The organism is Stenotrophomonas sp. LMG 10879, from assembly GCF_002750935.1.
Lineage (GTDB): Bacteria > Pseudomonadota > Gammaproteobacteria > Xanthomonadales > Xanthomonadaceae > Stenotrophomonas > Stenotrophomonas lactitubi_B.
This window is the reverse complement of record NZ_PEJT01000011.1, coordinates 57,672-113,732: the sequence shown is the minus strand read 5'-3', so window position 1 is coordinate 113,732 and position 56,061 is coordinate 57,672. Positions and strand designations below refer to the sequence as shown.

54 protein-coding genes (2 of these 54 running past the window's edge) are annotated in these 56,061 nt (G+C 67.2%); 30 read left to right on the top strand and 24 right to left on the bottom strand.

Features of this window, described 5'->3' with window-relative positions:
- Together CR919_RS16850 and CR919_RS16845 are read right to left on the bottom strand one after the other, a co-directional pair.
- A protein-coding gene (locus tag CR919_RS16850) for a sensor histidine kinase (RefSeq protein WP_099820990.1) crosses the window boundary here: on the bottom strand, positions 1–403 show its start. It extends 989 nt beyond the left edge of the window; 403 of the gene's 1,392 nt are visible here — the first part of the coding sequence; it begins with the start codon at positions 401–403; the stop codon falls past the left edge of the window.
- Positions 396–1,085 (bottom strand): response regulator transcription factor, encoded by a 690-nt coding sequence (locus CR919_RS16845; protein ID WP_099820989.1) that lies wholly within the window; start codon positions 1,083–1,085, stop codon positions 396–398. Before CR919_RS16845 ends, CR919_RS16850 begins: the two co-directional genes overlap by 8 nt.
- Positions 1,086–1,409: 324 nt before the next feature.
- Between CR919_RS16845 and CR919_RS16840 the strand changes: the two genes are divergently transcribed.
- The 4 genes from CR919_RS16840 (at position 1,410) to CR919_RS16825 (ending at position 7,165) form a co-directional block, all read left to right on the top strand.
- Positions 1,410–2,549, top strand: coding sequence for a porin (locus CR919_RS16840; protein WP_099820988.1), 1,140 nt, complete (start codon positions 1,410–1,412; stop codon positions 2,547–2,549).
- Positions 2,550–2,603: 54 nt separating this feature from the next.
- Complete coding sequence (locus CR919_RS16835; RefSeq protein WP_099821020.1) at positions 2,604–3,932, top strand: CitMHS family transporter; 1,329 nt, start codon at positions 2,604–2,606, stop codon at positions 3,930–3,932.
- A gap of 25 nt (positions 3,933–3,957) precedes the next feature.
- Entirely contained in the window at positions 3,958–4,698 is a 741-nt protein-coding gene (phbB, locus tag CR919_RS16830) for an acetoacetyl-CoA reductase (RefSeq protein ID WP_025874115.1), read from the top strand.
- A 178-nt stretch (positions 4,699–4,876) separates the two neighbouring features.
- Positions 4,877–7,165, top strand: a complete 2,289-nt coding sequence (locus CR919_RS16825) for a TonB-dependent receptor (RefSeq protein ID WP_099820987.1) — start codon at positions 4,877–4,879, stop codon at positions 7,163–7,165.
- Positions 7,166–7,602: 437 nt separating this feature from the next.
- Here CR919_RS16825 and CR919_RS16815 read toward each other — a convergent pair whose 3' ends face one another.
- Positions 7,603–8,856, bottom strand: coding sequence for a flavohemoglobin expression-modulating QEGLA motif protein (locus tag CR919_RS16815; RefSeq protein ID WP_093817976.1), 1,254 nt, complete (start codon positions 8,854–8,856; stop codon positions 7,603–7,605).
- Positions 8,857–9,041: 185 nt separating this feature from the next.
- On the bottom strand, positions 9,042–10,142 hold the full coding sequence (gene rsgA, locus CR919_RS16810) for a ribosome small subunit-dependent GTPase A (protein WP_243380266.1): 1,101 nt from the start codon (positions 10,140–10,142) through the stop codon (positions 9,042–9,044).
- Between the two features lie 121 nt (positions 10,143–10,263).
- On the opposite strand from rsgA, the gene CR919_RS16805 reads away from it, so the two are divergent.
- From CR919_RS16805 to CR919_RS16795, 3 genes are read left to right on the top strand one after another with little or no spacing between them, the layout of a single operon-like run.
- Positions 10,264–11,538: a pyridoxal phosphate-dependent aminotransferase gene (locus tag CR919_RS16805; protein WP_099820984.1), complete on the top strand. Its 1,275-nt coding sequence runs from the start codon at positions 10,264–10,266 to the stop codon at positions 11,536–11,538.
- A 3-nt stretch (positions 11,539–11,541) separates the two neighbouring features.
- Complete coding sequence (locus tag CR919_RS16800) at positions 11,542–12,159, top strand: SGNH/GDSL hydrolase family protein (RefSeq protein WP_099820983.1); 618 nt, start codon at positions 11,542–11,544, stop codon at positions 12,157–12,159.
- Between the two features lie 4 nt (positions 12,160–12,163).
- On the top strand, positions 12,164–12,895 hold the full coding sequence (locus CR919_RS16795; RefSeq protein WP_099820982.1) for a methyltransferase domain-containing protein: 732 nt from the start codon (positions 12,164–12,166) through the stop codon (positions 12,893–12,895).
- Positions 12,896–13,148: 253 nt separating this feature from the next.
- On the opposite strand, the gene CR919_RS16790 is transcribed toward CR919_RS16795, so the two are convergent.
- The gene (locus CR919_RS16790) at positions 13,149–13,928 is read right to left on the bottom strand and encodes a polysaccharide deacetylase family protein (protein ID WP_099820981.1); all 780 of its coding nucleotides are present in this window, start codon (positions 13,926–13,928) and stop codon (positions 13,149–13,151) included.
- A 60-nt stretch (positions 13,929–13,988) separates the two neighbouring features.
- On the opposite strand from CR919_RS16790, the gene grxD reads away from it, so the two are divergent.
- Complete coding sequence (gene grxD, locus CR919_RS16785; RefSeq protein WP_099820980.1) at positions 13,989–14,915, top strand: Grx4 family monothiol glutaredoxin; 927 nt, start codon at positions 13,989–13,991, stop codon at positions 14,913–14,915.
- A 92-nt stretch (positions 14,916–15,007) separates the two neighbouring features.
- Here grxD and CR919_RS16780 read toward each other — a convergent pair whose 3' ends face one another.
- From CR919_RS16780 to CR919_RS16770, 3 genes are all read right to left on the bottom strand, one after another.
- Entirely contained in the window at positions 15,008–15,547 is a 540-nt protein-coding gene (locus CR919_RS16780) for a DUF924 family protein (protein ID WP_099820979.1), read from the bottom strand.
- Positions 15,548–15,590: 43 nt separating this feature from the next.
- Positions 15,591–16,367, bottom strand: a complete 777-nt coding sequence (locus tag CR919_RS16775; RefSeq protein WP_025874105.1) for an AMP nucleosidase — start codon at positions 16,365–16,367, stop codon at positions 15,591–15,593.
- 127 nt (positions 16,368–16,494) lie between these two features.
- Positions 16,495–19,899, bottom strand: coding sequence for an autotransporter serine protease (locus CR919_RS16770; RefSeq protein WP_099820978.1), 3,405 nt, complete (start codon positions 19,897–19,899; stop codon positions 16,495–16,497).
- A 256-nt stretch (positions 19,900–20,155) separates the two neighbouring features.
- Between CR919_RS16770 and CR919_RS16765 the strand changes: the two genes are divergently transcribed.
- From CR919_RS16765 to CR919_RS16745, 5 genes are all read left to right on the top strand, one after another.
- Positions 20,156–21,565 (top strand): amidohydrolase, encoded by a 1,410-nt coding sequence (locus tag CR919_RS16765; protein ID WP_099820977.1) that lies wholly within the window; start codon positions 20,156–20,158, stop codon positions 21,563–21,565.
- Complete coding sequence (locus CR919_RS16760) at positions 21,565–22,833, top strand: amidohydrolase family protein (protein ID WP_099820976.1); 1,269 nt, start codon at positions 21,565–21,567, stop codon at positions 22,831–22,833. The genes CR919_RS16765 and CR919_RS16760 overlap by 1 nt, the downstream gene beginning before the upstream one ends.
- Positions 22,834–22,852: 19 nt before the next feature.
- Positions 22,853–23,485 carry a DsbA family protein gene (locus CR919_RS16755; RefSeq protein ID WP_099820975.1) on the top strand — a complete coding sequence of 211 codons (633 nt, stop codon included), beginning with the start codon at positions 22,853–22,855 and terminating at the stop codon, positions 23,483–23,485.
- Positions 23,486–23,580: 95 nt separating this feature from the next.
- Positions 23,581–24,522 carry a DegV family protein gene (locus tag CR919_RS16750; protein WP_049464775.1) on the top strand — a complete coding sequence of 314 codons (942 nt, stop codon included), beginning with the start codon at positions 23,581–23,583 and terminating at the stop codon, positions 24,520–24,522.
- A gap of 78 nt (positions 24,523–24,600) precedes the next feature.
- A complete protein-coding gene (locus CR919_RS16745) occupies positions 24,601–24,939 on the top strand; it encodes a hypothetical protein (RefSeq protein WP_025874099.1) in 339 nt (112 codons plus the stop codon).
- Positions 24,940–25,051: 112 nt separating this feature from the next.
- On the opposite strand, the gene CR919_RS16740 is transcribed toward CR919_RS16745, so the two are convergent.
- The 4 genes from CR919_RS16740 to CR919_RS16725 all read right to left on the bottom strand — a co-directional run bounded on the left by CR919_RS16740 (position 25,052) and on the right by CR919_RS16725 (position 30,164).
- Positions 25,052–26,461: an efflux transporter outer membrane subunit gene (locus CR919_RS16740; protein WP_099820974.1), complete on the bottom strand. Its 1,410-nt coding sequence runs from the start codon at positions 26,459–26,461 to the stop codon at positions 25,052–25,054.
- Positions 26,458–27,540, bottom strand: a complete 1,083-nt coding sequence (locus tag CR919_RS16735) for an HlyD family secretion protein (RefSeq protein ID WP_099820973.1) — start codon at positions 27,538–27,540, stop codon at positions 26,458–26,460. Before CR919_RS16735 ends, CR919_RS16740 begins: the two co-directional genes overlap by 4 nt.
- Before the next feature lie 22 nt (positions 27,541–27,562).
- Positions 27,563–29,092 (bottom strand): MFS transporter, encoded by a 1,530-nt coding sequence (locus CR919_RS16730; protein ID WP_099820972.1) that lies wholly within the window; start codon positions 29,090–29,092, stop codon positions 27,563–27,565.
- Positions 29,093–29,246: 154 nt separating this feature from the next.
- The gene (locus CR919_RS16725) at positions 29,247–30,164 is read right to left on the bottom strand and encodes a LysR family transcriptional regulator (protein WP_099820971.1); all 918 of its coding nucleotides are present in this window, start codon (positions 30,162–30,164) and stop codon (positions 29,247–29,249) included.
- A gap of 141 nt (positions 30,165–30,305) precedes the next feature.
- Between CR919_RS16725 and CR919_RS16720 the strand changes: the two genes are divergently transcribed.
- On the top strand, positions 30,306–30,746 hold the full coding sequence (locus CR919_RS16720; RefSeq protein ID WP_099821019.1) for a universal stress protein: 441 nt from the start codon (positions 30,306–30,308) through the stop codon (positions 30,744–30,746).
- A gap of 62 nt (positions 30,747–30,808) precedes the next feature.
- Here the strand turns inward: CR919_RS16720 and CR919_RS16715 are convergent, their stop codons facing one another.
- Complete coding sequence (locus CR919_RS16715; RefSeq protein ID WP_099820970.1) at positions 30,809–32,254, bottom strand: GGDEF domain-containing protein; 1,446 nt, start codon at positions 32,252–32,254, stop codon at positions 30,809–30,811.
- A 233-nt stretch (positions 32,255–32,487) separates the two neighbouring features.
- Here CR919_RS16715 and CR919_RS16710 point away from each other — a divergent pair, with 233 nt between their 5' ends.
- Positions 32,488–33,351 carry a PA4780 family RIO1-like protein kinase gene (locus CR919_RS16710; protein WP_099820969.1) on the top strand — a complete coding sequence of 288 codons (864 nt, stop codon included), beginning with the start codon at positions 32,488–32,490 and terminating at the stop codon, positions 33,349–33,351.
- 72 nt (positions 33,352–33,423) lie between these two features.
- Here the strand turns inward: CR919_RS16710 and fghA are convergent, their stop codons facing one another.
- The 5 genes from fghA to CR919_RS16685 all read right to left on the bottom strand — a co-directional run bounded on the left by fghA (position 33,424) and on the right by CR919_RS16685 (position 37,110).
- Positions 33,424–34,254: an S-formylglutathione hydrolase gene (gene fghA / locus CR919_RS16705; protein ID WP_099820968.1), complete on the bottom strand. Its 831-nt coding sequence runs from the start codon at positions 34,252–34,254 to the stop codon at positions 33,424–33,426.
- Positions 34,255–34,317: 63 nt separating this feature from the next.
- Positions 34,318–34,677 (bottom strand): YqcC family protein, encoded by a 360-nt coding sequence (locus CR919_RS16700; RefSeq protein WP_099820967.1) that lies wholly within the window; start codon positions 34,675–34,677, stop codon positions 34,318–34,320.
- A gap of 8 nt (positions 34,678–34,685) precedes the next feature.
- Complete coding sequence (locus CR919_RS16695; RefSeq protein WP_099820966.1) at positions 34,686–35,795, bottom strand: S-(hydroxymethyl)glutathione dehydrogenase/class III alcohol dehydrogenase; 1,110 nt, start codon at positions 35,793–35,795, stop codon at positions 34,686–34,688.
- Positions 35,796–35,858: 63 nt separating this feature from the next.
- Entirely contained in the window at positions 35,859–36,134 is a 276-nt protein-coding gene (locus CR919_RS16690; protein WP_099820965.1) for a metal/formaldehyde-sensitive transcriptional repressor, read from the bottom strand.
- Between the two features lie 67 nt (positions 36,135–36,201).
- Positions 36,202–37,110 carry a LysR family transcriptional regulator gene (locus CR919_RS16685; RefSeq protein WP_099820964.1) on the bottom strand — a complete coding sequence of 303 codons (909 nt, stop codon included), beginning with the start codon at positions 37,108–37,110 and terminating at the stop codon, positions 36,202–36,204.
- Between the two features lie 131 nt (positions 37,111–37,241).
- Between CR919_RS16685 and CR919_RS16680 the strand changes: the two genes are divergently transcribed.
- Complete coding sequence (locus CR919_RS16680) at positions 37,242–38,345, top strand: alkene reductase (RefSeq protein ID WP_099821018.1); 1,104 nt, start codon at positions 37,242–37,244, stop codon at positions 38,343–38,345.
- A 108-nt stretch (positions 38,346–38,453) separates the two neighbouring features.
- Positions 38,454–38,870, top strand: coding sequence for a VOC family protein (locus CR919_RS16675; protein WP_099820963.1), 417 nt, complete (start codon positions 38,454–38,456; stop codon positions 38,868–38,870).
- A gap of 12 nt (positions 38,871–38,882) precedes the next feature.
- On the opposite strand, the gene CR919_RS16670 is transcribed toward CR919_RS16675, so the two are convergent.
- Positions 38,883–39,578: a hydrolase gene (locus CR919_RS16670; protein WP_099820962.1), complete on the bottom strand. Its 696-nt coding sequence runs from the start codon at positions 39,576–39,578 to the stop codon at positions 38,883–38,885.
- Positions 39,579–39,653: 75 nt separating this feature from the next.
- Here CR919_RS16670 and CR919_RS16665 point away from each other — a divergent pair, with 75 nt between their 5' ends.
- Positions 39,654–40,316, top strand: a complete 663-nt coding sequence (locus tag CR919_RS16665; RefSeq protein ID WP_099820961.1) for a TetR/AcrR family transcriptional regulator — start codon at positions 39,654–39,656, stop codon at positions 40,314–40,316.
- A 147-nt stretch (positions 40,317–40,463) separates the two neighbouring features.
- Here CR919_RS16665 and CR919_RS16660 read toward each other — a convergent pair whose 3' ends face one another.
- Both CR919_RS16660 and CR919_RS16655 read right to left on the bottom strand, forming a co-directional pair.
- Positions 40,464–41,135, bottom strand: a complete 672-nt coding sequence (locus CR919_RS16660) for an SMI1/KNR4 family protein (protein WP_099820960.1) — start codon at positions 41,133–41,135, stop codon at positions 40,464–40,466.
- 269 nt (positions 41,136–41,404) lie between these two features.
- Positions 41,405–42,289 carry a LysR family transcriptional regulator gene (locus CR919_RS16655; RefSeq protein WP_099820959.1) on the bottom strand — a complete coding sequence of 295 codons (885 nt, stop codon included), beginning with the start codon at positions 42,287–42,289 and terminating at the stop codon, positions 41,405–41,407.
- 106 nt (positions 42,290–42,395) lie between these two features.
- Here CR919_RS16655 and CR919_RS16650 point away from each other — a divergent pair, with 106 nt between their 5' ends.
- A complete protein-coding gene (locus CR919_RS16650; RefSeq protein ID WP_099820958.1) occupies positions 42,396–43,454 on the top strand; it encodes an NAD(P)-dependent alcohol dehydrogenase in 1,059 nt (352 codons plus the stop codon).
- Between the two features lie 77 nt (positions 43,455–43,531).
- Here the strand turns inward: CR919_RS16650 and CR919_RS16645 are convergent, their stop codons facing one another.
- The gene (locus CR919_RS16645) at positions 43,532–44,896 is read right to left on the bottom strand and encodes a glutamate--cysteine ligase (protein WP_099820957.1); all 1,365 of its coding nucleotides are present in this window, start codon (positions 44,894–44,896) and stop codon (positions 43,532–43,534) included.
- 152 nt (positions 44,897–45,048) lie between these two features.
- Between CR919_RS16645 and CR919_RS16640 the strand changes: the two genes are divergently transcribed.
- From CR919_RS16640 to CR919_RS16620, 3 genes are all read left to right on the top strand, one after another.
- A complete protein-coding gene (locus CR919_RS16640) occupies positions 45,049–45,753 on the top strand; it encodes a VIT family protein (protein ID WP_099820956.1) in 705 nt (234 codons plus the stop codon).
- Positions 45,750–46,574, top strand: coding sequence for a helix-turn-helix domain-containing protein (locus tag CR919_RS16635; RefSeq protein WP_099820955.1), 825 nt, complete (start codon positions 45,750–45,752; stop codon positions 46,572–46,574). The genes CR919_RS16640 and CR919_RS16635 overlap by 4 nt, the downstream gene beginning before the upstream one ends.
- Positions 46,575–47,254: 680 nt before the next feature.
- Positions 47,255–48,229, top strand: a complete 975-nt coding sequence (locus CR919_RS16620) for an MBL fold metallo-hydrolase (protein ID WP_099820953.1) — start codon at positions 47,255–47,257, stop codon at positions 48,227–48,229.
- 118 nt (positions 48,230–48,347) lie between these two features.
- Here CR919_RS16620 and yihA read toward each other — a convergent pair whose 3' ends face one another.
- Entirely contained in the window at positions 48,348–48,950 is a 603-nt protein-coding gene (gene yihA, locus CR919_RS16615) for a ribosome biogenesis GTP-binding protein YihA/YsxC (protein ID WP_099821017.1), read from the bottom strand.
- Between the two features lie 155 nt (positions 48,951–49,105).
- On the opposite strand from yihA, the gene CR919_RS16610 reads away from it, so the two are divergent.
- The 4 genes from CR919_RS16610 (at position 49,106) to CR919_RS16595 (ending at position 52,372) form a co-directional block, all read left to right on the top strand.
- The gene (locus tag CR919_RS16610) at positions 49,106–49,903 is read left to right on the top strand and encodes a c-type cytochrome (RefSeq protein ID WP_099820952.1); all 798 of its coding nucleotides are present in this window, start codon (positions 49,106–49,108) and stop codon (positions 49,901–49,903) included.
- Positions 49,904–50,009: 106 nt separating this feature from the next.
- The gene (locus tag CR919_RS16605) at positions 50,010–50,660 is read left to right on the top strand and encodes a thiol:disulfide interchange protein DsbA/DsbL (protein ID WP_099820951.1); all 651 of its coding nucleotides are present in this window, start codon (positions 50,010–50,012) and stop codon (positions 50,658–50,660) included.
- Between the two features lie 106 nt (positions 50,661–50,766).
- Positions 50,767–51,582, top strand: coding sequence for a thiol:disulfide interchange protein DsbA/DsbL (locus tag CR919_RS16600; RefSeq protein ID WP_099820950.1), 816 nt, complete (start codon positions 50,767–50,769; stop codon positions 51,580–51,582).
- A 52-nt stretch (positions 51,583–51,634) separates the two neighbouring features.
- Complete coding sequence (locus CR919_RS16595; protein WP_218946652.1) at positions 51,635–52,372, top strand: endonuclease/exonuclease/phosphatase family protein; 738 nt, start codon at positions 51,635–51,637, stop codon at positions 52,370–52,372.
- Positions 52,373–52,532: 160 nt separating this feature from the next.
- Here CR919_RS16595 and CR919_RS16590 read toward each other — a convergent pair whose 3' ends face one another.
- The gene (locus CR919_RS16590) at positions 52,533–53,408 is read right to left on the bottom strand and encodes an EamA family transporter (RefSeq protein ID WP_099820949.1); all 876 of its coding nucleotides are present in this window, start codon (positions 53,406–53,408) and stop codon (positions 52,533–52,535) included.
- 72 nt (positions 53,409–53,480) lie between these two features.
- Between CR919_RS16590 and CR919_RS16585 the strand changes: the two genes are divergently transcribed.
- The 4 genes from CR919_RS16585 to fhuE all read left to right on the top strand — a co-directional run.
- Positions 53,481–53,963 carry an Lrp/AsnC family transcriptional regulator gene (locus CR919_RS16585; RefSeq protein WP_099820948.1) on the top strand — a complete coding sequence of 161 codons (483 nt, stop codon included), beginning with the start codon at positions 53,481–53,483 and terminating at the stop codon, positions 53,961–53,963.
- A gap of 86 nt (positions 53,964–54,049) precedes the next feature.
- Positions 54,050–54,601, top strand: a complete 552-nt coding sequence (locus CR919_RS16580) for a M23 family metallopeptidase (protein WP_099820947.1) — start codon at positions 54,050–54,052, stop codon at positions 54,599–54,601.
- Between the two features lie 109 nt (positions 54,602–54,710).
- On the top strand, positions 54,711–55,187 hold the full coding sequence (locus tag CR919_RS16575) for a hypothetical protein (protein ID WP_099820946.1): 477 nt from the start codon (positions 54,711–54,713) through the stop codon (positions 55,185–55,187).
- Between the two features lie 231 nt (positions 55,188–55,418).
- Positions 55,419–56,061, top strand: the 5' end (the start) of a protein-coding gene (fhuE, locus tag CR919_RS16570; protein WP_099820945.1) for a ferric-rhodotorulic acid/ferric-coprogen receptor FhuE. The gene runs 1,517 nt beyond the window's last position; only the first 643 of its 2,160 coding nucleotides appear in the window; the start codon lies at positions 55,419–55,421; the stop codon falls past the right edge of the window.

Below are 56,061 nucleotides of genomic sequence, written 5' to 3'. Positions count from 1 at the left end.
CGAAACGCACGGTCTCGCCGCTGTAGGGCACATCGAACAACTGCGGTTGCGTGCCCGGCCGACGCGGCGACGCGGGAAGATCGCCGTAACCGGTGATCAGGGTGCCTCGGCTGTCGGCGACCCGGTAGAACACGCGGTCCTCCGGCGCCATTGCCAGCAGGTCCAGCGCGGCATAGGGAAGGTCCACCTGCCACTGGCCGTCCACCAAGGCCACCGAATCGGCGATGGACAGGGCCGAGGACACCAGCAGATGGTCATAGGAGCGGTTCGCCGCGCGTTGGCCGTAATCGCGTGCAGCAAACAACAACGCCACCGCGAATACCGCCAGCAACGCGCCCAGGTACAGCAGCAGGGTGCGCCGCAACGAGCCCGGTGCGGCGTTCGCAGCGCGTGCGTCAGCCATCGGCGTCGCCGCTGCCGTCGCTGGCTTCGAGCAGATAGCCGACGCCACGCACGGTGGTGATGCGCAGCGGCGCGCCTGCCAGCTTCCTGCGCAGGCGGCCAACATACAGCTCGATGGCGTTCGGGCCCGCTTCGTCATCGAAGCCGAACAGGCCATTGCCGATCTCATCCTTGCCCACGACCTGGCCGATGCGCCCGACCAGGATCTCCAGCAGGCGGTACTCGCGGTTGGGCAGCTCGATCGGTTCGCCATCCAGGGTCACCCGGTGCGCAGCGTTGTCGAACTGGAAGCCGCCGATCTGCACCACTTCGCTGGCCTGCCCGCGTGCACGTCGCAGCAGCACGCGGCAGCGCGCCTCGAACTCGCGGAAATCGAACGGCTTGCCCAGATAGTCGTCAGCACCGACATCCAGCGCCTGCACGCGATCTTCGATGCCATCGCGTGCGGTCAGCATCAGCACCGGGGTGCTGTCGCCACGCTCGCGCATGCCGGCCAGCACGCGCAGCCCATCCAGTTTGGGCAGGCCGATATCCAGCACCACCAGATCGAAACTCTGGTAACGCAGCACGCTGGCAGCGGCCAGACCGTCGGCCTGCCAGTCCACCGCGTGACCACTGCGGCGCATGCGACGGATGATCGCATCGGCCAGGTCCGGGTTGTCTTCGACCAGCAGCAGGCGCATGGGCGGGGGCGTGAGGGGGGAAACGAATGCTACCGCATGGCGCCGCTGCGCTCGCCGGGCATCGCCCGGCGCTACCGATGCTGACCTGTTCCGCCGGGCGTGGCGGCGCCACCGGGTGCATCGTCGCGGGGTAGCGCCGGGCCATGCCCGGCGAGCGCAGCGGCGGTCTTTACGCTGCACCGCACAAACCGCTGACAGGACGATGACAGCTTGCGCGACACAGACTGCGGCCGCGCACCGTCCGGTGCCCACGATTGCCGCGCGCCTGGCGTGCACCTGGGAGGGTTTGTGGAATTGAGCATTGCCTGGCGGCGTCCTGCCGCCATGATGGCCTTGGCTGCGCTGGCCGCGCCGGCCTTCGCCGCCGAAGACGACCGTCCGGTCACGGCCACCCTTGGCGGCCGTCTGCACCTGGACTTCGCTACCTTCGACAACGACAACCGGGGTACGCCGAACAAGGATGACACCGAGATCCGTCGCGCCTGGGTTGACGTTTCCGGCAAGTTCTTCGTGGTCGACTACAAGCTGGAAGCCGATTTCTCCGGCGACCGTGTCGAGGCCAAAGACGTCTACCTGAGCCGCAGCTTCGGTGATGCCGGCCGGCTCACCGTGGGCCAGTTCAAGCAGTATTTCTCGCTGGACGACCGCACCGGCTCCAACTACGGCAGCTTCCTGGAGCGCGGCAACGCCGGCACCACGCTGGCACCGCTGTACCGGCTGGGCGCCTCGTGGCAGGCCAATCCGGGCGATTTCACCTGGGCAGCCAGCGTGTACAGCCTGGAAAGCATCGATGCCTGGCAGGTCAAGGGCCGCGCCGCCGGTGGCCGCGTCACCTGGGCACCGGCCCCCAGTGAGGGCGACGTGCTGCACCTGGGCCTGTCGCTGGCCCGCGAGGCCTACGACAACCCGGGCGGCAACGGCACGCCGGGCCTGAAGATCCGCCCGCGGCCGGCCGGCCACCTGTCCGACGAAAGCCGCCTGACCCTGGTCGATTTCTCCGCCGGCCGCGATACCGACGTCAACAAGTGGTCGCTGGAATATGCGCAGGTGCGCGGCCCGCTGTCATGGCAGGGCGAGTTCAGCGGCGCCACCTTCGATGATGGCGCCCAGCGCGGTGATGTGATGGCCGCCTACGGCATGCTCAGCTGGTTCGTCACCGGCGAAAGCCGTGCCTACGACCGCAAGACCGGCCGCTTCGCCCGGGTCAAGAACATCCGTCACAAGGCCGGTGCCTTCGAAGTGGCCCTGCGCTATGACCAGATGTGGGGCGCACAGCACCTCGATGGCCAACCCGACCTGCGCCGTGGCAGCACCGAAGGCTGGACGCTGGGCGGCAACTGGTACCTGCGCGACAACCTGCGCTTCATGCTCAACGTGATCGAAAGCCGCAACCGCGATCGCCTGGCCGGCACCACGGTGGACCGCACGCGCGCGGTCACCGGGCGCCTGCAGTTCGACTTCTAAACGTCAGCCCCTTCCACTTCCCCACATCCTGATTCTTCAAGGAGTCCGCAGATGATGCTGAGCATCCTCGGCTTTGGCATGGTCATTACGTTCATGTACTTGATCATGAGCAAACGACTGTCGCCACTCGTTGCCCTGATCACCATTCCCATCATCTTCGCCCTGATCGGTGGCTTCGCCGCCGGCATCGACGAAATGATGCTGGAAGGCATCAAGAAGATCGCGCCGACCGGCGTGATGCTGATGTTCGCCATCCTCTACTTCGGCGTGATGATCGATGCGGGTCTGTTCGATCCGCTGGTGCGGATCATCCTGCGCTTCGTCAAGGGCGACCCGATGAAGATCGTGTTCGGTACCGCCGTGCTGGCGATGCTGATCTCGCTCGATGGCGACGGTTCGACCACCTACATGATCACCGTGTCGGCGATGCTGCCGCTGTACCAGCGGTTGGGCATGAACGCGCTGAACATGACCTGCGTGACCATCCTCGCCGGTGGTGTGATGAACCTGACGCCGTGGGGTGGCCCGACCGCGCGCGCGGCCACCGCACTGCACGTGGACCCGGCCGATGTGTTCGTGCCGCTGATTCCGTCGATGGTGATCGCCTGCGCCGGCGTGCTGCTGCTGGCCTGGTACCTGGGCCTGAAGGAGCGCCGTCGCCTGGGCGTGGTGACCCTGCCCAAAGGCGGCAGCTGGATGGACAACAGCGTGTCCGACGACGGCAATACGCTGCCGACCGTGGAAGACGCAGAAGACACCAAGCGCCCCAGGCTGCTGTGGGTGAACCTGGCGCTGACCGTGGCCCTGATGAGCGCCCTCATCATCGGTGTGCTGCCGATGCCGGTGCTGTTCATGATCGGCTTCGCCATCGCGCTGGTGATCAACTACCCGAACCTGGCCGAGCAGCGCCGTCGCGTGGTCAGCCATGCCGGCAGCGTGCTGTCGGTGGTGGCGCTGATCTTCGCTGCGGGCATCTTCACCGGCATCCTCAACAACACCGGCATGGTCGAAGCGATGTCGCACAGCTTCCTGGCGATCATCCCCGACAGCTGGGGCCCGTACCTGGCGGTGATCACCGCTGTGGCGTCGATGCCCTTCACCTTCTTCATGTCCAACGACGCGTTCTACTTCGGCGTGCTGCCGATCCTGTCCGAGGCGGCCGGCACCTACGGCATCACGCCTGTGGAAATGGCCCGCGCGTCGCTGGCCGGGCAGCCGGTGCACCTGCTCAGCCCGCTGGTGCCGTCCACCTACCTGCTGGTGGGGCTGGCCAAGGTCGAATTCGCCGACCACCAGAAGTTCACCCTGAAGTGGGCGATCGCCATTTCGTTGTTGCTGATGATCGGCGGCCTGTTGTTCGGGCTCTATCCCTTCACGACCTGATTCCCTTATCAAGGAGCGTTCTGCAATGACTCTTCGCATCGCCTACGTCACCAGCGGGATGGGCAGTGTCGGCACTGCCATCTGCCAGAGCCTGGCCCGTTCCGGCCATACCGTGGTCGCCGGTTGCGCGCCCAACTCGCCGCGCAAGGCCAACTGGCTGCGTGAGCAGCGCGAGCAGGGTTTTGATTTCATCGCCTCCGAAGGCAACGCGACCGATTGGGCGTCGACCACGGCGGCCTTCGCCAAGGTGCGTGCCGAAGTTGGCGAGGTGGACGTGCTGGTCAACAACTCCGGCGGCAGCCGCGACCTGCTGTTCCGGCAGATGACGGTGGAGGACTGGAATGCAGTGATCGCCTCCAACCTCAATTCGCTGTTCAACCTGACCAAGCAGGTGGTCGATGGCATGGCCACGCGTGGCTGGGGCCGCATCATCAACATCGGTTCGGTCAGCGCCCACAAGGGCCAGATCGGCCAGGTGAACTACGCCACGGCAAAGGCCGCGATGCACGGTTTCAGCCGTGCGCTGGCCGCTGAAGTCGCCTCGCGCGGGGTCACCGTCAACACACTGTCGCCGGGCTACATCGCCAGCCAGGCGATCAGCAGCTTCCCGCCGGACGTGCTGGATCGACTGGCCGCATCCGTGCCGGTGCGGCGCCTGGGTCGCCCGGAAGAAGTGGCCGGCCTGTGTGCCTGGCTGGCTTCGGATGAAGCCTCCTACGTGACCGGTGCGGACTATCCGGTCAACGGTGGCCTGTACATGGGCTAGCGCTTTCCCACGCAGGGCGTGGATCTACTCCCCTCCCCCGGTAGATTCACGCCCTGCGCGGCTTCCCCCCGCGACGCCGTTCGTTGGTTTTTCGTAAACAAGGTTTCATGTTCCGTTCGCATAGTGGCCACGCACCGCGCCCCCGGGCCGGTGACCACCCCCCATGCAATGGACCATCATGCAGACCCGATACCTGACGATCGCCGTGGCGATCGCGCTTTCCGCCGCCAGCGCCCACGCCGCTGAAGCCACCGACGCCACCGCCGATACCGCGCTGAGCGCGCAGACGCTGGATACCGTCTCGGTCATCGGCCAGGGCGAGACCCGCCAGGTGCAGCGCATCACCACCGTCGACAAGCAGGTGCTGCCGCCAGGTACCAGCGGCCAGAAGATCCTCGACCGCCTGCCCGGCGTGTCGGTGCAGTCCAACGATGCGTTCGGCGCAAATGAAGAATCGCAGACCATCAGCCTGCGCGGCTTCGACAAGAGCCGCCTGGGTTACACCATGGATGGCATTCCGCTGGGCGACAACAGCTACGGCAACTACAACGGCCTGAGCATCGCCCGCGCACTGATCGCCGAGAACCTGGCCGGTGCCGAGCTGTCGCAGGGCATCGGTTCGCTGGGCGTGGCCTCGACCAGCAACCTGGGCGGCACCATCCAGTACTTCTCGATGGATCCGTCCACCGAATTCGGCGGCCGCGCCAGCATCACTGCGGGTGATGACAACCAGCGCCGCGGCTACCTGCGCGTGGACACCGGTGACATCAACGGCTTCTCGGCCTATGTCTCCGGCGTGCACCAGGACCAGGACATGTGGGCCGCGCCGTACCAGAACCAGACCACCCGCCAGTTCAATGCCAAGGCGGTGTGGAATGTGGGCGACAACCGCTTCGGTGCCTTTGTGGCCACCTCGCGCGCCAGCCAGGCCAACTATGCCTACCTGTCCAAGGACATGCTGGCGCGCGGCCTGGGTTATGACTGGAACATCTATGCACCGGACTGGGACCGCGCCGTTGCCGCCGCCTATTGCGCGCCGGGCACGCTGAACCGCAGCAAATGCCAGTTCAGCGGCGGCGTCAACAGCATCGACGATGCGTACTACCAGAGCCGTGCGCTGCGCGACGACAACCTGTACTCGATCGACGCCGACATCCGCCTGGGTGAGCAGGGCCGCCTGAAGCTGCTGGGCTACCACCACGAGAACCGTGGCCAGGGCCACTGGTGGGCACCGGGCCAGCCGTCCTACCCGGGCACCGACAAGATGCTGCCGATCTCGATCCGCAGCACCAACTACACCATCAACCGCGACGGCATTACCGCAGCGCTGTCGTGGACGCTGGGCATCCACGAACTGGAAGCCGGTGTGTGGTACGAGCAGAACGACCATAACGTCTCGCGCAACTTCTACTACATCAGCGGCCCGTTCCTGGATGACCTGTATCTGCAGAACCCGGACCGCCGCCTGTTCAGCCAGGACTTCGACATCCGCACCCGCCAGTTCTACGTGCAGGACCGGATGCGTTTCCTCGACCAGCGCCTGACCGTGGATGTGGGCATCAAGAGCCCCAACACGCGCATGACCGCCAAGGCCCAGCCGGGCGTGGAAACCAGCATCGCCTCGGGCACGCTGACCGCCAAGGAATCGGTGCTGCCGCAGCTGGGCGTGGGCTTCAAGCTCAACGCCAACAACGAGGTGTTCGCCTCGTATGCGGAGAACATCGCTGCCTTCGTCGGCGGCGGCAGCGGTGGCCCGCTGCAGGTGTCGCCGGAATCGTTCGCGGCCAGCGCCGGCCTGGAGCCGGAGAAGTCCAAGAGCCTGGAAGCGGGTTTCCGTACCTTCGGCGAGAAATACCAGGCCTCGATCGCGGCTTACAACGTGAAGTTCGACAACCGCCTGCTGTCGCTGAACCCGTGCTCGAGCATCGAAGTCGGCACGCGTCCGGAGTGCGTGACGCGCTTCATCAACGTCGGTTCGGTGAAGAGCCACGGTGCCGAACTGACCTTCATTCTCAAGCCAGTTGATGGCCTGCAGTGGTACAACGCGCTGTCCTGGAACAAGACCACCTACGAGGATGACTACACCTCGGGCGGTGCGATCGTGCCGGTGGCTGGCAAGATCACCGTGGACACACCGCAGCGCATGGCCTCCAGCGAGATCAGCTGGAACCGCGACGGCTTCTTCGCCAGCCTGCGCGCCAAGTACACCGGCAAGCGCTACTACACGTACACCAACGACCAGTCGGTGCCGGGCGTGACCACCTTCGATGCGGGCGCCGGCTACGACTTCGGACCGGGCATGGGCCTGCGCAACGTGCGGGTGTCGTTGAACGCGACCAACCTGACCAACAAGCGCTATGCGGGCCAGTTGAGTTCGTTCGCACCGACCGATCCGAAGGGCACGCGCTATGCGATCCATGCGAGTGCGCCGCGGCAGGTGTTCATGACGGTGGCGGCGGAGTTCTAAATCAAAAGCGGGCGCTGCGGCGCGGGGATGCCGTAGTGGGGCGAGGTGGGACGGGCCGAGGCAGGACACGCCGCAAGTACGTCCCTGTAGGCTCGGTCGGCGCATCCATGCGCCTCACGGTCCTGCCTCGGCCCGTCCCACCTCGCTCGACAGTTTCCCGCTCCGGCGCGGAGACAATGAGAAGCAAGGGCAAAAGCAAAGAGCCGGGCGTTGCCCGGCTCTTTGCTTTTCAAGCTTTTCAAACGTAACCCCTCTGGTGGATTGCTGGCCGTCTCGCAGGAAATTGTCTGGAGCGGGGGGCTTGCGCTGGCCAGGACCGTCCACGGCATGGATGCCGTGGCCGAGCCTACAGGGACGTACTTGCGGCGTGTCCTGGCCAGCGCAAGCCCCCCGCTCTCCCCGATATCAATCAAGACGCCATAAGCCGCCAACGCATTTCATTCCGGCGCCAGCTGGTCCATCCGGATGCGGTTGGCGAACAGCGAGAACGCCAGCATGCCGGCCAGGCCGTTCGCCCGGCTCATCCAGTGCGGCAGCCAACGCGGTGGCTTCAGCACGCCCGATTCGAACAGCGGCGCGAACGCGATCGCATCGGTCAGGCTCATCTTGCCGGCGAACAGCCAGCGGCAGACCTGCAGGCGATCCTCGGCCAGCATGTGGCGGAAGAACGTGTGCACCGACACCAGACCGCGCAGGTACACCGTGTCCTTGGTGAAGGCCAGGCCACCGCTCGGCGGCACACCGCGGAATACCCGCTGCGCCGAGGCGAAGCTCTCTTCCGGGTTCTGCCCGGCATCGCAGAAGTAGCGGAACACCTCGATGAAGTCCGCACCTTCGCGCGCCATCGCGATCGCCTCGGTACGCAGGCTGATGCGCTTCAGTCGCTCGATGTCGATGCTGCCGGTGATCTGTTCGGCGAATGTCGCCAATCCTTCCTGGGTGGCCGTGACCCGTGGCGAGGACAGCGCCAGGCTCGGCAGCACCGGCTGCGCGCGGCCGTTCAATGCGGTCAGCGAATGCACCAGCGCTTCGTGGTGGAACAACTGCGCGCGGTCGTAGGCGCTGAAACGCGCACTGGTGCGCAGGCGGATGCGGGTCGGTCCGGCCGCTGCCTTGGAGACCAGCTCCGGATCCAGCTGCACCTGGATGATGCGTGATTCGAAGAACGCATCGAGGTCATTCTGCAGCTGCAGCTGCAACGCGATCGCCGAAACCGGCACCTGCTCTTCCGGCGCCAGCAGTTCGTGATCCAGTTCGGCAGCAATCTGGATGAAGTGGCGCGCTGCATCGCGCGTGCTCGGTCCGTTGCCGGGCAACGGTTGCTCGGGTGACCCGAACAACTGCACCGAACAGGCATCCACGGCCGCGGTACCGAGGCCTTCCAGCAGCTGTGCAGCCAGATCCCAGCTCTGCGCGGACTGCCGCACGTAATGGCCAAGCGGATGGCTTTCATCGCACTCGGCAGCGAGGGCGGCCAGTGCACGACGCTCGTCGCTGAAGTCCAGCTTCGGGTAGTCGACCACCGGCAGCGTCGGCTGGCCGCGCGCAACGCTGTCCAGGAAGGGTGCTTGCAGGGTTGCCGGCCAGCTGGTCAGGCCCAGCAGGCGGATGCCTCCTACGGCCTCGACCAGGCGCGCATCGAGCGCTGCATGGTGGGCCACGTCACGGTCCAGCGTCGCGGTCGGTTCCATGGGCGGACTATAACGCTCCGCTCTTGCTTTGGTAGGTGCCAACCTTGGTTGGCAGCCGCCAACGGCGGGCTTCGGATGCGTTCGTGCCAACCAAGGTTGGCAGCTACCAGAAGCAGGCAGCAGCGGGATCATTGCCGGGGGCAGAGCCCATTGCGGCGCAATGGGATCCGACCCCGCGATCCAGGTCAACGCCTGCGCGGCTTGCCCGCGGGGCGGAACTGCTGGCCCTTGCCTTTCCTGCCACCGCGCTCCTGCGCGGTCTCGGCCTGGCGCACGGCCAGCTTCGCGGCGGCGGCGGCCACTTCTTCCTTCAACTTGAAGTAGTTCTGCAGCCGGCTCTCTTCAATCTCGCCGGCATCGATCGCCGCACGCACGGCACAGCCGGGTTCCTGCTGGTGCATGCAATCGCGGAAGCGGCACTGCGCGGCCAGCGCTTCGATATCGGCGAAGCCGCCTTCGGCCAGCGTCTCTTCGCCGGTCGGCTTCAGTTCGCGCATGCCCGGCGTATCGATCAGGCAGGCGCCCATCGGCAGCGGCATCAGTGCGCGGTGGGTGGTGGTATGGCGGCCGCGCGAATCGTTGGCGCGCACCGTGTTGGTCTTCATCCGCTGCTCGCCCAGCAGCGTGTTGGTCAGCGTCGACTTGCCCGCACCGGAAGAACCCACCAGCACCACCGTGCGGCCCGGGCCCAGCCACGGCTCCAGCACTGCAACACTGTCCGCATCCAGGCCGTTGATCGCGTGCAGCGCGATGCCCTGCAGCTCCAGTTCTTCCAGCACCGCCAGCGCATCGTCGCTGTACTCGGTCTGGTCGGCCTTGGTCAGCACCACCACCGGTTCGGCACCGCCACCGCCCACCAGCAGCAGGTAGCGTTCAATACGACGCGGATTGAAGTCCGCATCCAGCCCGCAGACGATGAAGACGGTATCGATGTTGGCCGCGATCACCTGCTGGTGGTAATGCTCACCGGCAGCGCCACGCTTGATGGCGGTACGTCGCGGCAACAGGGCGACGATGCGGATGCCGTCCAGCAGCACCCAGTCGCCAACCGCTGGCCGTTCGTGGCTGGGGAAGCGCGGGCGCTGCCATTCCGGCAACGATTCGGCCTTGATCGACGCCTCCGGGCCATCCGCCACCACGTAGTGGGTGCGGTGCTGTTCGATCACCCGCGCCGGGTGGGCCTGCGGGTGCGCAGCCATCACGGCCTGCCAGTCGGCCTGCTGCGGCGGGCCCGGCCAGGGCCAGCCAATGGTCTGCAGGGCGGTGAAATCGGGGGTCTGGGTCATCGCCGCCATTCTACCTGTGCGATGCCGCCCAGCCCAATGTTGGCGGGCCCTGCAGCCCTTGCCATGCGCTGCAGCAATTCCGCTACCATGGAACCCCCATGCCTTTTGCGGCCCACCGCCCATGTCCACTCCCTCGCCCAAACCCCTGGTCATCCGCGAGCGCCTTTCCGAAGTGCGCTACGAAATCCGCGGAGAACTGGCGCGGCGAGCCCGGGAGCTGGAAGCGCAGGGCCACAAGCTGATCAAGCTCAACATCGGCAATCCCGGCGCGTTCGGCTTCCGTGCACCGGAACACCTGCAGCGCGCCATCGCCGATGACATGGGCCGCACCGATCCGTACACCCACCAGCAGGGCCTGCCGGTCGCCCGCGAAGCCATCGCCGCCGCCTACGCCCGCCGTGGCGCACCGGATGCCCACCCCGACCGTGTGTTCGTCGGCAACGGCGTCAGCGAGCTGATCGACCTGTCGCTGCGTGCGCTGCTCAACCCGGGCGACGAAGTGCTGGTGCCCTCGCCGGACTACCCGCTGTGGTCGGCCTCGACCATCCTCAACGACGGCCGCCCGGTGTACTACCGCTGCGCCGCCGAGAACGGCTTCCAGCCGGACCCGAGCGAGATCGAGACGCTGGTGTCCTCGCGCACCCGCGCCATTGTGCTGATCAATCCGAACAACCCCAGCGGCGCCAGCTACCCGCGCGAGCTGCTGGAGCGCGTGGTCGAGATCGCGCGCCAGCACAACCTGCTGCTGCTGGTCGATGAGATCTACGACCAGATCCTGTACGACGACGCGGTGTTCCAGCCGGTCGCACCGCTGGCCGGTGACCATCCCTGCCTGACCTTCGGCGGCCTGAGCAAGGTGCACCGCGCCTGCGGCTGGCGCGTGGGCTGGGCCCACCTCAGCGGCGACGACGCACGCCTGGGCGACTTCCGCGCCGCGCTGGACCTGCTGGGCGCGCTGCGCCTGTGCGCCAACGTGCCGGGCCAGTACGCCATCGACGCCGCAGTGAACGGGCCGGACACCATTTCCGAGTTGTGCGCACCGGGCGGCCGTCTGTATGAAACTCGCCGTGCCGTGATCGAAGCCTGCGAGACCAGCGAGCATCTGTCGCTGGTCGCCCCCGCCGGTGCGCTGTACGCGTTCCCGGCCGTGGTCGGCGCCGCCGCCAAGGGCTTCGACGACCACAATTTCGCGCTGGACCTGATGAACAACGACGGCGTGCTGGTGGTGCCGGGCTCGAGCTTCAACGTGCCTTACCGCCACCACTTCCGCGTGACCCTGCTGCCAGAGGCGTCGGTGATGCGCGACGTGTTCGCCCGTATCGATCGTGCCCTCGCCCGCCGTGCCGAAGACGCCACCAAGGTGGTGCCGCTGAAGCCCCGCCGGTCGGTGGCTTGAGCGATGGGCTTGTCGTATCTGGCCCTAGGCGATTCCTACACCATTGGTGAAGCGGTCGCGGTCGACGGTCGCTGGCCGCATCAGCTCGCCGCCGCGCTGCGCGCGCAGGGCATCGATCTGGCCGACCCGCAGACGATCGCCACCACGGGTTGGACCACCGACGAGCTCGACGCCGGCATCGACGCAGTGGCGCCGCGAGGGCCCTTCGACTTCGTCAGCCTGCTGATCGGCGTCAACAACCAGTACCGCGGGCGCCCGCTGGACGAGTACCAGGTGCAGTTCCAGGCCCTGCTGCAGCGCGCGATCGGCTTTGCCGGTGGCCGCGTGGACCACGTGCTGGTGCTGTCCTTCCCGGACTGGGGCACCACGCCGTACGGTGCAGGCAGCGGTCGCGACCTGGCCCGCGTCGAGCTGGAGACCGACGAGTTCAACGCGGCTGCCGAGGTGATCAGCAGCCAGCAGGGCGTGGCCTTCGTCGACATCACCGATATCAGCCGCGACAACGCCGCTGACCCTACGATGATCGCCGAGGATGGCCTGCACCCGTCCGCACGGATGTATGCGCTGTGGAGTGCGCGTGCGCTGCCGGTGGCCGCGCACCTGCTGGGCAGGACGGACTGATCCGATGGACGGCACGCCACGGAACGGCACGCCTCTGCCCTGCTCGCCGCTTGATGCCGGACAGGCGCGCCTGATCGCCGAGTCCTTCCGGCCGATGCAGGCCTGGGGCAGCCGCCGCGATTACTACTACACCCGCGGCAAGCTGGGCAGCGACCCGCTGTATGACGGCGTACTGCAGCACCTTCCCGACGACGGCCAGCCGGTACTCGACCTGGGCTGCGGGCTGGGCCTGTTCGCGCACGTGCTGCGCCAGCGTGGCCGCCAGCAGGCGTACCTCGGGATTGACGTGGACAGCGACAAGATCGCGCGTGCGCAGCGCGCCGGCACCGGCCTGGCCGATGCACGTTTCGACTGTCTGGATGTGCAGGCACCCTTGCCGGCGCATGCCGGGCATGTGTTGCTGCTGGATGTGCTGCAGTACCTGGACGAAGCGCCGCAGTTGGAACTGCTGCGCGCGGTGAGCGCGCGGGTCGCACCCGGTGGCCGCCTGCTGCTGCGCACGCCGCTGGCGACCGGCGACCGCCGCGACCGCACCACGCGGGTGGCTGATCGCCTGGCCTGGCTGGTCGGCTGGATGGGCACGCGACCGCGTCACTACCCGGATCCGCAGGTGCTGCAGGCCACGCTGGCCGAGGCTGGATTGCGGGTGACGGCACCACGGCCGCTGCATGGGCGCACGCCGTTCAACAGCTGGCTGCTGGTGGCTGAGCGTCCGGGAACTGCGGCCAACGGCTGAGCCCCTCGTGGTGCGCGGCGGTCTACGAGGGCTGCCCGGGCGGGATGGGCTGCGCGGGGACGCCGTGAACCCCTCCTTGGGGGCTTAGCCGCGCCATCCATGGCGCGGATACCCCGCACAGCCCATCCCACCCGGCCACGGACGGTTTACGGGCGCGTCCACCACGGAAGACAAGAGAAAAGCGAAGCGCAAACGCGGGTCGCTTCGCTCTTGCTGCGTCTGGCGCTCGCCGGGCGTGGCCCGGCGCTACCGGTCAGCCGGGCGGCAGTTCGGCCTTCAGGCCGCGCTCGTCCAGCGCCTGCAGCACGCGTTCGATGATGGCCAGGTTGTGGCCGTGGGCGGCACCTTCATGCAACAGCACGATCGCACCCGGCCGCAGGTCGGGCAGCAGACGTGCCAGCACGCCGTCCGGCGTGCAGCCGACGCCGTCGTAGCCGCGGGCGCTCCAGCCCACGCGCACCAGGCCCAGCTTGCGCAGGACCGGCGCCACGAACGGGTTGGTCATGCCCACCACCGAGCGGTACCAGCGCACCGGTCGCCCGCTGACCGCCTGCAGCGCCTGCTGGCAACCTTCGATCTCCGCCGCCATCGTGCCCGGGCCCAGCCGCCAGAAGCGCGCCTGCGGGTGGCTGTGGCTGTGGTTGCCGAGGTCGTGTCCACGACGCAGGATCTCCTCCACCAGGGCCGGATGCGCCAATGCGCGCTCGCCGACCAGGAAGAAGGTCGCCCGTGCCTGGTGCCGGTCCAGCAGATCCAGCACCGCCGGGGTCTCTTCACTGGGACCGTCGTCGATGGTCAGCCAGACGTGGTTGCCGGCATCGGGCAACCGGCTCAGCACCGGCGCGTAGAAGCGGCTGTTGGGCAGGAACACCGGCACCATGAACAAGGCGTGGCTTGCCACCATCACGGCCAGGCCCCAGTGCCAGCCCGCCAGCACCCAGATCAGGATCACAGCCAGCTGCGACAGCAGCAGCCAAGGCACCCAGCGCCAGGGCCGGGTCGGGATGCGATGCAATGTTCCTGCGCTGGTCATTCCCCATGATGCCATGGGGGGTAGAATTGATGATTCGAATTTTTCGGACCCATGACTGCCATGTCCCTCGATCCCGCCCTGCGTTCGCGCATCGAAACCATCCTCAACGACAACCGCGTCGTGCTGTTCATGAAGGGCCAGCCGTCGATGCCGCAGTGCGGTTTCTCGGCCAAGGCCGTGGGTGCCCTGCAGGACCTGGGCGTGGAGTTCGCCCACGTCAACGTGCTGGCCGACGCGGAGATCCGCGAAGGCATCAAGGCCTATGGCGACTGGCCGACCATCCCGCAGCTGTACATCGACGGCGAACTGGTCGGCGGCAGCGACATCGTGCTGCAGATGGCCGCCAGCGGTGAGCTGAGCAGCGTGCTGGGCCTGGCCGCACCGGACCGTACCCCGCCGCGCATCACCGTTACCCCGGCCGCAGTGGAAATGCTGAAGGGCGCGCTGGCCGATTCGCCGGGTGCGTCGCTGCAGCTGGGCATTGATGTCCGCTTCCAGCCGAACTTCCAGCTGGCCCCGTACGACGAAGGCGCGATTGCCGCCGAGTCCAACGGCCTGCGCGTGCAGTTCGACCTGGCCAGCGCCCGTCGCGCCGACGGCATCACCATCGACTGGGTTGACGACATCCGTGGCAAGGGCCTGGCAATCGACAACCCGAACGCGCCCAAGCCGGTGCAGGAAATCAGCGTGCGCGATGCCGACGACCTGGTGCGTGCTGGCAACGTGATGCTGGTGGACGTGCGCCCGGCCGAAGAACGCGCCATCGCCGCAGTCGGCGTGCCGTTCAAGAGCTTCGATGGCAACGGCCGCGCCGAGCTGGAAGCCCTGCCGAAGGACACCGCCCTGGCCTTCCTGTGCCACCACGGTGGCCGCAGCGCGCAGGCCGCAGAGCAGTTCCGTGCGCTGGGCTTCAGCAAGGTGTTCAACGTCACCGGCGGCATCGATGCCTGGTCGGACGACGTGGACAGCGGCGTGCCGAAGTACTGATCGGCCGCAGTTGATACCCACGAAAACGCCGGCGAAAGCCGGCGTTTTCTGTTGAGCCCATCCACGCATGGCGTGGATCTACTCCTTCCGGTTTACCCGGCAAAACCGCCTTCGGCCAGGTAATCCAGTTCTTCCGGCGACGGCATGCGGCCAAGTACCGCATTGCGGTGCGGGAACCGGCCGAAGCGGCGGATGATGTCGCGGTGCAGTTCGGCGTACTGCAGGTATTCCTTGTCACCCAGCACGTCGAACATCGCGACCGAGCGGTCCTGGTCCAGCGGATCTTCGGAATGCTCGAACGGCAGGTAGATGAAGGCGCGCAGCTTGGGTACCAGCTGCAGGTCCAGCCCCTCTTCGATCGCGCGCATGGCGTAGTGCCGGGCCAGGCCATCGGTGGCATAGGAATGGGCCGTGCCACGGAAGCAGTTGCGCGGGAACTGGTCCAGCAGCAGCATCAGCGCCAGCGCGCCCTCGGCGCTGCTCAGCCAGTGCTCGCGCGCGCGCGATGCGGCGGCATGGTGTTCGTCCGCGAACAGCGTACGGAACCGTGCGTCGAACGCATCGTCGCGGGCGAACCACTTTTCAGGGCCCGCGTCTTTCCAGAATTCCACCACTTGCGCGGCAACGTCCATCACCTACTCCCCAGGGCCGGCGCGCCGCGCCAGGCCATCATCATCATTCGTCGAAGCGCAGGTGGCGGACCGACTTGCCGTTGCGCCGGATAAGCTTAAGCGCCTCGATGCCGATCTGGATATGGTTTTCCACGAACTGCGAGCTGACCTTGGCGTCGGACGCCTCGGTTTTCACCCCGTCCGGGATCATCGGCTGGTCTGAAACCAGCAGCAGGGCGCCACTGGGGATGTGGTTGGCGAAGCCGGCAGCGAAGATCGTCGCGGTTTCCATGTCGATGGCCATGCAGCGCATCGCCCGCAGCCGCTCCTTGAAGGCCTCGTCGTGCTCCCAGACCCGGCGGTTGGTGGTGTAGACGGTGCCGGTCCAGTAGTCGTGGCCAAGGTCGCGGATCATGGTCGAGACCGCACGCTGCAGGGCAAAGGCCGGCAAGGCCGGCACTTCCGGGGGCAGGTAGTCGCCCGAGGTTCCCTCGCCGCGGATGGCCGCGATCGGCAGCACCAGGTCGCCCAGTTCGTTCTTGCGCTTCAGCCCGCCGCACTTGCCCAGGAACAGCACGGCCTTGGGCATCACGGCAGACAGCAGATCCATGATGATCGCGGCATTGGGGCTGCCCATGCCGAAGTTGATCATGGTGATGCCGTCGATGGTGGCGCTGGCCATGGGCCGGTCCAGACCGATCACCGGCGCACCGGTCAGCGCCGAGAACGTATGCAGGTAGCCCCCGAAATTGGTCAGCAGGATGTGCTGGCCGAATTGGTCCAGGGGCACGCCGGTATAGCGCGGCAGCCAGTTGTCGACGATGTCCTGCTTGCTCTTCATGGGCGCTCCGCTGCGGCGTGGGGCCGATATTGTAGGCGCCCGCCTGCCTCACCACACCTGGCAGCGGCAACGAAGAAGGGCGGCCCTGCGGCCGCCCTCCCGGGGATTCCCTTGGGAACCGGATGGCTTAGAAGCGCACCGACCAACGCAGGTTGGCGCCATGGTCGCGGCTTTCATCGCCGAACTGGCCGGTGTAGCCCAGTTCCAGCTGCTGGTTGGCCGTCAGCCAGGCCGACAGGCCCAGTTCGGCCACCACCGCGCTGTCGGCGATCGGGGCGCCGCTGACCACGAAGGTATCGCCGCCGCTGGCAAAGCCCAGCCTGGCCGCCGGATTGCGGTCGCCCGAAGCGTGGCGGTAGCCCACCCCGCCGCGCACGTGCAGCCAGCTGTCCTGCTGGAACGAAGCCTTCAGGCCCTTGTCGAAGCGCACACCGGCAGTAGCCAGGGTGGTGCGGGTATCGTCGACGTTGCCTTGCAGGGCCGCTGCACCACCACGCTCGTTGACCGACTTCATGTCCACTTCAACGCGTGCCACCTGCAGGTACGGCTCCAGGCCGGCCTCGCGGCCGCCGAAGCGGTAACCCGCCTCGATGAAGGCCTGGCGGGTACGCCCGTCGTAGCGCGCGCTCAGCGTATCGCTGTAGCCGGCGAACGCCAGCTCACGGGTGCTGTCGACCTCGTGCTCGCTCCATGCCAGCCCGCCACGCAGGCCGAAACCGCCCCAGTTGTGACTGGCGTAAGCACCGAAGTGGGTGTTGTCGATCTTCGACTTCGCCCGACGGCCGTCCTGCTGCTTGACGTCGGTACGGCCGGTGCCGGCCAGCAGGCCCACCTGCCAGCCGCCGAACTGGCGGTCCACGCCCACCAGCAGCCCGTTGCTGTTGGCCTCGGTGCGGGCCGTGTTGGCATTGCCATCCAGCCTGCCGTTGCCACCGATTGCCTGCACCCAGACACCGGTCGCGGCCGCTTCGTCACCGCCCGGCGAGGTCGCCCCGACACGACGCGACAGCGCCGCATCGCGCACATGGCGGCTGCCTTCAACCAGCGCGATCGACGCGGCTGCATGCAGTTCGCCGCTGAGGCTGTCCAACGCTGCACCCACCTGCTGCGGGAACAGCGTGGTCAACGGCCTGGGCAGGCCCTGGTTGATTGCCAGGGTATCGGCCACGACAGCGACGGCACGCTGGTTGTCGGTGGTGGCCGAGCTGGCCAGCGCGTTGCCGCGGGTCACTTCGATGCGCGCGCCGCTGGCACCATAGGCCAGGCTGAACTGCATGAAGGGCGAGAATGCGCTGAAGTCGGTGGTGGCGAACTGCCCGCTCACGCCGCCATCGGCGCGGATGAAGTTGAACTGCTCACCCAGGTAGTAGATGCCCGGTTCCGGCAGCGCCACCAGGGTGCCGCCGAGGGTGGCCGTGCCGGTGACATGCAGCTGGTCACTTCGGCTGCCCGGTGCCACCTCGGCCTGGTACACGCCGGTGGCGGTCTGCACGTAGTTGCCGTTGATGGTCAGCGTGCCGATCGAGTTGCCCGGGGCGATGACACCCGCCACCGTGGTATCACCCAGCTGGCCAACCCCCTTCAACGTGCCCTTCTCGCCCACGTAGGTGTGGCCACCGCTCTGCACGCCGTTGAAGGACACCACGCCGCCGCTGACGGTCAGGTTGGAACCGTCGAGCACGCCACTGGCATTGATGCGGCTGCTGCCACCCAGGCTGTTCAGCGCAGTGTTCTTCAACGTGCCATTGAGCAGGAAACTGCCGCCGGCCACGTCCACCGCGCTGGTCAGCGCATTGACGCCGTCAAGCTCCAGCACGCCCTCGCGCACCACCGCGCCGTTGAAGCTGTTGTCGCCACTCAGGCGCAGCCAGCCGATGCCGCTCTTGGTCAGCTTGCCCGGGCCGCCGATGTCGTTGGTCCAGTCGTCCCACGCATCGCCTTCCCACACCTTCAGGCCACCGGCCTTCTGGTTCATCACCACGTTGGTGTCCACGCGCAGCGAGCCATAGCCTTCAATGGCCTTGGCCAGGTTCATCATGCCCCAGCCGTAGACGTCGTCCACACCCGCCGCGCCGAGGTCGGTGGCGGTGGTCAGCAGCACGTCGCGCACCTGCGCGTTGTCCAGGTACGGGAAGCGTTCAAACAGCAGGCCCAGCGCGCCGGTGACGTGCGGTGCCGCCATCGAGGTACCGGTCATGTCCTCGTAGGCATAGGTCGGCATGCGCTGCTGGATGTCCAGACCGATAGCATTGCCGGTCTGGAACGGTGTACCGATGATCTGCGAATCGGCGCCGTAGGCAGTGGAGGCGATGTCGCTGCCCGGCGCCGCCAGGCACCAGTTGGCGCTCAGGCCACAACGCATGGAGCTTTCTGCCAGCACCAGGTTGCGGTCGACGTTGACCACGCTCAGCCAGTACGGCTCGAGGTCGGCCTGGACGCGCGGCAGCGTGGCGTGCACGCCGGCAATCGGCGCGTCTTCCGGCGAGATGTTGTACGGATAGGTATTGCCGGCAGCCCACACCTGGATCATGCCGTTGGCACGCGAACCATCGCCGATGATCTGGAAATAGTCGTCGTAGGCTGGATCGTTGAAGAAGTCCGCGTCCTGCTGGTCAGCGGTGGTCGGCTCGTTGGTGAAGCCCCAGCTGTGGTTGACCGCGCGCACCTGCTGCGCATTCAACTGCTCGTACAGGTCGGCAAACACTGCGTCGGACGCACCAATGCCGACCGAGCCATTGCGGTACTGGTTGGTCGACGGATCGACGTCCCAGACGGTGAGGCTGTTGAAGAACAGGCGTGCCACCGAAAGATCGGCGCCAAAGGCAACGCCGTGCGTGCCGGAGCCATCACGGTTCGCAGCGATGGTGCCCGACACGTGCGTGCCATGGGTGTTGTAGGCCAGACCTTCGAACAGGCCCTGGCGATTGACGTTGTCGATGTTCGCCTGGTCCATGTCGAGCAGGGTCATGTCGATGGCCACGTCATTGCCATCGCTGCTGAAGCAGGCATCCGGTCCGCTCAGCATGGTGGTGTTGGTGCACGACGATCCGTCAGCCAGGCGATCGGCCAGGTGGATGCTGCGGTGGTTCTTGCCGGCGAATTCGGAGTGGTCCAGCCCGGTACCGCTGTCGAACACGCCCAGGCGGATACCTGCACCGGTCAACCCACGCGCGTATGCGGCGTCGGCATTGACGGCCTGCAGGCCCCAGTCGCGGTTGAACTCGCTGGTGCGCCAGCTGGCGCGATCAGCGGGGGCGCCCATCACCGGCTGCGGCTCGCCGCTGGCCATCGGCGCGATGCTGATCGACGGCGCGAGCGATGCAGAGGCAGGCGCTGCGGTGACGACCGGACGCGCCAATGCCGCCTGCAGGCTGCGTTGGTACTGGTAACGGGACAGATCGTCGGTGTTGCCCTGGGCCAGTGCCGGCAGGGTGGCTGCCATCAGCAGCGAGCCAACGATGGCCGATGCGAGGGGGGAAGGCAGGAAGGAACGACGGCGAGAGGTGGAGCGATACAACGTTGCAACGGTCATCGGGGATTACGTCCTTGATTCCATGGATTGTTTCAGGTGCTGCTCCCTCATGGAGCACGGTGGGAACACCTTCGCGGCGCGTCAGCGCGCGCTCACCCGCATGTCGCTATCGACGGGTGTCCTTGCAACTTAATATATTTTTCACATGTGCACTGTCGGGAAACTCCCCACATCGCCCCCTGCCCAAGGTCACTTGGCAAGCAGGCCAGTCCCCGGCTAGCGTCGGTGGGTTGAACACGCTGCCAAGGGGATCTGCATGACATCGACGTTGTTGCGCGCCGGGTTGGGACTGGCGCTGGTATCGCTGAGCACGGCGCCGGCCGTGGGCGCTTCGCGCTTCGTCGCCGATCCCTACCCGAGCACCTACCAGGCGCATCCCGATGGGCCGCTGCTGATCCAGAACGCCACCGTGCTGACCGGCACCGGGCAGCGGCTGGACAACGCCGATGTGCTGCTGCGCGATGGCCGCATCGTCGCCGTCGGCGATGCGCTGCAGGTCGATGCCAGCGTCACCCGCATCAACGCGGACGGCAAATGGGTGACCCCGGGCCTGATCGACGTGCATTCGCACCTGGGCGTCTATCCCAGCCCTGGCGTCAGCGCGCACAGCGACGGCAACGAGATGACCGCCCCGGTCACCGCCAATGTCTGGGCCGAGCATTCGGTATGGCCGCAGGACCCCGGTTTCCAGGCGGCGCTGGCAGGCGGAGTGACCAGCATGCAGGTGCTGCCCGGCTCGGCCAACCTGGTCGGTGGCCGCGGCGTAACGCTGAAGAACGTGCCTGCCACCACCTATCAGGCGATGAAATTTCCCGGTGCGCCGTGGGGCCTGAAGATGGCCTGCGGCGAAAACCCCAAGCGCGTCTACGGTGGCGGCAAGGGCGTGGCACCTGCCACGCGGATGGGCAACGTGGCCGGTTACCGCGCAGCCTTCATCGACGCGGCCGACTACATCGCCAAGAACCAACCGAAGCCGGCCAAGCGCAAGGGCTGGTTCGGCAGCGACAAGGGCGACAGCGCCGGTGACGCCGGCGGCAAGCGCGACCTCAAGCTGGATACCCTTGCAGGCGCGATCCAGGGCGATATCCGCGTGCACATCCACTGCTACCGCGCCGATGAAATGGCCACCATGCTCGACCTGTCCAAGGAATTCGGTTTCAAGGTGGCCGCCTTCCACCATGGTGTGGAAGCCTACAAACTGGCCGACCGGCTGGCTGCCGAAGGCGTGTGCGGGGCACTGTGGGCCGACTGGTGGGGCTTCAAGATGGAGGCCTTCGACGGTATCGCCGAGAACATCGCGCTGGTCGACCGGCCGAAGAACAGCTGCGCCATCGTCCACTCCGACTCGCCCGAAGGCATCCAGCGCCTGAACCAGGAAGCGGCCAAGGTGATGGCCGCCGCGCGCCGCGCGCACATGCCGGAGATCGCGCCGGAACGTGCGATCACCTGGATGACCGCCAACGCCGCCAAGGCGCTGGGCATCGAAGCGCAGACCGGCACGCTGGAGGCCGGAAAGATGGCCGACGTGGTGATCTGGAACGGCAACCCCTTCAGTTCGTATGCACTGGCCGAGCAGGTGTTCGTCGATGGCCGCCGTGTGTACGACCGCAGCACGCCAGCGGCGACGCCGCGGTCGGATTTCCAGCTTGGGCAGGAGCTGCGCTGATGGGCATGTTCAAGGCAATGGCGAAATCTGCCGCAACGCTCGGCGCAGCCGTCATGGCGCTGGCCTGCATCGCGCCGCCTGCGCAGGCGCAGGACCTGCTGGTGCGCGGTGCGACCGTCGCTACCGCCAGCGCACGCGGCAACGTGGAGGACGCCGACGTGCTGGTGCAGGGCGGCATCATCCGCGCGGTGGGTCGCGGCCTGTCCGCATCGGCCGGCGTGCCGGTGGTCGAGGCGAAGGGCCGCACGCTGACCCCTGCCCTGTTCGGCGGCATCACCGAGATCGGCATCGAGGAAGTGTCCGGCGAATCGAGCACGGTCGACAGCGCGCTGAAGATCGGTGAGCAGCCCCTGCGTCCGGAATTCGACGTGACCCTGGCCTACAACCCTGCGTCGGTACTGATTCCGGTGGCACGCCTGGATGGTATCGGCTTCACGGCGCTGGGCGCGGCCACCGGCGGCGGTTTCGTCGCCGGCCAGGGTGGCGTGGTGCGTTTCGATGGCAGTGCCGACCCGATCGGCCCGCGCGCCCTGTTCCTGCGCCTGGGTGCTGCTGCATCTGAACTGACCGGGCAATCGCGCGCGGCGCAGTGGATGCTGCTGCAGCAGATGGTCGATGAAGCGCGTGGCCAGGTCGCCGCCGATTCGCCGCATGCGCTGCTGACCCCGGCCGGTCGCCGCACGCTGGCGCGCTATCTGTCCGGCCAGGGCCGCATCGTGGTGGAAGTGGACCGCGCGGCCGACATCCGCCAGCTGTTGCGCTGGGCAGCCCGCGAAAAAGTGAAGATCGCCATTGCCGGCGGTGCCGAGGCCTGGCAGCTGGCACCGGAACTGGCAGCGGCCAAGGTGCCGGTGTTCGTCGACGCACTGGGCAACCTGCCGGCGACCTTCGACCAGATCGGCGCCACCCTGGAAAACGCCGCGCGGTTGCAGCGCGCCGGCGTAGCGGTGGCCTTCGCACAGCGCGACGATGCCTCGCACAACGCGCGCAAGATGCGCCAGCTGGCCGGCAACGCGGTGGCCAATGGCCTGCCCTGGGCCGACGGCCTGGCCGGACTGACCCGGGTACCGGCCGAGGTGCTGGGCGTGGCCGACCAGATCGGCAGCATCGAGCCGGGCAAGCGCGCCGACCTGGTGCTGTGGGAAGGGGATCCGCTGGATGTGGCGCACTATGCCGAGCAGGTCTGGCTGGGCGGCCGTGCGATGCCGATGCGCTCGCGCCAGACCGAACTGCGCGACCGCTACCTGCAGCGCAACGCGCAGCCCTGACCGCCACAAGGAGCCACCGATGCCCACCCTGCGCTGGTATTTCGACTTCGTCTCGCCCTACTCCTACCTGCACTGGCAGAAGGTGAAGCGGCTGCCGCAGTTCGAGCACATCCAACCGGTACCGATCGCCTTCGGTGCGGTCCTGCACCATCTGGGCAACCTGGGCCCGGCGGAGATCCCGGCCAAGCGCCGTTTCATGTACCGCCAGCTGCTGTGGACCGCGCAGGCCGAGGGCACCCCTCTGCGCTTTCCGCCCGGGCATCCGTTCAACCCGCTGGCGGCCCTGCGCCTGTGCCTGGCCGCGGGCGCCAGCACCGAGGCGGTGGATGTGCTGTTCGACTGGATCTGGCGCGACGGCCACGCGGCCGACAGCGCCCCGGCCCTGCGCGACCCGGCCGCCCGGCTGGGTATCAGCGACGTGGAAGCAGCCATTGGCGAGCCGGCAATCAAGGAACAGCTGCGACGCAACACCGACGCAGCGATCGAGGCTGGCGTATTCGGCGTGCCGACCCTGGCCATCGACGGCGAACTGTTCTGGGGCAACGATACCCACCCGCTGATGGCGGCGGTGCTGGACGACCCGGGCCTGCTGGATCGCCCCGACTGGCAGCAGGCGGTGGCCCTGCCGATGGCAGTGCAGCGTAGTCGCTGAACAGGCAGTGGCGCATTTCCCTCGCGCGCCCGATCCGGTTTTGAGATAGTTTTCACATTTCCGAACCTACAACCGCCCTGGAGGGGGAGCCGCGGATGCGCATCGGAATCGTCGTCGACTCGGCCTGCGACCTGCCGCAGGACTTCATTGCCGAGCACAACATCGTGCTGTTGCCGATCACCGTGCGGATCGGCGAAGCCGTGCTCGCCGACCACCGCGACGAGCAGGCCACGCTGAGCTTCCTGCACGCGCACGTCGCCGAACACGGCGCCGAAGCGGAGACCATCCCCTTCAGCGTCAACCAGATCCGCGACCTGTTCCTGCAGCGGCTGGTGATCGACTACGACCACGTGTTCTGCATGACCATCACCAAGACCCGCAGCCCGATCCACGACAACGCGCTGCAGGCCAGCTTCGCCATCCTCAACGACTACAAGCCGGTGCGGCAGGCGGCAGGCTACAACTCGCCGTTCGCGCTGCGCGTGCTGGACACCCAGAACCTGTTCGCCGCACAGGCGGTGACGGCGGTGGAAGCAGTGCGCCTGCGTGCCAGCGACGCCAGCGTGCAGCAGATCCGCGAGCGCCTGGAGGAACTGGCCGGCAACGTGCACGGCTACATGGTCACCCGCGACCTGTACTACATGCGCGCCCGCGCCCGGCACAAGGGCGACCGCAGCGTCGGCCTGCTCAGCGCGGCGCTGGGCAGTGCGCTGGACATCAAGCCGGTGCTGCATGGCTATCGCGGCGAGACCGGGCCGGTGGCGAAGATCAAGGGTTTCGACAATGCCGTGCTGAAGCTGTTCGGCGTGGTCGGCCAGCGCGTACGCGCCGGCCTGATGACGCCCACCGTGTGCGTCAGCTATGGCGGCGAACTGGACGAGCTGCGTGCCCTGCCCGGCTACGCGCAGATGAAGGAGGTCTGCGCCGGCCATGGCGTGACCGTATACGAATCGGTGATGAGCCTGACCGGCATGGTCAACGTCGGCAAGGGCGCGGTCACCGTGGGCTTCGCCGATGGACCGCATCGGTTTGAATGAAGGCCAACCACGCATTGGAATCTGCACATCGATTCCACCGCGCTTATGCCAGCCTAGCGCCACCTCAAGGAGATCAACATGCCTGCGCAGTACCACATCAGCCTGCCCGAACCGTCCAAGGCCCGCGGCAACGACCCCGACCTGTCTTTCCATTCGCAGGGCGCCGCTGGCTTCGCCGAAGAACTGCAGAACGCGCTGCGCAATGGCAGCCTGTTCGAGCGCTGGCGCGACAAGCAGCCGGACCCGGATGCGGTGGAACCGCAGTGGGGCGCGACCGATCCGGAAGCCACCGTGACCGGTGAGCAGAAGGATCTGCGCATCAACCTGGTGGCCACCACCCGCATCGACAGTGACGTGTTCAAGCAGCGCCTGCGCCTGCTGGCCGGGCACCACTGGGAACTGCGCGACGTGCGTTGAGGCCTGGCTCTGGTAGATGCCAACCTTGGTTGGCGCTTCCGGAAAAGCTGCCCACCAAGGTTGGCAACTACCGAGCTGCCGGGCATGGCCCGGCGCTACCAGTTCGCTGTCTTTACCAGCCGCCACCCAGTGCGCGGTACAACTCCACCCGTGCAATCGCGGCCGTGGCCTGGCTGTTGGCCAGCGCGGCCTGGTTGTCCAGCGCGATGCGCTGCGTGCTCAGCACATCCAGCATGTCGACCACGCCGGCCTGGTACTGCCGACGCGCGGCGCCCAGCGCCGTCTCGCTCTCATCCACTGCCACATGCAGCTGCGCGGTACGCTGCTGTTCGGCGGCATAGCCGTCGATGGCATCGTCCACTTCATGCCAGGCCTGCAGCACGGTACGGCGGAACTGCAGCGCCGACTGTTGCTGCTGCAGCCTGCTCAACGCCAGGTTGGCCTTCAGGCGTCCGCCCTGGAAGATCGGCAGGCTGATCGACGGCCCGACGCTGAAGCGATGCGCGTTCCAACCCTCCAGGTCATCCAGCTGCCTGGCCTGGAAACCGGCATCGCCATTCAAGGTGATGCGCGGCAGGAAGCTGGCCTTGGCCACGCCGATACCCGCCGTGGCTGCATGCAGTGCGGCCTCGGCACGGCGGACATCGGGGCGACGCTCGGCCAGCTCACTGGGCACGCCCACGGCGACGGTCGGCAACGCAGGCCAGTCGCGGCGCGCGCTCTGCAACTGCGCATCCAGCGCCTGTGGCGGCTGCGCCAGCAGGAACGCCAACGCATTGCGCAATTGTGATTCGCGATGCCGCAACGGCGCGATGCGCGCCTGCAACGATGCCACCTGTGCCGCCGCGCTGGCCACCTGCAACGTGCTGGCCACGCCCTGGCGCTGGCGCGCTTCGGTCAGCCGCTTGATGTCGTGGGCGATGCTGAGGTTGTCATCGGTGATGGCCAGCAACTGGCGTGTTGCGCGCAACTGCAGGTAATCACGCGCGGTCTCCGCCAGCAGGGCGATACGCACCGCGTGCGCATCTTCCTCGGCCATCTGCACGCGTGCGTCGGCGGCTTCCACCTGACGGTGTACGCGGCCCCACAGATCCAGTTCCCAGCTCATGCCGATGCCGGCCTGGAACAACCCATAGTCATCACGACCACCATTGCCGGACGGATCGTTCAGGCCTACCTCGCTGTTGCGCGCACGCACGCCGCTGCCGGTGGCGCTGACGCTGGGCAGGCGATCGGCAGCGGTGACACCCCGCGCGGCGCGGCTCTGCTGCACGCGGTTGGCCGCCAGCTGCAGGTCGAGATTGGCCTGCAACACCCGCGTCGCCAACTGGCCCAGCAGCGGGTCGTCGAAACCGGACCACCAGCGGGCGTCGTCATCCAGCGCAGCTGACGCCACTGCTTCGCCCTGCCACCGCGTGGGCAGTTCGGCCTGCGGGCGCACGAAGTCCGGGCCCAGCGTGCAGGCGGTCAGCGCCGTGCACACCGCCGCTGCCGCCAGTACGCGTGGAAATACGCGGTTCATGCGCCCTCCCCGCCCTTGCGGCGCTGCTCGCGCTGCGCGCTCTGTACCCGCTGCGAACTCTGCAGATCCACGCTGGCCTCCACCGACATGCCGGCACGCAGCTGGCCCAGCAATGCCTGCTCCGGCTCCAGCACGATCTTCACCGGAATGCGCTGCACTACCTTGGTGAAGTTGCCGGTCGCGTTCTCCGGTGCAATCGCGGCGAATGTCACGCCGGTGGCTGGTGCGATGCTGTCGATATGGCCACGCAGCGGCATGCCGGGGAACACGTCCACCGTCAGCTCAACCTGCTGCCCCGGCTGCATGCGGGTCATCTGCGTTTCCTGGAAGTTGGCGACCACGAAGGCGCGCTGCAACGGCACCACTGCGGCCACCGGCGTGCCCGGGGTCAGGTAGGCACCGACGCGCACTGCGCGGCGCCCGACCATGCCGTCGATCGGTGCGCGCAGCTCGGTGTGCGACAGATCCAGTTCGGCGCGTGCCTGTGCTGCTTCGGCACGCTGCACCGCTGCCTGCGCGGCCTGCACCCCGGCAGTGAGGATGTCGGTGCGCTGGCGTGCGGTCGACAATGCGGCCTGCCCCTGTTGCAGGTGCGCACTGGCCACGGCCTGCTTCGACTGCGCCTGCTGTGCGTTCTGCACGGTACCGGCACCGTCGCGCGCCAGCTCGCGGTATCGCTGCTGGTCGGCGCTGGCCAGGGTCAGTTCGGAGCGACTGACATCCACGCTCGCCCTGGCCTGTTCGATCAGCGAGCCCTGCTGGGCCAGCGCTGCTTGAGCGTTGCTGAGCTGCGCACGCGCATTGGCGAGGTCGGCGCGGGCGGCCAGCAAGGCGACCTGGTAGTCACGGTCATCGATGCGGGCCAGCACGTCACCGGCTTTCACCGCCTGGTTGTCCTGCACGTCCACCGCGCTGACGAAGCCGGCGATCTTGGGCGCGACCACTGTGTAATCGGCAACCACATAGGCGTTGTTGGTGGTCTGGTGGCGGCCATCGCGCAGCAGCAACCACGCTGCACCGGCCAGCACCAGCACGCCCAGGCCGAGGCCGGCGTTGAGATACGTTCGATTGATTGTCATGAGGGGATTCCTGCGAAGGGGATCAGGCCACGGCACGTGGCGGATGGATGCGGGTGGGCATCCAGGCAATGAGGGGAATGAAGGCCAGCGCGACCAACGCGACCAGCAGGTAGAGATCGGCCGAGGTCAATGCCTGCACCTGCGCATGCAGGCGCGCGCCCAGTTGCGGCCCCTCGGCCAGCCACGGCTGTTCGCCGAGGCGGTCGACCAGCACGGTTGAATGGAAGTGTCGGCGTCCCTGCGCGACCGCTTCAAGCACGCCGCTGGCCAGTACCGCGGCAAAGCCCTTGACCGTGTTGAACCACGCCGAGGCGAAGGGGCCGTCCTGTGGCGCAAGGCCACCGGTGGCCAGCATCAGCAGCGGCAGTACGGCCATCGGCTGGGCAAACACCTGCAGCAACTGCACCCACAGGAAGTTGTCGCGGATCCAGCTCACGTCCAGATGTGCGCCCAGCCAGCAGGCCAGCGCCAGCATCGCCAGGCCGGTGGCCTGCACCCAACGGCAATCGATCGCGCGGATGTTCAGCAATGCGGCGACCAACGGCAGCGCGATTACCTGCGGCACGGCCACCCACAGCAGCATCGGCGCGGTCTGTTGCGGCCGATAGCCCTGCACGCTGGCGAGGAAGCCGGAGGGGATTGAGATCACCGCCAGCAGCACGAACAGCACGCCACCGAGAGTAGTCAGCGAATAGCTGAGGTTGCGGTTGGCCAGCAGCTGCAGCTTGAAGAACGGCAACGGATGGAACCACTCGTTGACCATGAAAAGCACCAGCAGGCCCGCACCGCCACCCAGCATCAGGGTGATCAACGACGAGTCGAACCAGTTCAAGCGCGGGCCCTGTACCAGGCCCAGTACCAGCAGCACCAGCGCCGGTAGGCCGAGCATCAGGCCGACGCCGTCGAACTGGGCGAAGCGCTCCAGCCGCAGGGGATCCTGTGGCAGACCCCAGCCGACCATCGCCATCGCTGCCAGGCAGTACGGCACGATCTGCCAGAACGCCCAGTGCCAGCCAACCTGCTCCACCCAGAACGCGGCCAGCGGGATGCCCATGCTCGGCCCGAAGGTGGCGGTCAGTGCGTAGGCGGCCAGGCCGTACAGCTTGATGCCCGGCGGCAGGAAGCGCAGCGCCACGCTCATCAGCAGCGGCGGCAACGCGCCACCGCACAGGCCCTGCAACGCGCGTAGCACCAGAAAGGTCTGCAGGTTGGGTGCCAGCGGGCACAGCACGCCCAGCACCATGAACCCGCCGATCATCGCCAGCGCAAAACGGCGCAGCGAGAAGGTAGCGGCGCACCACGGTGCGAATGCCATCGCGCTGACCGACATCGCGCTGTACAGCGCCAAGATCCAGCTGCCGTCATCGACGCTGAAACCCATCGCACCGCGGATGTCGGCCAGTGCGACCTTGGTGACGTTCTCGTTGAAGCCCGACACCAGTACCGCCAGCAGCACACCGCACAGCCCTACCAGGATGCGCCGGTCGAGCCCGGGTGCAGCGACGGGCCGGGGCGCTGCCGGCGCCGGCAATACGGCGGCAGGCGTGCTCACTGCCGGCCGCCGATCCGTGCAGTGCACGGCATATATGGAGTCATTGGATTGCGCTCAGTGAAACTATCGGGAGCGCAGTCTAGAAAGGCCGTTGCCTGCGAAAAATGGCCTACCCGGCATCGCAGGCGTGCGTCCGGCGCACGCCTGCAAGCGATCAGTGGCGGGCCGCCTCGACCGAATCGCACATCCCCTTGATCGCCCGCCGCAGCCACTGGTGCGCCGGGTCATTGTCCATGCGCGGGTGCCAGGCCTGCACCAGTGCCACGGTGCGTACCGGCACCGGCAGCGGGAACATGCGCAGCGGCAGGCCCATGTGGGCGATGCGGTCGAGCATCACGCTCGGCATCTGCGGCAGGACCAGGTCTGAATCAGCAGCAGCGAAGATCGCACCGTGGAAGGTGGGGATGACTACCGCTACCCGTCGCTGCAGGCCGAGCACGGCCAGTTCTTCGTCGATCGGGCCGTGCGCCAGCCCGCGCCGGGACACGGCGATGTGGTCGCAGGCCGCGAAGCGCTCAGCACTGATGTCACCGTCGAACAGCGGATGATCCTCGCGTGCGGCGCCCAGCAGCGAGGTGGTGAACAGGTGCTGCACCTTGGTTTCCGGGCTGTGCTTGCCCGCGGTGCTGATGTACAGGTCGATCCGCCCCTGCACCATCGCATCGTCATCGGTATCGCCTTCGGGCACGAAGCGCAGCATGCAGCGCGGTGCCTGTTGACGGAACACCTCGCGCAGGCGGCCACCATAGCTGCCGATGAACACATCGTTGGCGCGCACGCTGAACGTGCGTTCCAGCGTGGCCATGTCGACCTCACGGCCGGCATTGAACACGCGGTGTGCCTGCTCGATCACATCGCGCACCTGCTCACGCAGTTCCAGCGCGCGGGGCGTGGGGGCAAGGCCACGGCCGGCGCGCACCAGCACCGGATCGCCCAGCGCCACCCGCACCCGGCCGAGGGTACGGCTCATCGCCGGCGCACTGAGGTTCATCCGCCGCGCGGCAGCGGCCACGCTGCATTCGTCGATCAGCACGTCCAGTGCCAGCAACAGGTTCAGGTCCGGCAGGGGCATGGCAGTCTCCCGTAAATGCGGTGACTCTACTGCAATCCAAACCACCCAGAGTTGCGTCCGGCGCACGCATTGACTGCGGCGCACGGCATGGGTGCGCGCGACGACATGCGCGACCATCAGCGCCCTGCAAAGGAGCTTTTCATGTTCAACACCCTGTTGGTCGCGCTTGATGGCGGCCCCCAGCACGACCGCGTGCTGGACCTGGCCGCCGCCATGGCCGGCCCCCGCAGCCGCCTGCACCTGCTGTGCGTGCTCGACCCCGAATTCGCACTGGCAGCAGATGCCAGCGATGCCGACCGCCGCGAATATCCCGCCGCCGCCCGCCAGCAGGCGCATGCCGAAGCGGTGCTGGCCGACGCTCTGGCCGAGCTGCGCGAGCGCGGCGTGGACGCCATCGCACAGCTGCCCTGCGGCGACCCGGGCGAAGTGATCAGCGCGCAGGCGCGTCGCCTGCAGTGCGACCTGATCGTCATCGGCCACCGCCATCTGTCACGCCTGCAGCGTCTGTTCGAATCCTCGGTCGGGCAATGGACCATCGACCATGCGCCGTGCCCGGTGCTGGTGGAAACCCGCGATCGGTAGGTGCCCTTCGCCAGCGCTGATCGGCCGCGCACCATCCTGCCGCGACCGTGGCGCAGGCGTGCTCAACAGTCCAGCGTGCCGTGTGCGCCGCCGTCGTCGTCCAGCACGTGTGCGTGCAAGGTCACCTGGTTGCGGCCGGCACGCTTGGCCGCGTACAGGCCGGCATCGGCATCGGCCAGCAACTGTTCGGCGCTGGCCAGCGCCGGTGGATGCAGGTAGCCCACCCCCACGCTGATGCTGACCGGGCCCTCCGGCAGTGGCAGCGCTTCCACCGCCTCGCGCAGACGCTCGGCCAGTGCCAGCACACCCGACAGCGGGCTGCCAGGCACGATCACTGCGAACTCCTCACCGCCATAGCGCGCCACGCTGTCAGCCGCGCGCCCGGCGGTGGCCTGCAGCACCGCGGCCACTGCCTGCAGGCAACGGTCGCCAGCGGGATGACCGTGCTCGTCGTTGAATGCCTTGAAATGGTCGATGTCCACCAGCAGCAGGCCCAGTTCGGTGCCGCTGCGGCGCGCGCGGTTCCATTCGGCCAGCAGCAGCGTATCGAACTCACGGCGATTGGCTACGCCGGTCAGGCCGTCCTGCCGCGCCAGCTGATCCAGGCCCGCTTGACGTTCCAGCAGATCGATCTGCAGCAGCGTGCTGCGCAGGCCGAAGCCCAGCGTCGCCACCACGAAGCCGGTCACCGCCAACGGCCGCGCATGGTCCACCACCAGGGTGCCGACCACCAGCAGCAGCAGGGGCAGGATGATCGGCCCGCCCGCCTGCACCAACCGCAGCAGGCGCGGATGCAGCACGAAGCCCGGCGCGGGTGCCTGGCGCAGCGCCAGTACCGCCAACAGCAGGAACGGCAGGTCGATCAACAGATCGTTGTAGGCGCCGAACGACTGCTCGGCGGTGTAGTGATTGATGTAAAACGCCAACAGCAGATAGGACAGCGCATACAGCGCCAGCGCGCGGTAGAAGCTGCGCCGTTCAGGCGCGTCACCGGCGACCCAGCGCACCACCGCGAAAGCGGCGATGCACAGGTTCTGGATGTCGAACATGCGCTGCATGTGCGCCATCGCCTGGTCGTCAATATCGATGCGGTCGGCAAAGGACTGGGTATGCACGAAGAACAGCACGCCCAGCAGGGCGGCCATCACGCCATCGATCAGGCTGATCATCCGGCGTTCGCGACGGGCGCGGGCGAGGATGAACACCAGCGGCACGCCGTACAGCACATACAACAGCAGGCTGGCGCGCGGGGTGATGTCGGCCCGGCCAGCCCCCAGGGCGTCGGCCATGTTGAAGGCCATGCCACCGGCCCAGAGCAGCAGCGCCAGTGCAGTGGCCCGCCAGCCCAGTGCAGCGCGGTCGCGCTGGCCGCGCCACAGGCAGGCCGCGGCGGCCAGCAGAGGCGCTGCGGTCAGGAACACGAACGAGCCGCCACCGGCCGCACCCGGCCAGAACGCCACGACCACGCCGTGGCAGATCACGAACATCAGCGCCAGCACAACCAGCATGCATCCCCCATGCGCAAGGCCGTATGGCGGCACGATAGCGCGCCGCCACGCCACAGCGGCGTGATCCGCGTTGGAAAAGACGGATACGCGACAGTGGCAGCCGTCTCGCGAAATGGTTGCCCGGCGACGCTCGCGGGCCAGCCGGGAAGCCGCCCGACAGCCGCGACCTGTAAAATGCGAAAATCCCTCCCCATCCTGGCGAGCGCCTCCGCGCCGGCCACCCCAGATATCCCGTGAAAACCCCCGAAGGACTGCGCGCGCTGATCGACGACGGCGTGATCGATGAAGTGCTACGCCCGCTCAAGAGCGGCAAGGAAGCGGCCGTGTACGTGGTACGCAGCGGCAACGAGGTGCGCTGCGCGAAGGTCTACAAGGACATGGCCCAGCGCAGCTTCCAGCAGCGCGTGCAGTACCAGGAAGGCCGCAAGGTGCGCGGCAGCCGTGAGGCGCGTGCGGTGGGCAAGGCCAGCAAGTACGGCCGCAAGCAGCAGGAAACGGCCTGGAAGAACACCGAGGTGGACTCGCTGTACCTGCTGCGTGATGCCGGCGTGCGCGTGCCCGAGCCATACGGCTACTTCCACGGCGTGCTGGTGATGGAGCTGGTCACCGATGCCGACGGTTTCTCCGCCGCCCGCCTGGGCGAAGTGGAACTGGAGCCCGAACAGGCCCGCCAGTTCCACCAGACCCTGGTCCGCCAGGTGGTGCGCATGCTGTGCTGCGGCCTGATCCATGGCGATCTCTCGCCGTACAACGTGCTGGTCGGTCCCGATGGCCCGGTGGTGATCGATTTCCCCCAGGTGGTCAGTGCAGGCGGCAACAACGCCGCGCGCAGCATGCTGCTGCGGGACGTCAACAACCTCACCGCCTACTTGGGCCGTTTCGCCCCTGAACTGCTGGACAGCTGGTATGGCGAGGAAATGTGGGCGCTGTTCGAGGCTGGCAGCCTGCTGCCGGACAGCGAGCTCACCGGCACCTTTGTGCACGATGAATCTACCGTCGACCTCGACAGCGTGCGCCACGCCATCAACGATGCGCGCGAAGAAGCCCTGATCCGCCAGCAGGGCCGTGAAGCGGCGGAAGAAGACGACGACGTATAAGCGCCACGCCATGCGTGGCGGCTCGACGCTACGGACAAGCCAGAGCAGCCGAGCGTGGGCTCGGCTACAGGGTCAGGCCTTCAGTGCGCGCGCGTGGTGGGCGATGTGCTCGCCGATGAAGCTGGCGATGAAGTAGTAGCTGTGGTCGTAGCCCGGCTGCAGGCGCAGGCTCAGCGGATGGCCGGCCGCTTGGCAGGCCTGCTGCAGGCGCTGAGGCTGCAGCTGGGTCTGCAGGAACTCATCCCCCTCACCCTGGTCGACCAGCAGCGGCAGTCGCTCGCTGGCGTTGGCGATCAGCGCGGTGGCGTCCCACTGCGCCCAGTCGGCCGGGTTGTCACCGAGGTAGGCCGTGAACGCCTTCTGTCCCCACGGCACCTGGCTGGGCGCAACGATCGGCGAGAACGCCGACACGCTGCGGTAGCGTCCCGGGTTGCGCAGCGCGATCACCAGTGCACCGTGCCCCCCCATCGAATGGCCGCTGATCGCGCGTGCGTCGTTCACCGGGAAATTTGCCTCGATCAGCGCCGGCAGTTCCTGCACCACGTAGTCATGCATGCGGTAGTGCTTCGCCCACGGCGCACGGGTAGCGTTGAGATAGAAGCCCGCGCCCTTGCCCAGGTCATAGCCCTCGGCATCGGCCACGTCATCGCCGCGCGGACTGGTATCCGGGGCGACGATGATCACGCCGTGCTCCGCCGCATAGCGCTGCGCACCGGCCTTGGTAATGAAATTCTGCTCGGTGCAGGTCAGTCCGCTCAGCCAATACAGTACCGGCAGCTTCTGGCTGGCGGCCTGCGGCGGCAGGTACACGGCGAACTGCATGTCGCAGCCCAGCGTGGTCGAATGATGGCGGTAGACGTCCTGCCAGCCACCGAAACAGGCGCGGTGTTCGATGCGTTCCATGATGTTCTCCTGCGCGGTGCGTCAGCGCACGCGTGCTTCTGGTAGATGCCGACCTTGGTCGGCTTATCCACGCACGGCGTGGATGCCTTTGTTTATCAGTTCATCCAGCTGCGCCAGCAGGCGCTGCAACGGTTCGACGCCAGGCTGGCCATCAAGATTGCGATAGGCCGCCACGGCCACATCGCTGCGCGGCGGCCATTGGCCGTCAGCGCGGGCCTCATGCAGACGCGGCAGGAATACCTGCCCCAGCCACTGCTCGAACGGCATGCCGTCGTCGCTGCCGAAGGCCGAGGTCACCGCACGCGGCGGCCCCACTTCACCCACGACCCAGCCCAGCGCGCGCAGCGCCTGTTCGATCGGGGCCACCAGGGCCGCGCGCGGGTCTTCCGCACGCGGCCGGCGCAGGGCATCCAGCCAGCCCATGGCGCGCCTCAGTAATGGACCACCGAACGGATCGACTTGCCTTCATGCATCAGGTCGAAAGCTTCGTTGATCTTGTCCAGGTCCATGGTGTGGGTGACGAACGGGGCGAGCTCGATATCGCCCTTCATCGCGTCTTCGACCATGCCCGGCAGCTGGCTGCGACCCTTCACGCCACCGAACGCGGTACCCATCCACTTGCGGCCGGTGACCAGCTGGAACGGACGGGTGGAGATCTCCTGGCCCGAACCGGCCACGCCGATCACCACGCTCTGGCCCCAGCCGCGGTGGGCGCATTCCAGCGCCGCACGCATGACGTTGACGTTGCCGATGCACTCGAAGCTATGGTCCACGCCCCAGGTGGTCATTTCAACAATGACCTGCTGGATCGGCTTGTCATGATCCTTCGGGTTGATGCAGTCGGTGGCGCCGAATTCGCGGGCCAGCTCGAACTTGGACGGGTTGGTATCCACCGCGATGATGCGGCCGGCCTTGGCCTGGCGCGCGCCCTGGATCACCGCCAGGCCGATGCCGCCCAGACCGAACACGGCCACGCTGTCGCCTTCCTGCACCTTGGCGGTGTTGTGCACCGCGCCGATGCCGGTGGTGACGCCGCAACCGAGCAGGCAGACGTGCTCAGGGTTCGCGTCCGGGTTGATCTTCGCCAGCGACACCTCGGCAACGACGGTGTATTCGCTGAAGGTCGAGCAGCCCATGTAGTGGTAGATCGGCTCGCCGTTGTAGCTGAAGCGGCTGGTGCCATCGGGCATCACGCCCTTGCCCTGGGTGGCACGCACCGACACGCACAGATTGGTCTTGCCGCTCTTGCAGAACAGGCACTCACCACACTCGGCGGTGTACAGCGGAATCACGTGGTCGCCCGGCTTCACGCTGGTCACGCCCTCGCCCACTTCCACCACGATGCCGGCGCCTTCATGGCCCAGCACCACCGGGAACAGGCCTTCCGGATCATCGCCGGACAGGGTGAACGCATCGGTGTGGCAGACACCGGTGTGGGTGATCTTGACCAGCACTTCGCCCTGCTTCGGCGAGGCAACGTCGATCTCGACGATCTGCAGCGGCTGACCGGGACCAAAGGCGACGGCGGCACGGGATTTCATGATGGCACTCTCCAAAAAGGACTTGCGGAAAACAGGATGCGCGGCGCTGTGTCGCGCCGTCGTTCATTTCAGGTACGAGCGGATCAACGCGCTCATGTCGCGCACGCGTTCGGCGCGTTGTTCATCGGAAGCGGCAGGCTGGCCGAACTCCTCGCGCAGGTGCGCTTCCATCACTTCGGACATCAGGCCGTTGACCGCCCCGCGGATGGCGGCGATCTGCTGCAGCACGGGCCCGCAGTCGGCGCCGGCTCCCAGCGCGCGGTCCAGCGCATCGCACTGGCCACGGATGCGGCGCACGCGGGCGAGCACCTTCTTTTTTTCGTCGGGGGAGTGCGGCATGGGAGGCCAGCCTCGGAACTATACTGGGGGATAGTATACAGACAGCTGCCGCCACCTCAATCCCGTATCAATCGAATGCCCCCTCTGCAGCCAACCGGGTCAGCTCCTCCACCACGTACCGCACCTTCGGCCGCAGGTGCCGGGTCTGCGGCCATAGCGCGTGGATATCCACGTGATGCTGCGTGCAATGGTCCATCACCGACTGCAATGCACCCGATTCCAGATGATGACGCACCAGTGACATCGGCATCTGGCAGATTCCCAACCCGGCGATGGCACCCTCGATCACGGCATCGCCATCGTTGAGCTGGTGCGTGGCACTGGGGATGAAGCTGCCGTTGGTGCCCTCGCTGCCGATCCGCCATGCCACCGACTGGCCATGACGGAAGCCGACCACGCTGCGATGGCCCCGCAGCTCGTCCAGCGTCTGCGGCACACCAAAGGCCTGCAGGTAAGCCGGCGACGCACAAGTCACCAGCCGCTGGCTGGCCAGCTTGCGCGCGACCAGATGCTCGGCATGGTGCAGGCCGCCGAAACGGATCAGCAGGTCGATGCCTTCCTCCAGCGGATCGACGAAGTGATCGGTGAAGGTCATCGTCAACTGCAGGTCCGGATACTGCTGGCACATTTTCAGCAGCACCGGCAGCACCACCAGCCGCCCGAACGAGGACGGCATGTCGATGCGCAGGCGGCCGCTCGGCAGATGCGCAGCCGAGCCCAGGCAGGCTTCGGCTGCCGCGATTTCATCCAGCGCCGCCGCGCACGAGGCGTAGTACGCCTCGCCATCGGTGGTCAGCGCAATGCGCCGGGTGGTGCGATGGAACAGGCGCACCCCCAGCCGCGCTTCCAGCCGGGCAATGGCCTTGCCGACCGCCGAGCGCGAGATGCCCAGCGCATCGGCCGCTTCGGTGAAGGTGGCCGAGCGCGCCGTGGTGACGAAGGTCGCCAGGCCATTCAGGGATTCGACGGGAAGCATCGGCGGACTCACTCATTGGGGACAGATAGTCCCGCTTGACGGGAAATTTACCGTCTTTATGCGCCTGCATGTCAACTCCATCATGGCGGTGTCGCGCCGCTGGCGCCCTCCCCCGCTCCGAGATGACTGACATGACCTCTCCCCTCTTCCACCCCTACGACCTGGCCGGAACACCACTGCGCAACCGCATCGCGATGGCGCCGATGACCCGCGCCCGCAACCCCGGTGCGGTCGCCAACGAACTCACTGCGCAGTACTACCGGCAACGTGCCAGCGCCGGCCTGATCATCAGCGAAGGCACGCCGGTGTCGGCGCAGGGCCAGGGCTATATCGACGTGCCGGGCATCTGGTCCGCTGAACAGGTCGCCGGCTGGAAGCTTGTCACCGACGCCGTACACGCTGCGCAGGGCGCGATCTTCGCCCAGCTGTGGCACGTCGGACGCATGTCACACAGCTCGCTGCAGCCCGACGGCGGCCAGCCGGTCAGCGCCGGCACGCGACCGGTGGCGAGCGATCCGAAGAACACCTCGTTCGTGTATCTGGACGACGGCAGCCGTGGCCATGCCGATCCGACGCCGCCGCGCGCGCTGCGCACCGACGAAGTGCCGGGTATCGTCAGCGACTTCGTACGCGGCGCTGAAAATGCCATCGCCGCCGGCTTCGATGGCATCGAGCTGCATGCTGCCAACGGCTATCTGTTCGAACAGTTCCTCAACCCGGTCACCAATGATCGGCAGGATCTCTACGGTGGTTCACTACGCAACCGCGCACGGCTGATCCTGGACACCGTGGATGCGATGGCCTCGCGCATCGGCGCGCACCGCATTGGCGTGCGCCTGGCGCCGAACAGCCAGACCTTCGACATGCCGGCCTATGCAGAGAACGAAGCCAGCTATCTTTATCTGGCCGAAGCGCTTGGCAAGCGCGGGCTGGCGTATGTGCATCTGAACGACAACTACCTGCGCGGCGCGCCCGTCATCGGCGAAGCGTTCCTGAAGACCTTCAAGCAGAGCTACGGCGGCACCGTGATCCACGCCGGTGGGCTCACACGTGAGCGTGCTCTGCGCCTGGTCGAGGACGGCGTCATCGACCTCGCCGCGTTTGGCCAGCCGTTCATCGCCAACCCGGATCTGGTCGAGCGCCTGCAGCGCGATGTACCGCTGGCCGTGCCCGATCGCAGCACCTATTACGGTGGCGGCGTCGAAGGCTACCTCGACTACCCGCTCGCACAGTAGATCCACGCCACGCGTGGATGCGGTGCATCGGCAGCCGCCGGTGTGCCGCGCCTTGCTGCAGCCAGACCGCAAGCGCATCGTTGTCCGGCATCCCATCGGCCATCCTCCATGCTCCCCTCAGCCGCGTCTTTCATCGTCAACCTCGACGTACCCGATCTTGTAGCTGCCGAAGCCTTCTACACCCAGGCCTTCGGCCTGCACAGCGGCCGACGCCTCGGCACCGGCGCGCTGGAACTGCTCGGTGGCCCCACGCCGCTGTACCTGCTGCAGAACGACGCCGGCAGCGCAGCGACCGAAGACGGCGATGTGCGCGACTACGAGCGCCACTGGACGCCGCTGCATCTGGACTGGGTGGTGGATGACATCGAAGCCGCGGTGGTGCATGTGGTTGCGGCAGGGGCGACGCTCGAGCAGTCCGTCCGCGAGCGTCGCTGGGGCCGCATCGCCGTGCTGTCCGATCCCTTCGGCCACGGCTTCTGCCTGATCCAGTTCAGTGGCGAAGGCTACGACGCGCTGGTCGAATGAGCGGCGCGCCGCTCACCACGGCAGCGGCACCGCTTCGCCGTTGGCGCGCTCGCCGTAGTACAGCGACGGCAGCAGCCGCGACAGGAAACTGAACTCGGTATAGCAGTGCTTTAGCAGACCCAGGCCGATCGCATCGCTGGCATCGCGCTGCGGATCTTCAGTGTCCAGGCCCAGCACGAAGCGGCTGCGCAGCACGCAGCCGAACGGCGTATCGCGCGCGACGTGCAGCATCTGCCCGTCGCAGGGATCACCGTGTGCGTCCAGACGAACGTGGTCACCAAAACCGATGCGTGCGGCAATCACCGCCGAGACATCGCCCGCATCCTGCGCCGTCTGCAGACGCCCAGGTGTGAGCAGCGTGCGCGGATCATGGAACTTCAGGCGTGCCGCCACCGGCGGAATGTCGGCCAGCGATTCCACCGCATGGATGCTGGCGCCATGGTAACTGCGCCCACGCTGCCAGGCCGCGTCCCAGCCACGATGCTCGACATGGTCCAGCGGGTGCCACCAGCGGATGTGCTGGGTGGTCTCGAAGAAGGTGAACCACCAGTCCAGCATGCGGCCCTTGCAGCCATGCAGATCGGTGCGCACTGCGACCAGCAGGGTGCCGTCTTCACGGCGCTGGATGCCGGTTTCCAGGTGCATCGGCGCCGGGTCGAGCAGATCGTGGTGGTCCAGCCAGGCGTGAGCGTTGGCGACGGTGTCCATGGTGAATCCTTGGGGAGGTGAAGCCCGGACAATACGGAAACGCATTCCGTTTCGCAATTATCGAAATGCGCTAGAATGTGCGCAATGATCGCTACTGCGCCTCCTGATCCGATCGCACCACCCCGTCGCCGCGGGCGTCCAGCACGGCCAGAGGCCGACGTCCGCCATGCCGTGCTGCAGGCGACGCTGGATCTGCTGCTGGCGCAGGGCTATGAAGCGACCACCATTGAGGCGGTCGCCGCGCATGCCGGCGTGGCCAAGAAGACGGTGTACCGGCATGCCGGCAACCGTGATGAGCTGGTAGGCCTGGCGGTGCGCGAGTGGACCGATGGCTTCGCACCGCAGCTGCAACGTGATGCCCGCCACGCCGAAGACGTGCTGCCGCTGCTGCACGACATCCTGCAGGCGGTATGCGCGCAGGCATTGTCAGCACAGGCGGTGCGGGTGTTCCGGCTGTTGACCACCGACTTCCCGGGCAAGGACGCGCTGCTGCGGGCCTACCTCGACAACGGCATCGGTCGCGGCCGCGCACTGCTGGCCGATTGGCTGGCGCGGCAGCAGCAACGCGGCCTGCTGCGTGCCGGTGATCCAGAACGGATGGCGCGTCTGGTGCTGTCCATGGCCGTGGCCGAACCCCTGCGCGAGCGCGCCATCGGTGTGGTTGCCGAAGACGCATCGGTGGATGCGCATCTGCGTGACTGCCTACAGTTGATGGAGCCGATGCTGCGGGCTGCGTAGCAGGCGCCATCCAGGCATGGCAGGGCGTTGCTGCCAGAAGGTGGAGGCCGACCGTTGGTCGGCACTCATCCATCGCGCCGCAGGAAGGACCCGGCAGTAGAGCCACGCCATGCGTGGCTTCGGATCGATGCCGTGCACCCGCGCAGCTCAATCCCGTACGTACGGCATTCTGCTGTCCATCCGCTCAAAGCCGATCAGCGGCTTCAACACTGCCTGTATGTCCTCTTCACTGATGTCACCGCGGGCAATGTCATCCACGCGCGCGAACAGCGCTTCCAGCGCAGCCACCTGATCCCCACGCAACCAATCGCGATGAGTGGACAGCCAGGCCTGCAGGTTCGCACCGATATCGCCTTCCGAAAGCAGCGAATCATCTTCATCCAGTCCAACCACCGCTTCGGCCATCTTGCGGAACAGGAAATCCTGGAGGTTCGCCGCCACCAGGTCGGCGCGATCATCGTCGTGCCAGACCAGCAGTACCGGCGGCTCCGCGAAGCCTGGTGCGTTGGTCCAGAAGCAATAGTTGTCGCCGGCGCCGGTGCGTGCGAACGGCAGCAGCTTCAGGTCTTCACGCAACGGGTTGTAGTGATCTTCGGCGGTCAGGTCTTCCCAGGCCGCGCGCAGTTCATCGGGCTCGATCGGTTCGTACTCGTTCGCGTACAGCAGCACCGGCGGCTGTGCCTGTAGCTGCGGGAACACCTCACGGTACCAGCGCGGCCCCTGTTCGCCCCAGCTGAAGTGGTTGCCTGCGACGAGCTGGTGGAACAGCGGCGGAAAGGCTTGGCCGGAGGCCTGTTCGAGATCGGCGAGCGTGCTCATGGACGTCCTTGTTGGATGAGGGTGGTTACCTTAGCGCGTGCCTGCACCATCCACGCATGGCGTGGATCTACTGTGTGCAACGGCATCCACGCATGGCGTGGATCTACTGTGTGCAACGGCATCCACGCATGGCGTGGATCTACTGTGCAACGCCATCCACGCATGGCGTGGATCTACTGTGCAACGGCATCCACGCGTGGCGGGGTCAAAGTGGGCATGCGGCGATGGTCAGTAGATCCACGCCATGCGTGGATGCGACCCACCACCATTCACTCGCGCAGCATATCCACGAACGCACGCAACGCACCGGGCATCTGCCGCTGCTTCGGGTAGTACAACGCAAACCCGGCGAACGGTTCGCTCCAGTCTTCCAGCACCGCCACCAGTCGGCCATCGTCCAGATACGGGCGCGCGGTGTCTTCCAGCACATAGGCCAGGCCGATGCCATCGAGTACCGCGCCAACCACGGTGCCCTGCTCGCACAGCGTCAGCCGCCCCGGCACGTCGATCTCCAGGGTCTGGCCCTCGCGCTCGAACTGCCACTTGTACAGATGGCCGCTGGCGAAGCGGAAACGCACGCACTCATGCGCGACCAGGTCGCGCGGATGCTGCGGTGCCGGCCGGCGTCGCAGGTACTCGGGCGAGCCCACGATCAAGCCGCGCAGCGGCGGCCCCATCGGCACCGCCACCATGTCCTCGGGCACGAACTCGTGCAAGCGCACGCCGGCGTCGTAACCCTCGGCAACGATATCGACCAGACCATCGTTCTCGGTCAGCTCCACCCGTACATCCGGATGCGCGTGCAGGAAACGCGCCAGACGCGGCCCCAACTGGGTCGCCACCGCCGCCCGCGTCGCGTTGATCCGCAGCAGGCCGGCCGGAACCGCGCGGAAGTGATTCATTTCTTCCAGCGCATCGTGCACCTGGCCCAGCGCCGGCTGCAGGCGCTCCAGCAGCCGTTGTCCGGCTTCGGTCAGGGCCACGCTGCGGGTGGTCCGGTGGAACAGGCCCACCCCCAGCCGTTCCTCCAGCGCGCGGATCGCATAGCTCACCGCCGAGGTCGACAGGGCCAGTTCGGCGCCGGCGCGGCGGAAGCTGCGGTGGCGGGCGACCGCGGCGAAGGCGGCCAGGTGGGACAGATTGTCAGTGGCCATGATTGTGCAGTCTGCCTTGATGAATCATGCCGATATATGCGCTTCTTACCTTGCGGTACGGGGCGTATTGTAAAACGCCTTTCGACAAACCCGCCAAGGATTCCCCATGTCCCTCGCCCGTGGTTACGCCGCCCATACCCATACCGACCCGCTGGTACCCTTCGAGTTCGAGCGCCGCGCGGTCGGCCCGAACGATGTGCGCATCGAGATCCTGTACAGCGGCATCTGCCATTCCGACCTGCACCAGGCCCGCGACGACTGGGGTGGCTCGATCTACCCGATGGTGCCGGGCCACGAGATCATCGGCCGCGTTACCGAAGTCGGCAGCGAGGTCACCCGCTTCAAGGTCGGCGACCACGCCGGCGTCGGCTGCATGGTCGACTCCTGCCGCCACTGCGATGCCTGCGAACACGATCTGGAGCAGTACTGCGCCGAAGGTGCCACCTGGACCTACAACGGCCGTGAACGCGCCGACGGTGCCCCGACCTACGGCGGCTATTCCGACCACGTGGTGGTCGAGCAGCGCTTCGTGGTCAAGGTTTCCGAAACGCTGGACCTGAAGGCCGCCGCGCCGCTGCTGTGCGCGGGCATCACCACCTGGTCACCGCTGCGCCACTGGAAGGTCGGCCCGGGCCAGAAGGTCGGCGTGATCGGTCTGGGTGGCCTCGGCCACATGGGTGTGAAGTTCGCCAAGGCACTCGGCGCGCACGTGGTGATGATCACCACCACCCCGGAAAAGGGTGCCGACGCCAAGCGCCTGGGCGCCGACGAAGTGCTGGTCTCGCGTGATGCCGCGCAGATGAAGGCGCACGCCGGCAGCTTCGACTTCCTGCTCAACACCATCCCGGTCGGCCATGACACCAACCCGTACATGGGCCTGCTCAAGCGTGAGGCGACCATGTGCCTGGTCGGCGTGTTGACCGAACTGGACCCGCCGCTGACCGGTGGCAGCGTGATCTTCGGTCGCAAGCACCTGACCGGCTCGGCGATCGGCGGCATGGCCGAAACCCAGGAAATGATGGACTTCTGTGCCGAGCACGGCATCGTCAGCGACGTCGAGATGATCGACATCAAGAACGTCAACGAAGCCTGGGAGCGCATGGCGAAGAACGATGTGCGCTACCGCTTCGTGATCGACATGGCGACGATGAACAACGCCGCCTGATCCAAGGCGGATGTGGAAACGAAAAACCCCGGCAATGCCGGGGTTTTTTCATTCCTGACGGTAGCGCCGGGCCCGCGTCAGTAAGCGAACTCGCGGAACACCGGATCCACATCGCCGTGCCAGCGGCCATGGAACAGCGCCAGCTTGCGCTCGGCCGGGGTCAGGCCGGACTCGACGATTTCCTGCAGCACGTCCAGGAACTTGCTTTCATCCTGGCCATCGGCATTGTGCGCCGCACGGCGCTTCAGCCCTTCCACGGAAATCTTCACCGCTTCGCGCGCCAGATCGCGCACGGTGCCATTGCGGAACGGCAGGTTCATCGCATGCTTGGGCACCCCATCACGCAGCGCATGGCGTTCAACCAGGCTGAAGTCGCGCACCAGGTCCCACGCCGCATCCAGTGCGGTGTCGTCGTACAGCAGACCCACCCAGAAGGCCGGCAGCGCGCACAGGCGGCTCCACGGGCCACCATCGGCACCGCGCATTTCCAGGTACTTCTTCAGGCGTACTTCCGGGAACGCGGTGGTGGTGTGGTCCGACCAGTCGCGCAGCGTCGGCAGCTGGCCCGGCAGTACCGGCAGCTTGCCCTGCATGAAATCGCGGAAGCTCTGCCCGCTGGCATCGTGATAGATGCCGTCGCGGTAGGAGAAATACATCGGCACGTCGAGCAGGTAGTCGACGTAGCGCTCGTAACCGAAGCCGTCCTCGAACACGAAGTCGAGCATGCCGGTACGGTCGGCATCGGTGTCGGTCCAGATGTGCGAGCGGTAGCTGAGGTAGCCGTTCGGCTTGCCCTCGGTGAACGGCGAGTCGGCGAACAGGGCGGTGGCGATCGGCTGCAGTGCCAACGACACGCGGAACTTCTTCACCATGTCCGCTTCGCTGGCGTAATCCAGGTTCACCTGCACGGTGCAGGTGCGGGTCATCATGTCCAGGCCCAGCGAACCGACCTTGGGCATGTACGAACGCATGATCTTGTAGCGGCCCTTGGGCATCCACGGCATTTCATCGCGCGTCCACTTCGGCTGGAAGCCCATGCCGAGGAAGCCCAGCTGCAGTTCGCCGGCCACCTGCGCCACTTCATTGAGGTGGGTGCCGGTTTCCACGCAGGTCTGGTGGATGGTCTCCAGCGCCGCACCGGACAGCTCCAGCTGGCCCGCGGGTTCCAGCGTCACCGAGGCGCCATCACGCAGCAGGGCGATGGTATTGCCGTTTTCCTGCACCGGCGTCCAGCCGAAACGGACCAGGCCGTTGAGCAGTGCCTCGATGCCGCGATCGCCATCGAAGGTCGGCGGACGCAGGTCATCCAGGCGGAACCCGAACTTCTCGTGCTCGGTACCGATGCGCCACTGCGAACGGGGCTTCTCGCCGGAGGCGATCTCCGCCACAAGTTGCGCGCGGTCGGTAATGGGCGTATCGGCGACGTGGCTGGGGCTCGACAAGGGGGTGGCTCGCTGGACGGTGGCAGGGGATGTGGGGCTGGGAGCCTTGCATCGCAAGGGCGCACTATAGCGTGGCGGCTCGTTACGTCATGCGACGGTGACGGGTTTCAGCATCCTACCGACGCCCTCTTGACCCTCGTACACTCAGGGCCATGAGCCGCCATTCACGACATCCTGAACTGCATCGCGCCGACCGCGTCGGCTGGCTGCGTGCCGCCGTGCTGGGCGCCAACGATGGCATCGTCTCGGTGGCCGGCCTGGTGGTCGGCGTTGCTGCCAGCGGCGCCTCGGCCAGCACGATCCTGGCCACCGGCGTGGCCGGCACCGTGGCCGGTGCGATGTCGATGGCCGCCGGCGAGTATGTGTCGGTGCAGACCCAGGCCGATACCGAGAATGCCGATCTGGCGATGGAGAAGCGCGAGCTGCACGAAGACCCGCACAGCGAACTGGACGAGCTGACCGCGATCTACCGCCGCCGCGGCCTGGAGCCTGCGCTGGCGCGCCAGGTCGCCGAGCAGCTGACCGCCCACGACGCGCTGGGCGCCCATGCACGCGACGAACTGGGTATCACCGATGAACTGCGGGCGCGGCCGCTGCAGGCCGCACTGGCCTCGGCCGGTGCCTTCACCTGTGGTGCTGCCCTGCCGGTGCTGACCGCGCTGCTGGCACCGGTACAGACCGTCGCCACCGCCACGACGGTCAGCACGCTGGCCGGCCTGTGCCTGACCGGCGCGATGGCGGCGTGGGCCGGGGGTGCATCACCGATGCGCGGTGCCCTGCGCGTGATGTTCTGGGGTGCGCTGGCGATGGCAGCCGCAGCGGGTGTCGGCCGCCTGCTCGGCGCGCACGTCGTATGACCGGCATGCCCCCAACCGCCACCGCCCTGCTGGCGGAGATGGCCAGCCTGGCCGGCTGCCAACGCGCCGAAGGCTACGCCTGCATCACCGCCCGCCGCGAGCATGGCGCCAGCTCGGTGGAGATACCGCAGCCGCAGTTCGCGATCCTGCTGGAAGGCCGCAAGCAGGTGCGTACCGCACACCAGTCACTGACCTTCGTCCCGGGCGACATCCTGCTGATCACCCAGCGTTGCCGCATCGACGTGGTCAACACACCCGACCCGCAGACCGGCCGCTACCTCAGCGCGATCGTGCCGCTGTGCACGGAAGTACTGGCGGCGGCGCGCACGCTGTGGAGCGAAGCCTTGCCGACGGCCGGACCGACGCTGGCACGGCAGGCGTTGAACGATCACGCCACGGCGCTGCGCAGCTGGCGGCAGTCGTTGCAGGATGGCCGCTACAGCGAAGCACGGCTGGCGCTGGCCACGCTGGTGCTGGCGTGGTGCCGGCAGGGCCACGGCAACCTGTTGTTGCCGCACGCACCGACGCTGGGCGAACAGATCCGCGACCGCATCGCCGCCGAACCGGCACGCGACTGGCAGTCGCGCGACGTTGAAGCACACTTCGCGCTGAGCGGTGCGACCCTGCGGCGGCGGTTGGCGGCTGAAGCCACCAGCCTGCGCCAGCTGTTGACCGAAGCGCGCCTGGCCCACGGCATGCAGCTGCTGTACACCACCGATCTGCCGCTGAAGACCGTGGCCGCGCGCGCGGGGTATCGTTCTGCAGCGAGCTTCAGCAAGCGCTTCGCCGAGCAGTACGGGCTCGCTCCTAGCGACATCTAGGGGTGTTCGGCAGGGCTGCGCCCTGCACCCGCAGAGGCAATGGCAACAGCCGAAGCAACAGCAACAGCGTGCATTCCGTGGGATGGCGCGGCGGTGTCGGAGTGCGGGGACGCCGCAAGTACGTCCCTGTAGGCTTGGCAGCCGCATCCATGCGGCTGACACCCCGCACTCCGACACCGCCCCACCCCTGACAGTTTCCCGGTGACCCAGTAGATCCACGCCATGCGTGGATGATTTCCTCCAATTCCATTCGATTCATTTCGATGATTCCGAATTGAATTCGAAGAGCATCCACGCACGGCGTGGATCCATGTGTCGACCAAGGTCGACACCCACCAAGAGCAGGTCATGCCATCCCAACGGATCGCGGAAATCTGTCGAAGGCGGGGTGGGTCCGGTTGCGGGGGCGTAAGCGCCATGGATGGCGCGACCGAGCTTACAGGGACGTACTTGCAGCGTCCCCCGCAACCGGACCCACCCCGCCTCCCCACAGGAAGCCCGCTTCTGCTGTTGCTCCGGCCGTTGCCGTTGCCGTTGCTGTTGCTTCTGCGGGTGCAGGGCGCAGCCCTGCCGATAACCCCCCTTGAGCATTCCGCGCAGTGGTTTGAGCGCCGCACGCACGCGCAACGCGGCACGCTGTGCGCACCGGGCCTGCCCATCACGCATCGAGAAGAACCACCATGACCCTGCGCCACCTGCCGCTGCGCACCGCCCTGCTGCTGGCCCTGTCCTCCCTGCCGCTGGCCGCGCTGGCCGAGGCCACCTCGCCCGCTCCCACCCAACAGGTGCCGGGCGTGCAGCACCAGCGCATCGGTGCGCTGCAGGTCACCGCCCTGTTCGATGGCGTGGTCGCGCTCGGCCGGCAGGAAGTGGTGGATGTGCCGCCAACCCTGGTCAGCCGCCTGCTCGAAGGCCGCTACGTGCCCGAAGACAAGAAAGGCCTGCAGACCGCGATCAACGCCTTCCTGGTGCGTCAGGGCAAGCACCTGACCCTGGTCGATGCCGGCACCGCGCAGTGCTTCGGCCCTGACCAGGGCCAGGTGCTGGGCAACCTTCGTGCGGCGGGCGTGGACCCGGCCGAGATCGATGAGGTGCTGCTGACCCACGCCCATCCCGATCACCTGTGCGGCATCCTCGATGCGCAGGGCAAGCCTGCCTATCCGAATGCGACGGTGTGGTTGTCCAAGGCCGATGCCCGCTACTGGCTCGACCCGGCCAGCGAAGCCACGGCGCCGCAAGGCGTGCGCTTCGCCTTCGCGCTGGCACGCAATGCGGTGGCGCCGTACCAGACCGCCGGTCGCCTGCACACCTTCCAGCCTGGCGACGCCCTGCCCGGCCACGCGGTGGCGATGGATACCCACGGCCACACGCCGGGGCATGTGTCCTATCGCTTCGACAGCCAGGGGCAGTCACTGCTGGTGTGGGGCGACGTGCTGCATTTCCATGCCGTGCAGTTCGCGCACCCGGAAGCGGCATTCGAGGCCGATTCGGACCGCAAGGCGGCTACGGCCAGCCGTCGCAGCGTGCTGCAGGAAGCCACCGCCAAGGGCTGGTGGGTGGCCGGCGCGCACCTGCCCTTCCCCGGGCTGGGTCACGTACGCAGCGAGGGCAAGGCCTATGCGTGGGTGCCGGCGGAGTTCTCGCCGTTGAAATGACCCCGTGTAGAGCCGAGCCCGTGCTCGGCCATCAGGGTCTCGCCGCGCTACGCGCGGCAGCCGAGCGCGGGCTCGGCTCTACAAAAGTGTCGCCGGGCAAGGCCCGGCGCCCTGTTCCTTATTCCAGCCCCAGCCAACCGCCGATGATGCCGCGGGCTTCATCCACGCCGGTACGGGCGGCGCCAGAGAACACCTGCACGCTGACCGTATCGCCGAACGACGAATGCAGTTCCTTGCGTACCTTCTGCAGGGTCTGCATCTGCTGGCTGCGGCTCAGCTTGTCGGCCTTGGTCAGCAGCGCATGCGCCGGCAGGCCACGCTGCACGGCGTAGGCCAGCATCTGCCGGTCGTAGTCCTTCAGCGGATGGCGGATGTCCATCACCACCACCAGGCCCTTCAAGGCATCGCGGGTGCGGAAGTAGCGGTCGATGAAGGCCTGCCAGTGCGCCTGCAGGTCCAGCGGCACCTTGGCGTAGCCGTAACCGGGCAGATCGACCAGATGGGCGTCCGGGGTAACCTGGAAGAACACCAGCTGCTGGGTCCGGCCAGGGGTCTTGGAGACCCGGGCCAGGCTGTTCTGGCGGGTCAGCGCGTTGAGCGCGCTGGACTTGCCGGCGTTGGAGCGACCCGCAAAGGCCACTTCGGAACCTTCATCGGGCGGCAGCTGCCCCATGTTGTGGGCAGAGAGGTGGTATTGGGCGCGTTCGATGAGCAATGACATGCGCATAGGATCGCATGTTGCGGCGCCGCGCGCCCGGCCCGGGGCCTTCCAGCGGGAAAATGCTGCACTGCTGCGTTGACCGTGTACGGAAACGGCGTTGATAATCCGGGCGATGCCGGCCGCCGCCGCCCGGCCGGTCCATACGGAGCTTCAGCATGCGCCACGCTCGCGTTCTTGCCGTATCCGCCCTTGCTACTGCCGTTGTTGCCGCTGCTGCCTTCGCGCAGACCACGCTGACCCCGCTGCCCGACAACGGCCCGATCAGGACCGCCTCGCTCGAGGTGGATTTCAGCAAGACCACCTGGGGCGATGCCAAGGCCGGCCAGACCAAGGCCACCGCGTGTGCCGCCTGCCATGGTGCCGACGGCAATTCCACGGTGGAGATGTATCCCAGCATCGCCGGCCAGAGCGAGCGCTACGTCGCCCAGCAGATGGCCCTGATCGCCAACGGCCAGCGCAGTTCCGGCGCCGCCGTGGCGATGGTGCCGTTCGTGCAGAACCTCACCCCGCAGGACATGCGCGATATCGGTGCATTCTTCGCCACCCAGAAGGCCAACGCCGGCATCGCCGACGACACCCTGGTGGCCGAGGGCCCGTACAAGGGCATGAAGTTCTACCAGATCGGCCAGCAGCTTTATCGCGGCGGCGACGCCCAGCGCGGGCTGCCGGCCTGCATGGCCTGCCACGGCCCCAGCGGCGCCGGCAACCCCGGCCCGGCCTACCCGCACATCGGCGGCCAGCACGCCAGTTATGTCGCCCGGCGCCTGCAGGAATACCAGGCCGGGCAGACCAACGAGACCGACAAGGCGCACTTCCAGATCATGGCCACGGTGGCGCAGAAGCTGACCGAGCAGGAGGTGCAGGCCCTTTCCAGCTACCTGCAGGGCCTGCACAACAAGGCCGACGACCTCGCCGCCGAAGGCGCTTCGACGCGACCGGCCGCCGCCCCCTGACCGCCACTGGTCGGCGCGGGTCGCCACGACGGCTCGCCGCTGCGGTATGTTTCCTTCACGCCGGCGGCTGCGCCGGCGTTGTCATTTTCAACGGAGATGCGTGTCGATGAGGTTGATTCCCCGCCTTCTGCTGTCCCTGCTGGTGCTGCTGCCGTTGGCGGCCTGCGCCGCCACCCCCGCCAACGCCCCGCTGGTCGAAGGCAAAGACTACGAGCGCATCGCCCAGCCTGGCCCGTTCCAGCCGCTGGCCGGCAAGATCGAAGTGGTCGAGGTGTTCGGCTACACCTGCCCGCACTGCGCCCATTTCGAACCGCAGTTGGCTGCTTGGGCCGCCAAGCTGCCGGCCGACGTGCGCTTCACCCCGGTCCCGGCCGCCTTCGGCGGTACCTGGGATGCCTGGGCCCTGGCCTACTACGCCGCCGACGAAGTGGGCGTAGCCAAGCGCAGCCACGCCGCCGTGTTCAAGGCCCTGCACGATGACGGCACGCTGCCGATGCAGAACGTCTCGGCCGATGAGCTCGCCAGCTTCTACAAGGCCTACGGCGTGACCCCGGAGCGCTACACGCAGGCCCTGCGCGGCGAAGCGGTACAGAAAAAGGTCGATGCCGCCCGTGCCTTCGCCCAGCGCACCCAGGTGCCGGGCACCCCGGCCATCATCATCAATGGCCAGTACCTGGTGCGTGGCAAGAGCTTCGACGACCAGCTGCGCATCGCCTCGGCGCTGATCGCCCAGGCCCGCGCTGCCCGCGGCCGCTGAACCAACTCACACCATCGACACGGCGCTGTCGCCGCCGCATGTCATCATTTCCCTCTGGCCGGTGCCTGACGCCGGCCCCACCTTTCCAGATGCTGGAGACGTTTCCATGAAGACCCGTTTCGCCGCCCTCGCCCTCGCAGCGCTGCTGCCGATCCTGGCCGCCTGCAAGGCCGACGACGGCACCACCAATACCTCCGCCCCGGCAGAACCGGCCGCGGCCCCGGCCAGCACCGAACCGGCCGCGCCGGCGGCAGGCAGCGAAGCCGCTGCACCGGCTGCCGAAGGTGACAAGACCGCCGCCAGCGCCGCCCCTGCCCCGACCACCGCCGCGCTGACCGGCCCGGCCCCGGTGGAAGGCGCCGATTACCAGCTGATCCCGAACGGCCAGCCGTTCCAGCCGGCGGCCGGCAAGGTCGAAGTGGTCGAGATCTTCGGTTACGTCTGCCCGGCCTGTGCCGCGTTCCAGCCGCTGGTCGGCCCGTGGAAGGCTGGCCTGCCGGGCGATGTGAACTTCGTCTACGTGCCGGCCATGTTCGGCGGCACCTGGGACAACTACGCCCGTGCCTTCTACGCCGCGCAGACCCTGGGCGTGCAGGAGAAGACCCACGAAGCGCTGTACTCGGCCATCCACTCGCAGAAGACCCTGAAGGGTGAGCGCGGTGCTGATTCGGTCGAAGACATCGCCAAGTTCTACGGTGCCTACGGCGTCGATCCGAAGCAGTTCGCCGCCACCATGGGCAGCTTCGCGGTCAATGCCAAGACCAACTCGGCCAAGCAGTTCGCCCAGCGCAGCCAGATCAGCGGCACGCCGTCGATCATCGTCAACGGCAAGTACCTGGTAAAGGGCAAGAGCTTCCCGGACATGCTGCGCATTGCCGACCACCTGATCGCCCGCGAACGCGGTGCGGCCCAGGCTCACTGATCAAAGAGACGTTTTCCCGGCCGTGACTTCCCCCACAACACGGACCCTGCGCTTGCTGACGGCCAACATCCAGGCCGGCTCGAGTACCCGCCGCTACAGCGACTATGTGACCCGCAGCTGGTCACATGCGCTGCCGGCGGGTCGCAAGCGCAGCAGCCTTGACGCGATTGCCACTCTGGCGCGCGGTCATGACATCGTCGGCCTGCAGGAGGCCGACCCCGGCAGCCTGCGCTCGGGCTTCACCAACCAGACCCATTACCTGGCCCAGCGCGCCGGCTTCAATTACTGGAGCCACCAGCCGAACCGGCGCATGGGCGGCGTCGCCTCCAGCGCCAACGGCCTGCTGAGCAAGCTGGAACCGGTGGAAGTGCAGGACCACGCCCTGCCCGGCCGTATCGGCGGGCGCGGCGTGCTGCTGGCCAAGTTCGGCGATGGTCGTGATGGCCTGGCGGTTGCGGTAGCGCATCTGTCGCTGGGCGCAGGTTCGCGGATGGCCCAGCTCGGTTTCATCGCCGAGCTGTTGTCCGACCATCCCAATGCGGTGCTGATGGGCGACTTCAACTGCCTGGCCGAACGGCCGGAAATGCAGGTGCTGTACCAGAAGACCCGCCTGCAGCCGCCGGGCTGCATCGTGCCGACCTTCCCCAGCTGGCGCCCCGACCGCGCCATCGACCACATCCTGGTCAGCAGCGGTCTGCAGACCCGCAATGTGGAAGCGGTGCCGGCCGCGTTCTCCGACCATCTGGCCCTGGCGATGGCGATCGACGTCCCCGCCGACGCCCTGCGCTAACGCTGCCGCTGCGCTCGCCGGGCATGGCCCGGCGCTACCGACCCTGGTAGGGGCCAACCTTGGTTGGCACGCTACCCTGGTGGGTGCAGACCCCGTTGGCAGGCTGACCTGGTGGGTGCGGACCGTTGGTCCGCACGCTCTCCGCCGGGCCTGGCCCGCGCTACCCCGCCTGCGCCACCGGCACCTTCAACCGCCTTGCCGTCATCGTGCTGCCCACCGAAGCCAGCACCGTGCAGCCGATGGCCAGCCACTGCAGGCCATGCAGGTGCTCGTGCAGCAGCAGCATCGCCCACAGCGCGGCCACTGCCGGTTCCATGCTGATCAGGATCCCGAAGGTCTCCTTCGGCAGGCGCTTGAGCGCCATCATCTCCAGTGACATCGGGATCGCGCTGGACACCAGCGCCACCACCAGCCCGGCCAGCAGGATCTTCGGCTCCAGCAACGCCGCGCCGGCATGCACCACGCCCACCGGCACCACCACCAGCGACGCAGCCAGCAGCCCCAGCGACACAGAATGCCCCGCGTGCAGGTGGCCGGCGCGCTTGCCGAACACGATGTACAGGCCCCAGCAGGCCGCCGCGCCCATGGCGTACAGCACGCCCACCGGGTCCAGTGCCGGGCCGCCGCCGATCGGCAGCAGCAACAGCAGCCCGACCGCCGCACAGCCCACCCAGAGGAAATCGATCGGCCGTCGCGACGACAGCATCGCCACCGTCAGCGGGCCAGTGAATTCGATGGCCACCGCGATGCCGAACGGGATCGTGCGCAAGGCCATGTAGAACAACAGGTTCATCAGGCCCAGGGTGAGGCCGTAGCGCAGGATCGTGATCGCATCCACGCGGCTGGTCTTCCAGCGCCACGGCCGCCAGAACAGCAGCAGCAACAGCGCCGAGAAGCCCACGCGCAGCGCGCTGGTGCCCTGCGCACCGATCAACGGAAACAGCTGCTTGGCATAGGAGGTACCGATGGCCAGTGCGGTGACCGAGCCGAGCACCGCCAGCGCCGGCAACATCAGCGCGATTCGAGAAGTCTGCATGCCGCCAGTCTATTGCGCCGGCGGCGAGCACTTGGCTCAATTGACGGCCCGTCCGTGCAACTTCTGCTCACCATGGCCACCGCCCCCGTGCTGGACAGCTTCGACCGCGCCATCCTCGCCCTGCTGCAGCAGGACAACACCCTGCCGCAGCGGCAGATCGCCGAAGCCGTGCACCTGTCGACCCCGGCCGTGCAGCGGCGGATCAAGCGCCTGCAGGACAGCGGCGTGATCGCCGCCAATGTGGCGGTGATCGATGCCGCGAAGATCGGCCGGCCGCTGACCATCATCGTCGAGGTGCGCGTGGTCAGCGAGCAGCGCGAAAAGGTCGCCCCGTTCCGCCGCCGCGTGCAGGACGATCCTGCCGTGCAGCAGTGTTACTCGATCACCGGTGATGGCGATTTCCTGCTGCTGCTCTCGGCGGCATCGATGGAAGAGTACGAGGCGATCACCGAGCGCTTGTTCGGTGCCGATGACAACATCGAGCGCTTCCGCACGTCGGTGGCGCTGGGCACGTTGAAGCGCGGCTTCGACGTGCCGTTGGCAGCGCTTCTGTAGAGTCGAGCCATGCTCGACTGCTTTTCCCTGGCGTATCCCCAAGAACCGAAGCCGTCGAGCATGGCTCGACTCTACGTTCGGAGACCATGAATACACTGCACTCGCCCGCCCATCGCCTGCGCCGCTGGCTCCTGCGTGGCCTTTGCCTGGCCATTGCCATCATCGCGGCGATGGCCTTCTGGAACAGCCCGTGGGCCGCCGCACCGAAGATGCTGTGGACACTCTCGCGCATGCCGCCGGCCACGCAGCTGCCGGTGCCGGTGGACGGCGTCCGCCCGCGCCAGATCGCCGATACCTTCGGTGCGCCGCGCGGTCGCGACCGCAGCCATGCCGGCATCGACATCTTCGGCAAGCGCGGCACGCCGGTGCGCAGTGCTACCCCCGGTGTTGTCGCCGACATCCGCGACAGCGGCCTCGGTGGCCGCCAGGTCTGGGTCATCGGCCCGGGACGCGAGCGCTATTACTACGCACACCTGGAAGACTGGGCCGATGGCCTGGCGCGCGGACAGGTGGTGCAACCCGGCGACCTGCTCGGCCATGTCGGCGACAGCGGCAACGCCAAGGGCACGCCGCCCCATCTGCATTGGGGCATCTACGGGAAAGACGGGGCTCGCGATCCGCTGCCGCTGCTGCGCTGAGCTGCCTCGCAGAGTCACACGTTGCCGACCGCTGCCAGGCAGTTCTGCAAGCTCGACTCTTCACCTGCATGCCCCCATCATCAACCGCAGTGACAGGGAGAGCACGCCGATGGCCGCACTTGGTCGCACCCCGCTGCTGATCACCATCATGCTGCTGGCCACGGGCTGCAGCACGCTGCAGGCGCCGCGCGAGCCGATATGCGCGCAGATGCTCGCCTTCGCCAACAGCACGCCGGTGGGCGCCAGCCAGTCGATCGAACTGGTTACTGACTGGAACACGTGGAGCAAGGGCTGCACGCACGAGGGCAATCCGGCAGGCAAGCGCTTCTGCGATTGGCTGCTTGCCCATTCCTCCACCGAATTCGCCTCGGCCAACATCCGCAGCGCGATGGCCTGCCTGGACCCCGGCGCCCGCTATGCCGGACCGGTGCGTACCACGCCCGAGTACCTGACCGGCAGGATCCATGTGTCCGACATCCGTGGGCTCAAGCGGAACGTGAGGATCTCCATCGAATATGCCGACGGCATCGAGGGCCAATTGCCGCGCCTGAATATCCTTGCTGAACGCTTGGCTCCCGACGAATAGTCCTGTCGCGCGGAACGCGGCACAGCCGCTGGCCCATTTGTAAATGGAAACAATTCCCATTACGATATTCGCGTTTTCCGGGCAGCCAGGACGGTTCGTCCGTCCTCGCATTGCCCAGCCACCGCCCTGAAACGCAGGGCTTCGCCAGCGGCGTGAGATCCCCACCAGCCGCGGCGCCAGACCATCCGGGAAGCCGGTCGGACGCACGCACGTGCCCGTCCAGGAACCTTGATGAACCGTTCAACCTCCCCCCTGCTGCCGCATCGCCTGTCCGCAGCGGTGCTCTCCGCCCTGTGCCTGGCCGCCGCCCCCGCTGCCTTCGCCGAAACCGCCGCCGACCCGACCACGCTCGACAAGGTCGTGGTGAAGGGCGAGCGTGCGGAAGGCTACTCGGTGCGCCGCACCTCGGCCGGTACCCGCTTCGACCTGGCGCCGCGCGAAATCCCGCAGTCGGTCAGCATCATCAGCCATCAGCGCATCGAAGATCAGCAGCTGGACGACATCATCGACGTGCTGGGCAACACCACCGGCGTGACCAGCACGCAGTCGGACAGCGAGCGCACCGAGTTCTACGCACGCGGCTTCTACATCGATGCGTACCAGTTCGATGGCCTGCCCACGCAGATGGTGCAGAACTGGAGCTACGGCGACTCCGGCCTGGACCTGGCCCTGTACGATCGCGTGGAAGTGGTGCGCGGCGCCACCGGCCTGCTCAGTGGCGCCGGCAACCCGTCGGCATCGGTGAACCTGATCCGCAAGCACGCCGACAGCGCCGAGCTGACCGGCAGCGTGTCGGTGAACGTCGGCAGCTGGGGCCGCACCCGCACCACCGTGGACGTGGGCAGCGCACTCAACGCCAGCGGCACCGTACGCG

Excerpts from the sequence above, each read along its gene's own strand:
- CR919_RS16660 (WP_099820960.1), bottom strand. The coding sequence starts at position 41,135 with ATGAGCACGCTCGCCGATCTCGAACAGGCCTCCGGCCAAGCCTTTCCG.
- CR919_RS16640 (WP_099820956.1), top strand. The coding sequence starts at position 45,049 with ATGAGCCGCCATTCACGACATCCTGAACTGCATCGCGCCGACCGCGTC.
- CR919_RS16845 (WP_099820989.1), bottom strand. The coding sequence starts at position 1,085 with ATGCGCCTGCTGCTGGTCGAAGACAACCCGGACCTGGCCGATGCGATC.
- CR919_RS16815 (WP_093817976.1), bottom strand. The coding sequence starts at position 8,856 with ATGGAACCGACCGCGACGCTGGACCGTGACGTGGCCCACCATGCAGCG.
- CR919_RS16605 (WP_099820951.1), top strand. The coding sequence starts at position 50,010 with ATGAGGTTGATTCCCCGCCTTCTGCTGTCCCTGCTGGTGCTGCTGCCG.
- CR919_RS16840 (WP_099820988.1), top strand. The coding sequence starts at position 1,410 with ATGATGGCCTTGGCTGCGCTGGCCGCGCCGGCCTTCGCCGCCGAAGAC.
- CR919_RS16670 (WP_099820962.1), bottom strand. The coding sequence starts at position 39,578 with ATGGACACCGTCGCCAACGCTCACGCCTGGCTGGACCACCACGATCTG.
- CR919_RS16780 (WP_099820979.1), bottom strand. The coding sequence starts at position 15,547 with ATGGACGTTGCCGCGCAAGTGGTGGAATTCTGGAAAGACGCGGGCCCT.
- CR919_RS16650 (WP_099820958.1), top strand. The coding sequence starts at position 42,396 with ATGTCCCTCGCCCGTGGTTACGCCGCCCATACCCATACCGACCCGCTG.
- CR919_RS16805 (WP_099820984.1), top strand. The coding sequence starts at position 10,264 with ATGTCCACTCCCTCGCCCAAACCCCTGGTCATCCGCGAGCGCCTTTCC.
- CR919_RS16700 (WP_099820967.1), bottom strand. The coding sequence starts at position 34,677 with ATGGGCTGGCTGGATGCCCTGCGCCGGCCGCGTGCGGAAGACCCGCGC.
- CR919_RS16725 (WP_099820971.1), bottom strand. The coding sequence starts at position 30,164 with ATGCCCCTGCCGGACCTGAACCTGTTGCTGGCACTGGACGTGCTGATC.
- CR919_RS16790 (WP_099820981.1), bottom strand. The coding sequence starts at position 13,928 with ATGACCAGCGCAGGAACATTGCATCGCATCCCGACCCGGCCCTGGCGC.
- CR919_RS16665 (WP_099820961.1), top strand. The coding sequence starts at position 39,654 with ATGTGCGCAATGATCGCTACTGCGCCTCCTGATCCGATCGCACCACCC.
- CR919_RS16720 (WP_099821019.1), top strand. The coding sequence starts at position 30,306 with ATGTTCAACACCCTGTTGGTCGCGCTTGATGGCGGCCCCCAGCACGAC.
- yihA (WP_099821017.1), bottom strand. The coding sequence starts at position 48,950 with ATGTCATTGCTCATCGAACGCGCCCAATACCACCTCTCTGCCCACAAC.
- fghA (WP_099820968.1), bottom strand. The coding sequence starts at position 34,254 with ATGGAACGCATCGAACACCGCGCCTGTTTCGGTGGCTGGCAGGACGTC.
- CR919_RS16635 (WP_099820955.1), top strand. The coding sequence starts at position 45,750 with ATGACCGGCATGCCCCCAACCGCCACCGCCCTGCTGGCGGAGATGGCC.
- rsgA (WP_243380266.1), bottom strand. The coding sequence starts at position 10,142 with ATGACCCAGACCCCCGATTTCACCGCCCTGCAGACCATTGGCTGGCCC.
- CR919_RS16770 (WP_099820978.1), bottom strand. The coding sequence starts at position 19,899 with ATGACCGTTGCAACGTTGTATCGCTCCACCTCTCGCCGTCGTTCCTTC.
- CR919_RS16735 (WP_099820973.1), bottom strand. The coding sequence starts at position 27,540 with ATGACAATCAATCGAACGTATCTCAACGCCGGCCTCGGCCTGGGCGTG.
- CR919_RS16610 (WP_099820952.1), top strand. The coding sequence starts at position 49,106 with ATGCGCCACGCTCGCGTTCTTGCCGTATCCGCCCTTGCTACTGCCGTT.
- CR919_RS16825 (WP_099820987.1), top strand. The coding sequence starts at position 4,877 with ATGCAGACCCGATACCTGACGATCGCCGTGGCGATCGCGCTTTCCGCC.
- CR919_RS16585 (WP_099820948.1), top strand. The coding sequence starts at position 53,481 with ATGGCCACCGCCCCCGTGCTGGACAGCTTCGACCGCGCCATCCTCGCC.
- CR919_RS16675 (WP_099820963.1), top strand. The coding sequence starts at position 38,454 with ATGCTCCCCTCAGCCGCGTCTTTCATCGTCAACCTCGACGTACCCGAT.
- CR919_RS16655 (WP_099820959.1), bottom strand. The coding sequence starts at position 42,289 with ATGGCCACTGACAATCTGTCCCACCTGGCCGCCTTCGCCGCGGTCGCC.
- CR919_RS16755 (WP_099820975.1), top strand. The coding sequence starts at position 22,853 with ATGCCCACCCTGCGCTGGTATTTCGACTTCGTCTCGCCCTACTCCTAC.
- CR919_RS16685 (WP_099820964.1), bottom strand. The coding sequence starts at position 37,110 with ATGCTTCCCGTCGAATCCCTGAATGGCCTGGCGACCTTCGTCACCACG.
- CR919_RS16750 (WP_049464775.1), top strand. The coding sequence starts at position 23,581 with ATGCGCATCGGAATCGTCGTCGACTCGGCCTGCGACCTGCCGCAGGAC.
- CR919_RS16575 (WP_099820946.1), top strand. The coding sequence starts at position 54,711 with ATGGCCGCACTTGGTCGCACCCCGCTGCTGATCACCATCATGCTGCTG.
- CR919_RS16795 (WP_099820982.1), top strand. The coding sequence starts at position 12,164 with ATGGACGGCACGCCACGGAACGGCACGCCTCTGCCCTGCTCGCCGCTT.
- CR919_RS16690 (WP_099820965.1), bottom strand. The coding sequence starts at position 36,134 with ATGCCGCACTCCCCCGACGAAAAAAAGAAGGTGCTCGCCCGCGTGCGC.
- CR919_RS16765 (WP_099820977.1), top strand. The coding sequence starts at position 20,156 with ATGACATCGACGTTGTTGCGCGCCGGGTTGGGACTGGCGCTGGTATCG.
- CR919_RS16600 (WP_099820950.1), top strand. The coding sequence starts at position 50,767 with ATGAAGACCCGTTTCGCCGCCCTCGCCCTCGCAGCGCTGCTGCCGATC.
- CR919_RS16580 (WP_099820947.1), top strand. The coding sequence starts at position 54,050 with ATGAATACACTGCACTCGCCCGCCCATCGCCTGCGCCGCTGGCTCCTG.
- phbB (WP_025874115.1), top strand. The coding sequence starts at position 3,958 with ATGACTCTTCGCATCGCCTACGTCACCAGCGGGATGGGCAGTGTCGGC.
- CR919_RS16740 (WP_099820974.1), bottom strand. The coding sequence starts at position 26,461 with ATGAACCGCGTATTTCCACGCGTACTGGCGGCAGCGGCGGTGTGCACG.
- CR919_RS16760 (WP_099820976.1), top strand. The coding sequence starts at position 21,565 with ATGGGCATGTTCAAGGCAATGGCGAAATCTGCCGCAACGCTCGGCGCA.
- CR919_RS16775 (WP_025874105.1), bottom strand. The coding sequence starts at position 16,367 with ATGAAGAGCAAGCAGGACATCGTCGACAACTGGCTGCCGCGCTATACC.
- CR919_RS16695 (WP_099820966.1), bottom strand. The coding sequence starts at position 35,795 with ATGAAATCCCGTGCCGCCGTCGCCTTTGGTCCCGGTCAGCCGCTGCAG.
- CR919_RS16590 (WP_099820949.1), bottom strand. The coding sequence starts at position 53,408 with ATGCAGACTTCTCGAATCGCGCTGATGTTGCCGGCGCTGGCGGTGCTC.
- CR919_RS16800 (WP_099820983.1), top strand. The coding sequence starts at position 11,542 with ATGGGCTTGTCGTATCTGGCCCTAGGCGATTCCTACACCATTGGTGAA.
- CR919_RS16680 (WP_099821018.1), top strand. The coding sequence starts at position 37,242 with ATGACCTCTCCCCTCTTCCACCCCTACGACCTGGCCGGAACACCACTG.
- grxD (WP_099820980.1), top strand. The coding sequence starts at position 13,989 with ATGTCCCTCGATCCCGCCCTGCGTTCGCGCATCGAAACCATCCTCAAC.
- CR919_RS16620 (WP_099820953.1), top strand. The coding sequence starts at position 47,255 with ATGACCCTGCGCCACCTGCCGCTGCGCACCGCCCTGCTGCTGGCCCTG.
- CR919_RS16715 (WP_099820970.1), bottom strand. The coding sequence starts at position 32,254 with ATGCTGGTTGTGCTGGCGCTGATGTTCGTGATCTGCCACGGCGTGGTC.
- CR919_RS16835 (WP_099821020.1), top strand. The coding sequence starts at position 2,604 with ATGCTGAGCATCCTCGGCTTTGGCATGGTCATTACGTTCATGTACTTG.
- CR919_RS16745 (WP_025874099.1), top strand. The coding sequence starts at position 24,601 with ATGCCTGCGCAGTACCACATCAGCCTGCCCGAACCGTCCAAGGCCCGC.